Origin of the sequence: Mycolicibacillus koreensis, from assembly GCF_002104795.1 — a bacterium.
GTDB lineage: Bacteria > Actinomycetota > Actinomycetes > Mycobacteriales > Mycobacteriaceae > Mycobacterium > Mycobacterium koreense.
In genome coordinates, this window is record NZ_NCXO01000036.1 from 1 (window position 1) to 44,692 (window position 44,692).

Consider the following 44,692-nt stretch of genomic DNA (forward strand, 5'->3'; position numbering starts at 1 on the left):
CAACCACGGCCGGATACTCCACAATCAACAACCATCACGGATCAGAACCCGCAGACCCAGGTTGGTGGCGTAGAGCCCGATTGGTTCAATTGATTAACGACTCAGGTGTGACTGGATTGCTGGTCGATCCGGCAGCCGATCTGGTAAGTCCGTTATGGTCGCAAGAGGCTTTGGAAGCGTTAAGGCTGGTGAATGATGTCCGAATTTAAGGTCGTACTGAATGACCTTGATCAATTGCGTCGGTCCCTTGCGGGGGGTGCGGCCAGTTACGAACAAATCATTCCGAGCGTTAACCCGCCTCCTGTTGACGGTGGGGACGGGAATCTCAACAGCGTCTTGCAAGCATTGACGGAAACGTTCGCCGTCGGTCACGCTGCAGTGGTCGATTCGCTCGAGGGCCGCGCCGCCAAGGTTAAGAGCGCACGGGACACTTTTGACCGAGTCGATTCCGGTGCCTATTTCCAATGGGATGGAACCCGTTCGCTCTATGACGACATGGTGCCCGAGGAAGACCGTCCCAAATGAGCTGGGTGGGCGGTGACATTCCTGGACTTCAAGGAATGGGTTCAGCGATGGCTAAGGCGACAACCAAGACGAACGCCATAGTGACTGATTTGGAGTCCAAAATCAATACCTTGGCCAGCGATGCCGAATGGCGTGGAATCGCTGGCGATGCATTTCGGGCAACGTGGTCAAGAAGCGCTTTCGAGATCGGCTCCCTCAATGCTGCTGTCACCGAAGCAGGCACCACGATCAAGGCGCTGGGCGATACCCTCGCTGATTTAGAGGCCGAGCTCCACAACTCTGCGGCGGATTATGCGGCGAAGGGTGTCCCGATAGGTCCGAGCGGGGAGCCCCAGACGGTGGTAGTGACCGGTGACCCATCGGTCAGTCCGGCCAAGGATGTATTGCAGGCGGCCAATGAGTACAAGGAGCTTTACGACTCAACGATGCTCCTGGCGAAGAAAGCGCGGAACGACGCAGCCAACAGCCTTTCCGAGATGCTCGGCATCATCCTGCCCCCGGACGGAGGGGAAGACCCTGGCCTGGGGTTAGATGACAAGGCGACAGCTGCTTCGTTCATTCGTGGCTTACTTACCGCAAATAATGAAAAGCGCGACGTAATCGATGGGCTTCGCGAGAGTCGGCGTGCAGCCCTCAATGATGCTCGTCGCCGTTTCAAGGAAACTCGAGGCCCGCTGCGGGCAGCCAAGGCAGAGTATGCCGCTAAGGGGCTCAAACTGCCGGCCACCAGCGAAGCCGCACGTGCACACTCACAAGCGTTGAAAAATGTAGAGGTGCTTGCGGACAGACTCGGTAAAACAGTTGGTCCAGAACGCGTACTCCTGGGATCGGACTGGCTGAATATCAAGCTTGCGGATCTGGCTGGTGACTCGACTGCGCTTAACAAGGTTTTGCCGAAGCTTGGATTCCTGAAGAATGTACCAGTGCTCGATATCGCGGCAACCGGACTTATTGGTGGCATCCAAGGTTATGAAGACCACAATATGGGACGCGGCACGCTGCAGTCGTATAGTTCGAACGTCGTCACAGGCGCCGCCGGGCTGGGAGCCGGTGCACTGGTTGTTGCAGCCGCTCCGGCGTCCGCACCTGCCCTTGGCGTTGCGGTGGTTGCCGGCGGCGTCGTGGTGGGTGTTGGCAATATCGCGAGCGCGATGGTCGACGAGCATTGGATGGACAACATCCAGCAACACGGCGTGGTCGCCGGTATTGCCGAAGGCGTGGGACATTCGGTTTCCAACGGCGCCAAAGCCACATATGACCAGGTCAAAGACGTGGGCAAGGCCGTATGGAGCGGGATTTTCGGATGAGTGAATCGATGTCGGGAGGCGAGCAGGTCCGATCGATTCGGATATTCGGAACCACCTGGGCGAAGCGCGGTTGGCGCTATTGGATCCGGCGGGTTGGGATCACCGTGCTCTGGACCGGCGTGGCAGCGCTGGAGATCGGAATCATCGTTGCGTTCTGGTCTGGTCTCGTGGAGGCGGCCGGCAACCGTATCGCGACGGTGGCAATCTCGGCGGTGTTGACGGTGTTGCTGCTCGGCGGGTTTGTGTGGGCGATCCGTAGCTGGCGGGAGGTGCGGGAAGCCGAACGCTCCGGAGACATTGCTCGACTGCAAGAGATCGTGGAAAAGGGAGCGGGAAACCGGGGCAAAGCCGCGGTCGGCGCAACGCTGTTCGGCGGTGGCGGACTGCTGGCGATTCCGGCTGCGCTTCTGGCGCTCGCGGTCGGGACGTTTGCGGTGATCGGATGGGTGTTCGTGTTCTTGCTGATGAGTTTCGGCCGTTACTACGATCCCGAGGAGTATCTGGCTGTCATCGAGTCGGGGCGGGACCGGTGAGTGGAGGCGCGGCAGAGATCAGGTCAGGTCGTCGTAATCGCCACGCACCCAGGCGATGTGACGCTCGGCCGATCGTTGCACCACCGCCTGCGCGTCGGACTCGATCGCATTGGTGAACAACCCGTACGCCCGGTCGAAACGCAGCGTCGCCAACGTGGCCGCCATCCGGCTCACGACCGCCCCCGACAGCGGAATCAGGTTGGGATAGCTGCGCATGAACCCCACCGACGCGCGGTCGGGGTTGGGAAAGATCGTGTCGCCGGTGAGTAGAACACCCCGTCCGTCGGCGCCGTCACCCCACCAGGCCACCGAGTTCCCGGGGAAATGGCCACCGACCTGAACCAGCGTCAACGCGTCGGTCAACTGCACGCTCTGCGACCACTGCTCGATCACCGGGTCAAGGCGCTGCACCCAGGCGGCGTCGGCGGCGTTGACATACACCGGCACCGAGCCGAGCCGGTGACTCCACTCCACCTGCGCGCCGAACATGTGCGGGTGGCTGGCGGCGATCCCCAACACCGGGCCGTGAGCGTGAATCGCCTCGATCGCGGCGTCGTCGACGAACCCCGACGGATCCCACAGCAGCGAACCCTGCGGTGTGCAGACCAGTTTGGTCATCTGGCCGATCCCCAACCTCGGGGTGGCGCCGATGGCCAGCAGCCCCGGCTCCAACTCGACGGTGTCGGTGTGGGTGCCCTCGGCGGCCAACTCCGCCAGCGTGGTCCACAGTTGCCCCTCGGCGGGCACCCACTGGCGTTCGTCGGCGCAGATCGGGCAGACCTCCGGGGTGGCGGCCTGCTCGACGCCACAGGTACGGCACAGCCAGAGCATGCCCTCAGCCTAGGCGCGCGCGGGACCGCAGCCCGGCGAAACCGGTCACCGTCGCCGGCCGCGCCGGTAACCTGGGCAGGCGCGGCCAGATCGGAGCGGACGGGGACAGATGCGCCACTACTACAGCGTTGAGGCGATCCGGGCCGCCGAAGCGCCGCTGCTGGCCGCCCTGCCCGACGGGGTGCTGATGCGCCGGGCGGCGTTCGGGCTGACCACCGTCCTCGCCGGTGAGCTCCGCGCACGCACCGGTGCTGTCAGCGGACGGCGGGTCTGCGCGGTGATCGGCTCCGGTGACAACGGCGGCGACGCGCTGTGGGCGGCCACCCTGCTGCGCCGGCGCGGAGTGGCCGCCGACGCGGTGCTGCTCAACCCGGAGCGCACCCACCCGCAGGCCCTGGCGGCGTTCCGCCGCTGCGGGGGCCGGTTGGTCGACGCGGTCGCCCCCGACACCGATCTGGTGATCGACGGGGTGGTCGGCATCTCCGGGCGCGGTCCGTTGCGGCCGGCGGCCGCCGCGGTGTTCGCCGCGGCCGCCGACATCCCGGTGGTGGCCGTCGACATCCCCAGCGGTGTCGACGCGCACACCGGGGCCGTTAACGGCCCGGCCGTGCAGGCCGCGGTGACCGTGACGTTCGGCGGACTCAAACCGGTGCACGCGCTGGCCGACTGCGGGCGTGTGGAGTTGGTCGACATCGGGCTGGACCTTCCCGACACGGATCTGCTCGGATTCGACGCCTCCGACGCCGCCGAGCGCTGGCCGGTGCCGCAGCGCAGCGACGACAAATACACCCAGGGGGTGACCGGGGTGCTGGCCGGCTCGGCCGCCTATCCCGGCGCGGCGATCCTGTGCGCCGGTGCCGCGGTCGCGGCGACCTCCGGGATGGTCCGCTACGCCGGCTCAGCGGCCGCAGAGGTGGTGGCGCACTGGCCGGAGGTGGTGGTCGCCGACAGCGCGGCCGCCGCCGGGCGGGTGCAGGCCTGGGTGGTGGGGCCGGGGCTGGGCACCGGCGAGCACGCCGCCGCCGCACTGTGGTTCGCCCTCGGCAGCGACCTGCCGGTCATCGTCGACGCCGATGCGCTGACCCTGCTGGCCGCCCACCCCGACCTGGTCACCGAGCGCACCGCCGCCACGGTGCTCACCCCGCACGCCGGGGAGTTCGCCCGGCTCGCCGGGGAGCCGCCCGGCGCCGACCGGGTCGGCGCCACCCGGGCGTTGGCCGACCGGTTCGGGGCGACCGTTTTGCTCAAGGGCCACGTGACCGTGATCGCCGCTGCGGGCGGGCCGGTCTATCTCAACCCGGCCGGCGGATCGTGGGCGGCCACCGCCGGCTCCGGCGATGTGCTCTCCGGGATGATCGGCGCGCTGCTGGCCGCCGGGCTCGGCCCGGCCGAGGCCGCCGCGACCGCCGCGTTGGTGCATGCCGAGGCCGCGCTGCGCGCCGCCGCCGATCCCGGTCCGGTGCCGGCGCCCACCTCAGCGTCGCGCATCCTGGCCCATATCCGTCCCGCCGTCGCCGCGGTCCGCGCCACCGGCGCGGCCGCAGACCCCCGCTGAAAGGATGTCCCGTGTCCCACCCGTCTGTTCCCTCACACTCGATCGCTCCGGCCTACACCGGCCGGCTCTCCACCGCCCCGGTGCCCGCGCTGCGGCTCCCCGACGAGGCGATGGACCCCGACGCCGCCTACCGGTTCATCCACGACGAGTTGATGCTCGACGGCAGCTCACGGCTGAACCTGGCCACCTTCGTCACCACCTGGATGGATCCCGAGGCCGAGAAGCTGATGGCCGAGACGTTCGACAAGAACATGATCGACAAGGACGAATACCCGGCGACCGCGGCGATCGAGCAGCGCTGCGTGGCCATGGTGGCCGACCTGTTCCACGCCGAGGGCCTGCGTGACGACGATCCGACCAGCGCGGTCGGGGTGTCCACCATCGGATCCAGCGAGGCGGTGATGCTCGGCGGGCTGGCGATGAAATGGCGCTGGCGCCAACGCCTCGAGGCGGCCGGGCAGGACTGGAAGCGCCGCACCCCCAACCTGGTGATGGGGACCAACGTGCAGGTGGTGTGGGAGAAGTTCTGCCGCTACTTCGATGTGGAGCCCCGCTACCTGCCGATGGCCGAAGACCGCTACGTGATCACCCCCGAGCAGGTGGTCGACGCCGTCGACGAGGACACCATCGGGGTGGTCGGCATCCTGGGCACCACCTACACCGGCGAGTTGGAGCCGATTGCCGAGATCTGCGCGGCGCTGGACAAATTGGCCGCCGAAGGCGGCGTCGATGTGCCGGTGCATGTCGACGCGGCCAGCGGCGGTTTCGTGGTGCCGTTCCTGCACCCCGACCTGCGCTGGGATTTCCGGCTCCCGCGGGTGGTGTCGATCAACGTCAGCGGACACAAATACGGACTGACCTATCCCGGTGTCGGGTTCGTGGTGTGGCGCTCGGCGGACTACCTGCCCGACGAGTTGGTGTTCCGGGTCAACTACCTCGGCGGGGACATGCCGACGTTCACGCTGAACTTCTCCCGGCCCGGCAACCAGGTGGTCGGCCAGTACTACAACTTCCTGCGGCTCGGCCGGGACGGCTACACCAGCGTGATGCAGACCCTGTCGAACACCGCGCGCTGGCTCGGCGACGGACTGGCCGCCAGCGAGCACTTCGAGCTGATCACCGACGGCTCGGCGATCCCGGTGGTGGCCTTCCGGCTGGCCGGGGATCGCGGGTACAGCGTGTTCGACGTCTCCCATGAGCTGCGCACCTACGGCTGGCAGGTGCCCGCCTACACGATGCCCGAGGGCGCCTCCGACGTGGCGGTGCTGCGGATCGTGGTCCGCGAGGGGCTGTCGGCCGACCTGGCCCGCGCGCTGCACGACGACGCGGTGAAGGCGGTCACGGCGTTGGACAAGCTCAAACCCCGCGGCCACTTCGACGAACAGCAGCATTTCGCGCACTGAGCCCGCCCCCGCCCGGGCGGGGACGCTTCGTGCACCGCCGCGGCGTGCGGGGCGGCACGGCGGGCTGACCCGCCCGGTTCTGGGACAATGGTGGAGATGACTGTGACATCGCAGACCAGCGGGTTGATCGCCGAGGCCGTCGTGGACCTCGCGGCGATCGCGCACAACGTGCGGGTGCTGCAGGAGTCGGCCGGGTCGGCCCAGGTGATGACGGTGGTCAAAGCCGACGGCTACGGCCATGGCGCCACCCGGGTGGCCCGCGCCGCGTTGGACGCGGGGGCGGCCGAGCTCGGGGTCGCCACCGTCGACGAGGCGCTGGCCCTGCGCGCCGACGACATCAGCGCGCCGGTGCTGGCGTGGCTGCACCGGCCCGGCACCGACTTTGCCGGTGCGCTCGCCGCCGACGTCGGTATCGCGGTGTCCTCGCAGGTCCAACTCGACGACCTGCTCGACGCGGTGCAGCGCACCGGGCGCACCGCCACGGTCACGGTGAAAGCCGACACCGGCATGAACCGCAACGGGGCGCGGGCCGCCGAACTGCCGGAGTTGTTCGCCGCGCTGCACCGTGCCGCCGCCGACAACGCCATCCGGCTGCGCGGGCTGATGTCGCATCTTGCCTGCGCCGATGAGCCCGATCATCCGGCCAACAACGCCCAGGCGCAACGGTTCTCCGAGCTGGTGGACCTCGCCGCCGACCACGGTCTGCGCTTCGAGGTGGCGCACCTGGCCAATTCGGCGGGCACCTTGACCCGCCCCGACCTGGCCTACGACATGGTGCGTCCCGGCATCGCGGTCTACGGTCTGTGCCCGCTACCCGAACGCGGCGACCTGGGCCTCATCCCGGCGATGACGCTGAAAACCACGGTGGCGCTGGTGCGTCCGGTGCGTGCGGGTGAAGGGGTGTCCTACGGTCACACCTGGATCGCCGAGCGTGACACCACGTTGGCGTTGCTGCCGATCGGCTACGCCGACGGGGTGTTCCGGCCGCTCAGCAGTCGGTTCGAGGTGATGATCAACGGGCGGCGCCGCCGCAACGTCGGGCGGGTCTGTATGGACCAGTTCGTCGTCGACCTGGGGCCGGGTCCGGTCGACGTCGCCGAGGGTGACGAGGCGATCCTGTTCGGTCCCGGCGAGGGCGGCGAGCCCCGCGCCCAGGATTGGGCCGACACGTTGGGAACCGTCCACTACGAGGTGGTGACCAGCCCGCGCGGGCGGGTCACCAGGACCTACCGTGAATAGCGGTCACCGCACCCGCTGGCTGGCCGGGGCGACGGGGCTCACGGCGGTCGGGGCGCTGGCGGGCACCACGGTCACCCAGGCGCTGACCCGGCGCACCACCACCGATGACCCGTATGCCGGCGAGGATTTCGAAATGCTGCGCCACGATCCCGGCTGTGTGGTGACCACCCCCGATGGGGTGCCGCTGACGGTGCGCGAGGTCGGCGATCCGCGGGCCCCGGTGACCATGGTGTTCGCCCACGGTTTTTGTCTCCGCAAGGCCGCCTTCCACTTTCAGCGGGTGCGACTGCTGCAGGAGTGGGGCGATCAGGCCCGGATGATCTTCTACGACCAGCGCGGCCACGGCCAGTCCGGCACCGCCGACCCGGCCACCTACACGGTTCCCCAGCTCGGCCGCGACCTCGAATCGGTGCTGCAGGTCATGGCGCCGCGCGGGCCGATCGTGGTGGTGGGCCACTCGATGGGCGCGATGACCGTCCTCGCCCATGCCCGGCAATATCCCGAGCAGTACGGGCCGCGCATCGTCGGTGCGGCCCTGGTGTCGTCGGCCGCCGAGGGGGTGGACCGCTCACCGCTGGGGGAGATCCTGCAGAACCCGGCGCTGGAGGCGGTCCGGTTCGCCGCCCGCTACACCCCGGCGTTGCTGCACCGCGGCCGCGGCGCGGTCCGGTCGGTGATCGGCCCCATCCTGCGGGCGGGTTCCTACGGCGACGGCAAAATCAGCCCGTCGGTGGTGCGGTTCTCCGAGCAGATGATGCACGACACCGCCATCACCACCACGGTCGAGTTCTTACACGCCCTGGAGGTGCACGACGAATCCGCCGCGCTGGGGGTGCTGTCGCGGATCCCGACCCTCATCGCCTGCGGCGACCACGATCTGCTCACCCCCGCCGAGAACTCCCGGGCGATGGCCGATGCGATGAGCGCGACGGGGCCGAACAGCGAACTGCTGATCATCCCCGGAGCGGGGCATCTGCTGCCGTTGGAGGTTCCCGACATCGTCAACGACGCCCTCGTGCAGTTGGTGCAGCGCGCCACCCCCGACACTTTGGTCTCCGTGCCACGGCGGTTGCACCGTCGTGCCTGAACGAGACTGCGGCACCGCGCTGTTGACAGGCGAGGCCGACACGAGGGCGCTCGGCGCACGGCTGGGCGCCGAGCTGCGCGCCGGCGACGTCGTCGTGGTGACCGGGCCGCTCGGGGCCGGAAAAACCGTTCTCACCAAGGGAATCGCCGAGGCGATGGAGGTCGATGGCCCCATCACCTCACCGACCTACGTGCTGGCCCGGGTGCATCCGGCGCGGCGCCCAGGCGCCCCGGCGCTGGTGCACGTCGACTTCTACCGGCTGCTCGATCACGGCGGGGACCTGATGGGCGAACTCGATTCGCTGGACCTCGACACCGATCTCACCGATGCGGTGGTGGTGGTCGAGTGGGGTGAGGGGCTGGCCGAACGGCTCGCCGAACGGTATCTGGCGATCCGGCTGGACCGCGTCGCCGACGGTGCTGAGACCGAGCGCAGAGCCAGCTGGCGGTGGTCGCGGTGAGTCGCACCGTGTTGGTCATCGACACCGCCACCGCGGCGGTCACCGCCGGCATCGCGCGCCACGGTGAGCGCACCGAGGTGCTCGCCGAGCGGATCGCCCGCGGTGCACGCGCCCACGCCGAACAACTCACCCCCAATATCCTTGCCGCACTGGAGGAATCCGGGTTGACGATGCAGGATCTGCAGGCGGTGGTGGTCGGCTGCGGTCCCGGACCTTTCACCGGTCTGCGGGTGGGGATGGCCACCGCCGCCGCCTACGGTGACGCGCTGCACCTGCCGGTGTACGGGGTGTGCAGTCTCGACGGGATCGGCCGGGTCGCCGGTGCCGCGCCGGGTGCCGAGGTGCTGGTGGTCACCGATGCGCGCCGCCGCGAGGTGTACTGGGCGCGTTACCGCGGCGGTGAGCGCATCGACGGCCCCGCAGTGTCGGCCCCCGACGCGGTCGACGTGGGTGCGTCCACCGCGGTCGCCGGATCCGCCGAACATGCCGCGCTGTTCGACCTGCCGGTGCTCGACGTGCCCGCGCCCACGGTGGCGGGTCTGATAGCCGCGGTGAGCGACTGGGGCGCCGCGCCGGCGCCGCTGCGTCCGCTGTATCTGCGCCGCCCCGACGCCAAGGCCGCCGGCGACCCCGCAGCGCAGGTGAGGATGGACGTCTTGACCAGTGCGGACGCCGCCCGTTGCGCGGAGTTGGAAGCGCAACTGTTCGGCGGGGACGACCCGTGGCCGGCGGCGGCGTTCGTGCGTGAATTAGCTGCCCCCCACACCCATTACGCCGCGGCCCGGTTGGACGACACCCTGGTCGGCTACGCCGGGATCTCCCGGCTGGGCCGCACGGCACCGTTCGAATACGAGATCCACACCATCGGCGTCGACCCGGAGCATCGGGGACGTGGAATCGGTCGCCGGCTGCTCGACGAGCTGCTGGCGTTCGCCGGCGACGATGTGATCTTCCTGGAGGTGCGCACCGACAACGAGCCGGCGATCGCGCTGTACCGCAGCGTCGGGTTCCAGACCGTCGGGGTGCGGCGACGCTACTACCGGGCCAGCGGCGCCGACGCCTACACCATGCGTCGTGACCCGGCGGGCACCGCGGGGGCGACCCCATGACCGTCGTGTTGGCCATCGAGACGTCGTGCGACGAAACCGGCGTGGGCATCGCCGGGCTCGCCGACGACGGCACCCTGACCCTGCTCGCCGACGAGGTGGCCTCCAGCGTCGACGAGCACGCCCGGTTCGGCGGGGTCGTGCCCGAGGTGGCGTCGCGCGCGCACCTGGAAGCACTCGGCCCGACCATGCGCCGCGCGCTGGCCGCCGCACAGATCGAGCGCCCCGACGTGGTGGCCGCGACCATCGGGCCCGGGCTGGCCGGGGCGCTGCTGGTCGGGGTGGCCGCCGCCAAGGCCTACGCCGCCGCCTGGGGGGTGCCGTTCTACGCGGTCAACCACCTGTGCGGACATCTGGCCGCCGATGTCTACCAGCACGGCCCGCTGCCGGAGAGTGTGGCGCTGCTGGTCTCCGGCGGACACACCCATCTGCTGCATGTGCGGTCGCTGGCCGAGCCGATCGTCGAACTGGGCTCGACCGTCGACGACGCCGCCGGGGAGGCCTACGACAAGGTCGCCCGCCTGCTGGGGCTGGGCTATCCGGGTGGGCGGGTCCTCGACGAGTTGGCCCACGGCGGGGACCGCGACGCGATCGCGTTTCCGCGCGGCATGACCGGCCCGCGCGACGCCCGCCACGCCTTCAGCTTCTCCGGGCTGAAGACCGCGGTGGCCCGCCACGTGGAGGCGAACCCGCACGCCGCGCCCGCCGACGTGGCCGCCGGCTTTCAGGAGGCCGTCGCCGACGTGTTGACGATGAAGGCGGTGCGCGCCGCCACCGACCTCGGGGTGGACACCTTGCTGATCGCCGGGGGAGTGGCCGCCAACTCGCGGCTGCGTGAGCTGGCCGCCCAGCGCTGCGCGGCCGCGGGTGTGACCCTGCGCATCCCGGCCCCGCGCCTGTGCACCGACAACGGCGCGATGATCGCCGCCTACGCCGCACACCTGGTGGCCGCCGGTGCGGCACCGTCGGCGCTGTCGGTGGCCACCGACCCGGGCCTGCCGGTGGGGCGCGGACAGATCCGGTGAACGCCCGCCCGACCCAACACAGCAGAGACCCGGCCTTGAGTGCTAGCACTCTCATGTATAGAGTGCTAGGTGGCAGTCGGACAGCCCCTGTGTCGGCACCCGCGACGACGGCGTAGGGACCCGGACGAATGCCACACACCTGGTAATTCGACGGGTTCGGGGATCGCCCCCGCACCCATACCCCGATCAAGTGGAGGGCTCCAATCGTGGCGAAGGTGAACATCAAGCCACTCGAGGACAAGATCCTCGTTCAGGCCAATGAGGCCGAGACCACGACCGCATCCGGTCTGGTCATCCCCGACACCGCCAAGGAAAAGCCGCAGGAAGGCACCGTTGTCGCCGTCGGCCCCGGCCGGTGGGACGACGACGGTGACAAGCGGATTCCGCTGGATGTTGCCGAGGGCGATGTCGTCATCTACAGCAAGTACGGCGGCACCGAGATCAAGTACAACAACGAGGAGTACCTGATCCTGTCGGCGCGCGACGTGCTGGCTGTCGTCTCCAAGTAAAACCGTGTCCCGCCCCGGCGATCCCCGCGTGTACGTGGGTGATTTCCGGGGCGGTACTCGTTAAAGGAAAAGGCCTATGAGCAAGCTCATTGAGTACGACGAAACCGCGCGCCGCGCCATGGAGGCCGGCATCGATCAGCTCGCCGACGCGGTGCGGGTCACGATCGGCCCCCGCGGCCGCTTCGTGGTGCTGGACAAGGCGTTCGGTGGTCCGACCGTCACCAACGACGGGGTCACCATCGCCCGCGAGATCGACCTAGAAGACCCGTTCGAGAACCTCGGTGCCCAGCTGGTGAAGTCGGTGGCCACCAAGACCAACGACATCACCGGCGACGGCACCAGCACCGCCACTGTGCTGGCCCAGGCGTTGATCAAGGCGGGCCTGCGCAACGTGGCAGCCGGGGCCAACCCGATGGAACTCGGCCGCGGCATCGACAAGGCCGCCGCAGCGGTCTCCGAGGCGCTGCTGGCCGCGGCGACCCCGGTCTCGGAGAAGGCCGGGATCGCCGAGGTGGCGACCGTGTCCTCCCGCGACGCCGAGATCGGCCGGCTGGTCGGGGAGGCGATGACCAAGGTCGGCGGCGACGGCGTGGTCAGCGTCGAGGAGTCCTCGACACTGCAGACCGAGCTGGAGATCACCGACGGGGTCGGGTTCGACAAGGGATTCCTGTCGGCCTACTTCGTCACCGACTTCGACACCCAGGAAGCCGTGCTGGAGGACGCGCTGATCCTGTTGCACCGCGACAAGATCAGCTCGCTGCCGGATCTGCTGCCGCTGTTGGAGAAGGTCGCCGAGGCGGGCAAGCCGCTGGTGATCGTCGCTGAGGACGTCGAGGGTGAGGCGCTGTCGACCCTGGTGGTCAACGCGATCCGCAAGACCCTCAAGGCGGTGGCGGTCAAGGCGCCGTTCTTCGGTGATCGTCGCAAGGCGTTCCTGGAGGACCTGGCGATCGTCACCGGCGCGCAGGTGATCAACCCCGACGTGGGGCTGGTGCTGCGCGAGGCCGGTCTGGACGTGCTGGGCTCGGCGCGCCGGGTGGTGGTCAGCAAGGACGACACCGTCATCGTCGACGGTGGCGGCACCGACACGGCCGTGGCCGACCGGGCCAAGCAGCTGCGCGCCGAGATCGAGGCCAGCGACTCCGACTGGGACCGCGAGAAGCTCGAGGAGCGGCTGGCCAAGCTGGCCGGCGGTGTCGCGGTGATCAAGGTCGGTGCGGCCACCGAGACCGAGGTCAAGGCCAAGAAGGCCGCCGTCGAGGATGCGGTGGCTGCGGCCAAGGCCGCCGTCGAGGAGGGCATCGTCGCCGGCGGTGGTGCGGCGCTGCTGCAGACCCGCGCGGCGCTGGCGAAGCTGCGTTCCTCGCTGGCCGGGGACGAGGCCCTCGGGGTGGACATCGTGGCCTCCGCGATGGCCGCGCCGCTGCACTGGATCGCCACCAACGCTGGTCTCGACGGCCCGGTGGTGACCGCCAAGGTCGCCGAACTGCCGGCCGGGCACGGCTTCAACGCCGCCACCCTCGAGTACGGGGATCTGGCCGCCGCCGGGGTCATCGACCCGGTGAAGGTCACCCGCACCGCGGTGCTCAACGCCGCGTCGGTGGCCCGCATGGTGCTGACCACCGAGACCGCGGTGGTCGACAAGCCGGTTGAGGAGGACGAGCACGCCGGTCACGGCCACGCTCACTGAAACCCGAGTACGGCGCCAGTACGACACGAAGGTCCCCGGAATCTCCGAGATTCCGGGGACCTTCGCGTCTGCTCAGCTCAGCGGCAGCGGTCAGGCGCTGCGGCGCCGGCCCAGCCCGCGCCGCAGCAGCACCGCCCGCTCGGGTTCGGAGAGCCCGCCCCAGATGCCGTAGGCCTCACCGACCTGCAGGGCGTGCGCCCGGCACGCGTCGACCACCGGGCAGCGCCGGCAGACGGCCTTGGCGACCTGCTCGCGCCGCAGCCGTTCATGGCCGCGCTCGCCGTCCGGGTGGAAGAACATCGACGAGTCGGCACCGCGGCACGCCGCCTGCAGCTGCCAATCCCACAGATCGGCGTTGGGGCCGGGGAGTTGTTCGGGAAATACCATCGCAAAACTCCTCTCCTGTCGTCAGCGATAACGTAAACAGGTCACGGAAAACCGGTCAATTCCCTGCTCCGGTCGTGTCGAACGGATCGACGGAAAAGAATTAACCCGGCGTTTATCGCCGCCGGGATCCCGGCCTCGGGTCCGCGAGACGCACGTCACAACACCCAGTTCACAACGGTTTTTCGGCGACCTGGATGGCGCGGCGGCCAACGGTATGGAAAATCGCTGTGGCGTATTTAAACCCCCCGTAATTCTGCGCTCATCAACAATTAACTAAAATGTATCGACGATGACGACAATGGCACCGCCGCCGGGCGGCTCAAGCCTGTCCGGGGGCTTGTCCGGGGACTTGTTCGATGCCGCGTTCGGCGCCGACACGGCGCGCTGGCCGCTGCCGGCGGCCACCGACGCCGAGCAGTTGTGGCTGCGGGCGGTGGCCGCCGGCGGCCAGGGGCGCTACGCCAGCGCCCACGCCGACCTCGACGCGCTGCTGCGCGCACGCCCCGGCGGGCCGCTGGCATCACTGGCGCACAGCACCCGCGGCTCGTTCTGGCGTCAGCTCGGCTGGCACGTCCGCGCGCGCACCCACGACGGCCGGGCGTTGTCGCTCGCCGGCACCGACCCGCAGGCCCGGTCCGATGCTCTGGTGGGGCTGGCCGCCGATGCCCTCGGGGTAAGGCGTTTCGCCGCCTCGGCGCGACTGTTGGAGCGCGCCGCCGACCTGGACACGGCGGTAGCCCGCCTGCCGATCCGGCACGCCTGGGTCAGCGCCGAGTTGGCGATGGCCACCGGCGCGGGGGACACCGCAATCGGCCACGCGCAGCGCGCCCGCACCCTGGCCGCGGCGAGCGATTCGACACGCCACCGGATCAAAAGCGACGTCGTCGCCGCCGCGGCGTTGTGCAGCGCGGGCCAGATCGACGCGGCACGCACCCTTGCCGACGCAGCCCTGGCGGCGGCGCGGCAGGGCGGCCTCGTCCCGCTGTGTTGGGCGCTGGCGAGCCTGCTCACCGGCATCGGCAGTGCGACGCTGCCGGACCGCGATCTCGATGACCTGCGCACCACCGCCGCTGAGCAGGTCATTCGCGGCGGCGGCGAATGGAGCAACCGTTAAGGCGTCGTTGCGCGACCTCCGAGGTTGCCTCGACAGTCGCTATGGTGAACATTTGCCGAATGTCGGGTGGAGGCCCGGGCCGTAACGTTGGAGATGCCGCTGTCGATGACCATGCATGGAGACCATCTCGATGCTGCCGTGGCTGACGCTGCGGCCGGGGATCGTGATGCGCTCCGGAATGTGTTGGAGACCATCCGTCCCCTGGTGGTCCGGTACTGCCGTGCCAGGATCGGCACGGGTGAGCGGAGTGGTCAGTCGGCTGACGACGTGGCTCAGGAGGTCTGCTTGGCCACCCTAACGGCGCTGCCGCGGTACCGGGATCAGGGACGACCGTTCCTGGCCTTCGTGTACGGCATCGCCGCCCACAAGGTTGCCGACGCGCATCGCGCCGGGGCCCGCAACCGCGCCTATGCCACCGAGTCGGTCCCGGAGATGGCCGCCGTCGACACCGGGCCGCTGCAGCGGGTCCTCAAGACCGACGCCGCCGAGCGGATGAACCGTCTGCTGGCGGTGCTGCCGGCGAAACAACGCGAGATCCTGACCCTGCGCGTGGTGGTGGGCCTGTCCGCGGAGGAGACCGCCGACGCCGTCGGCAGCACCCCCGGCGCGGTCCGGGTTGCTCAGCACCGGGCGCTGACCCGTCTGCGCGCCGAGGTCGTCAGGGGCGACCATGATTGAGTTCGGTCGCACCCCCGATCTGGAGGCGGTGACGCGCTCCGATCGGCTCCTCGACGCCCTCGCCGAAGGCCGGCCGGTGACCGGCGCGGATCCGGCCGACCAGGAGCTGACCGACCTGCTCGCCGGCTGGCGCGACGAGTTGCGCTGGCCGCCGGCGACCGGGCTGGTCGCCGAGAACCAGGCGATCGAGGCGCTGCGGCACGGCCAGCAGGCCGGCCCGCCGCCGCGGGCGCCCGGTCGCGCCCACCGCAGCATGACGCTGGTGGGCACCGTCGCGGCCACCGTGCTCGGCCTCGGCGGATTCGGTGCGCTGATCGCGACCGCCGAGCCCGGCGACGCCCTCTACGGGCTGCGCAGCGGGCTGTTCGGTGAACCCGCTTCGGTGCGCGACGAGCACGTCGTGCTGGCCGCCCAGACCGAACTCGACCGGGTGCAGCAGATGATCGCCGACGGCCAATGGGACCAGGCCCACGAGGCGTTGGCCAAGGTCAACACCTCGGTGCAGACCGTCAACGACAACACCCGCCGTCAAGACCTGATCGATCAGTGGAACCAGTTGAACGTCAAGGTCGAGAACAAGGACCCGGACGCCACCGTGCCGCCGGAAGCCACCCCCGACCCCGGTGCGCCCCCGGGCACACCGGCGACGACGGTGACCCTGTCGACCACACCCGGACCCGACAGCTCCGGCACCGAGACCCCCGAATCGCAGCCCCCGACCTCCGGGGCGGCCCCGGGGGAGAGCTCCGAGCCGACCACGCCGGGGTCATCGACCACACCCGCATCACCGACCACCACGACCGGCCCGGCGCCGTCACCGTCGACAACGCCGTCGCCGACGCCGTCGAGCAGCCCGACACCGAGCACCGCACCCGCGGTGCCCCCGTCGAGCAGTGAGAGTGCGCAGCCACCGACCCCGACCACGTCGGAGATCGGCGAGAACAAGACCCCGCCAACGTCGGTGGTGGATCCGGCCGAGCGGCTGGCCACCGACACCGATTCGGTCAGTGCACCGTCGGCGTCGACCGAAACGCCCTGACGGCGGCGTGGTGGCCGGTCTCTGACCGGCTTTTCACCGGCTGCTAACCGGCGCTAGCGGTAGCGCTCGTTCTCCGAGGTGGCCTCATCGAGCGAGGCGTCGGCGTAGCCGCGGCAGTAGTCCCAGGTCACGTAGGCGTCCGGTTCCGGGTCGTAGGCCGGTTCGTGGGGACGGACGGTCCCGTCGACCAAGAGCTGCAACAGGTTGGCGCGCAGCATGTCCCAGTCGTGGTAGTGGTCCTCCTGGCAGTCGTCGCAACACACCACCAGGCCGCGGATCCCGCGGTGCGCCAGCAGGGCCTCATAGATCGCCAGGTCGGCCAGGTCGGCTTCGACCGCGGTCCGTTCGTGCGGATCCAGCGGCTGCCCGGGCTCGATCGCGTCCAGCGCCGCCGAGGGATCGCACGGGTCGTCAGCAAACGGGTCGGGCGGTAAGCCCGGGGGCAGGTGGTCACGCACGCCTACACCCTACGCAGGGGGGCACACAAGTTGCCACCGGCCAGCGGATTGTGTCCGCTGTGCGGGTCGCCGAAGGCCCCGCGGAAAACCACGGCGATGAGCATTAGGATGGCGGTCTCACCCACCCACGGCTCATGGAGGTTCGCCGATGACCAGTGGCTCGCCCCGACTGCTCGGTGCCGAGGCAGCGGTGCCCACCGGCGGCGACGACCCGCAGAAGATCGCGGCGCTGGGCTTGACGTTCGATGACGTGCTGCTGTTGCCGGCCGCCTCCGATGTCATCCCGGCCACCGCCGACACCTCCAGCCAGGTCACGCGCAAGATCCGGTTGAAGGTTCCGCTGGTCAGCTCGGCGATGGACACCGTCACCGAATCGCGCATGGCGATCGCGATGGCCCGCGCCGGCGGGATGGGCGTGTTGCACCGCAACCTGCCGGGCGAGGCCCAGGCCGCCCAGGTCGAGACCGTGAAGCGGTCCGAGGCGGGCATGGTCACCGACCCGGTCACCTGCCGGCCCACCAACACCCTGGCCGAGGTCGATGCGCTCTGCGCCCGCTTCCATATCTCCGGGCTGCCGGTGGTCGACGAGGACGGGCAACTCGTCGGGATCATCACCAACCGCGACATGCGTTTCGAGGTCGACCAGAACAAGCCCGTCGCCGAGGTGATGACCAAGGCGCCGCTGATCACCGCCTCGGAGGGAGTCACCGCCGACGCCGCGCTGGGGCTGTTGCGCCGCCACAAGATCGAGAAGCTTCCGATCGTCGACGGCCACGGCAAACTCACCGGCCTGATCACCGTGAAGGACTTCGTCAAAACCGAGCAGCACCCCGACGCCACCAAGGACAGCGACGGCCGCCTGCTGGTCGGCGCGGCGATCGGGGTCGGCGACGACGCGTGGACGAGGGCCATGATGCTGACTGATGCCGGCGTGGACGTGCTGGTGGTCGACACCGCCCACGCCCACAACCGTCGGGTGCTGGAGATGGTCGGCAAGCTCAAAGCCGAAGTGGGCGATCGCGTCGAGGTGGTCGGCGGCAACATCGCCACCCGAGCGGCGGCCGCCGCCCTGGTCGAGGCCGGTGCCGACGCGGTGAAGGTCGGGGTCGGCCCCGGCTCCATCTGCACCACCCGGGTGGTCGCCGGGGTGGGGGCACCGCAGATCACCGCGATCCTGGAGGCGGTGGCCGCCTGCGCACCCGCCGGGGTTCCGGTGATCGCCGACGGCGGGCTGCAGTACTCCGGGGACATCGCCAAGGCGCTGGCCGCGGGTGCCTCCACGGCGATGCTCGGGTCGCTGCTGGCCGGCACCGGCGAATCTCCCGGCGAGCTGATCTTGGTCAACGGCAAGCAGTTCAAGAGCTACCGGGGCATGGGCTCGCTGGGAGCCATGCAGGGCCGTGGCTCCGGCGGGGCCGCCAAGTCCTACTCCAAGGACCGCTACTTCCAAGACGACGTGCTCTCCGAGGACAAGCTGGTGCCCGAGGGCATCGAGGGTCGGGTGCCCTACCGCGGCCCGCTGTCGACGGTAATCCATCAACTCACCGGTGGGCTGCGCGCGGCGATGGGCTACACGGGTGCGGCCACCATCGAAGATCTGCAGCGGGCGCAGTTCGTGCGGATCACCGCCGCGGGACTCAAGGAGAGCCACCCGCACGACATCACCATGACCGTCGAAGCGCCGAACTACTACGCGCGCTGATTCTCCCGCTGAATGAGCACTCCGGCATCCCGAGAGGGGACCCTGCATGCGTGACCTGGTGGAAATCGGCATGGGCCGCACCGCCCGTCAAACCTACGAGCTGGCCGACGTCAACATCGTGCCGTCGCGGCGCACCCGGTCCTCCCAGGACGTGTCCACCGCCTGGCAACTCGACGCCTATCGGTTCGAGATCCCGGTGGTCGCCCACCCGACCGATGCGGTGGTCTCCCCGGAGTTCGCCATCGAGTTGGGCCGGCTCGGCGGGCTCGGGGTGCTCAACGGCGAGGGGCTGATCGGCCGGCACGCCGACGTTGAGGCCAAGGTGGCCCAACTGGTCGAGGTCGCCGCCACCGAACCCGAACCCACCGGCGCGATCCGGCTGCTGCAGCAATGGCATGCCGCCCCGCTGGACCCCGACCTTCTGGGTGCGGCGGTCAGCCGCATCCGCGAGGCCGGGGTGACCACCGCGGTGCGGGTCAGCCCGCAGAACGCGGCGGCGCTGACCCCGGCGTTGGTCGCCGCGGGCATCGACCTGCTGGTCATCCAGGGCACGATCATCTCCGCCGAGCGGGTCGCCACCAACGGTGAGCCGCTGAACCTAAAGACGTTCATCGCCGAGTTGGACATCCCGGTCGTGGCCGGCGGGGTGCTCGATCACCGCACGGCGCTGCACCTGATGCGCACCGGCGCGGCCGGGGTGATCGTCGGCTACGGCTCTACTGCGGGGGCCACCACCTCCGATGAGGTGCTGGGCATCTCGGTGCCGATGGCCACCGCGATCGCCGATGCGGCCGCGGCCCGCCGTGAGTACCTCGATGAGACCGGTGGGCGGTATGTGCACGTGCTCGCCGACGGCGACATTCACACCTCCGGGGACGTGGCCAAGGCGATCGCCTGCGGCGCCGATGCGGTGATGATGGGGACTCCGCTGGCCGCGGCGCGGGAAGCCCTTGGTGAGGGCTGGTACTGGGCACCGGCGGCCGCCCACCCCTCGCTGCCGCGGGGGGCGCTGCTGCAGATCGCGGTGGGGGAGCGCCCGCTGCTCGCGCAGGTGCTCTCCGGGCCCTCCGATGACCCGTTCGGGTCCTTGAACCTGGTGGGCGGGCTGCGCCGGGCGATGGCCAAAGCCGGCTACTGCGATCTGAAGGAATTCCAGAAGGTCGGCCTCACTGTCGGTGCGTAGATTCCGGCCGATTCCGGCCGATTCCGGCCGATTCCGGCCGATTCCGGCCAATCTGGCCAACATCCGGCCAAATTCCGGCTGATGCTGCTGAGATCGATGCCCAGGTGGACATAGAGCCCCAAAAAACGGGGGGTTGTGTCCACTGGAGCGCCGATCTCAGCAGCGAGTAGCGATTCCCGTGCCTGCGATGCGGTGCTCGCCGGTCGCGGAGCCCGCCGACAGCGGCCCGGTCGGACCGGATGTGCAGATTTCGGGACGATTCGCCGTAAGCTGGGGCGATGCAGCCTGATCAACCAGACTATGACGTGCTCATCATCGGGTCGGGGTTCGGTGGCAGCGTCAGTGCCCTGCGGCTGACCGAGAAGGGTTACCGGGTCGGCGTGCTCGAGGCGGGCCGGCGCTTCGCCGATCACCAGTTCGCCAAGAACTCGTGGCACCTGCGCGAATTCCTGTGGGCGCCGAAACTGGGTTGTTACGGCATCCAGCGCATCCACCTGCTCAACAACGTGATGGTGCTCGCCGGTGCCGGGGTGGGCGGGGGTTCACTGAACTACGCCAACACCCTCTACGTTCCGCCGGACCCGTTCTTCAACGACCCGCAGTGGAAACACATCACCGACTGGCGCTCGGAGTTGATGCCGCACTACGACCAGGCGCAGCGGATGCTGGGCGTGGTGAAGAACCCGACGTTCACCGATGCCGACCGCATCGTCAAAGAGGTGGCCGATGACATGGGGGTCGGCGACACCTTCGTGGCGACGCCGGTGGGGGTGTTCTTCGGTCCCGAGGGGCAGAAAGCACCCGGCAAGACGGTGCCCGACCCGTACTTCGGGGGCGCGGGCCCGGCGCGTACCGGCTGCATCGAATGCGGCGAATGCATGACCGGCTGCCGCCACGGCGCCAAGAACACCTTGGTCAAAAACTATCTGGGACTGGCCGAATCCGCTGGTGCCCAAGTGCATCCGCTGACCACCGTCACCGGGTTCGAGCAGCGCCCCGACGGCCTGTGGCAGGTGGACACCGTGCGCACCGGATGGGGTCTGCGCCGCAAGCGGCGCCGCTTCACCGCCACCCATCTGATGGTGGCCGCCGGCACTTACAACACCCAGCGGTTGCTGTTCAAGATGCGTGACCGCGGGAAGCTGCCGCGGCTCTCCGAGCGCCTCGGGGTGTTGACCCGGACCAACTCCGAGTCGATCGTCGGGGCGGCCACCCTCAACGTCAACCCCGACCTGGACCTGACCCACGGGGTGGCGATCACCTCCTCGATCCATCCCACCGGCGACACCCATGTGGAACCGGTCCGCTACGGCAAGGGCTCAAACGCGATGGGGCTGCTGCAGACGCTGATGACCGACGGCGCCGGGCCGGAGGGCACCGATGTGCCCCGCTGGCGGCAGCTGGTCGATCAGGCGCGCGAGGACCCGGCTCACATCCTGCGGTTGCTCAACCCGAAGCAGTGGAGTGAACGCACCGTCATCGCGTTGGTCATGCAACACCTGGACAACTCGATCACCACGTTCACCAGACGCAACCGGATGGGCATCCGGCGCTACACCAGCAAACAGGGCCACGGCCAACCCAACCCGAGCTGGATCCCGGTCGGCAACGAGGTGACCCGCCGCATCGCCGCCAAGATCGACGGGGTGGCCGGGGGAACCTGGGGCGAGCTGTTCAACATCCCGTTGACCGCGCATTTCCTCGGCGGTGCGGTGATCGGGGACAGCCCGCAGACCGGCGTCATCGACCCGTACCACCGGGTGTACAACTACCCGACCCTGCACGTGGTCGACGGGGCGTCGGTCTCGGCCAACCTCGGTGTCAACCCGTCGCTGTCGATCACCGCCCAGGCCGAGCGGGCTGCGTCACTGTGGCCGAACAAGGGTGAGCAGGACCTGCGTCCCGCCCAGGACGAGGCCTACCGGAGGCTCACCCCGGTCGCCCCGGCTCACCCGGTGGTCCCCGACAGCGCCCCGGGAGCGCTGCGCTGGCTGCCGATCACCCCGACGGGCTCGGCGGGCTGACCGCCGCGGTGCGCCACTAGACTCCACGCCGTGACAGCATCCCCGCCGCGCCCGGTCCTGGTCATCGACTTCGGCGCGCAATACGCCCAACTGATCGCCCGGCGGATCCGCGAGGCACGGGTGTTCTCCGAGGTGATCGGTCATGACACCCCGGTCGCCGAGATCAAGGCCCGCGATCCGCAGGCCATCGTGCTCTCCGGGGGGCCGGCCAGCGTCTACGCCGACGGGGCGCCGCAACTGGACCCGGCGGTGTTCGAGCTCGGGGTGCCGGTGTTCGGGATCTGCTACGGGTTCCAGGCGATGGCTGCCGCGCTCGGCGGCACCGTGCAGCGCACCGGAGCCAGCGAGTACGGACGTACCACGATGAAAATAAGTGGTGGGGAACTGCATTCGGGGCTCACCGAAACCCAACAGGTCTGGATGAGCCACAGCGACGCGGTCACCGCCGCGCCCGACGGGTTTGAGGTGGTGGCCACCACCGCCGGCGCCCCGGTGGCGGCATTCGAGGACCGCACCCGCCGGCTGGCAGGAGTCCAGTACCACCCGGAGGTGCTGCACACCCCGCACGGCCAACAGGTGCTCAGCCGGTTCCTGCACGACTTCGCCGGCATCGGCGCGCAGTGGACGACCGCCAACATCGTGGAGGCGCTCGTCGAACAGGTCCGCACCCAGATCGGCGGCGGCCACGCGATCTGCGGGCTCTCCGGCGGGGTGGACTCGGCGGTGGCCGCGGCGTTGGTGCAGCGGGCCATCGGTGACCGGCTGACCTGTGTGTTCGTCGACCATGGGCTGCTGCGCTCGGGGGAACGCGACCAGGTGCAGCGCGATTTCGTCGCCGCCACCGGGGCGAGGCTGGTCACCGTCGACGCTGCCGAGACGTTCTTATCGGCGTTGTCGGGGGTGACCAACCCGGAGGGCAAACGCAAGATCATCGGACGGCAGTTCATCCGGGCGTTCGAGGCAGCGGTGCGAGATGTGCTGGCCGACAGCGGTTCTGACGCCGATATCGACTTTCTGGTGCAGGGCACGCTCTACCCCGATGTGGTGGAATCCGGTGGGGGTTCCGGTGCCGCCAACATCAAAAGCCACCACAACGTCGGTGGGCTGCCCGACGACCTGACGTTCACGCTGGTTGAGCCGCTGCGGTTGCTGTTCAAAGACGAGGTGCGTGCGGTCGGTCGCGAACTCGGCTTGCCCGAGGAGATCGTGGCCCGCCAGCCGTTCCCGGGTCCGGGGCTGGGGATCCGGATCGTCGGTGAGGTCACCGCCGAGCGCCTGGACACGCTGCGGCGAGCCGATGTGATCGCCCGGGAGGAGTTGACCGCCGCCGGGTTGGATCAGCAGATCTGGCAGTGCCCGGTGGTGCTGCTCGCCGATGTGCGCTCGGTGGGGGTGCAGGGCGACGGGCGCACCTACGGGCATCCGATCGTGCTGCGGCCGGTCTCCAGCGAGGACGCCATGACCGCCGACTGGACCCGGGTGCCCTTCGAGGTGCTGGAGCGCATCTCCACCCGGATCACCAACGAGGTGCCTGAGGTCAACCGGGTGGTGCTCGACGTCACCAGCAAGCCGCCCGGCACCATCGAATGGGAGTGATCCGCCCCGGCTCGCGCCGAGGCGTGTGAGGCTGCTGGGCCTGCCGAGGCGCACGGTGCGTCGGCGGAGATATCGGGTTGACGCTGTCGGTGGCCCGGTGTTTACTCCTTGTATCGAACACACATTCGATTCGAGGAGGGGCGCCGGAGGTGGCGATATCGACGGCGGTGGCGGCCGCGTCCTGCGAGAGGCGCCACCAAGACCGCGCTGAGCAGCTCAAACAGCTGCGACGCCAGATGGCGGCGGTGACCGGCAGGGTCGGTGTCACCCGGGCCGCCGCCGGGCGGGTCGAGGCTCCGGAGCCCACGTCGGAAAGTTTGCTGGCAGTTCCGGATCTGCTGGCCGAGACGCTGCCCGGCGGATTGCCGCGCGGGACGGTGGCGGTGCTGTCGGGGGCGCGGTCGCTGCCGGTGAGCATGGTGGCCGCGGTGACCGCCGCCGGCGGGCACGCAGCGATCGTCGGCCAGCCCAACCTCGGGTTGCTGGCGGCCGTGGAGATGGGCGCCGACCTGAGCCGGCTCGCGGTGATCCCCGACCCCGGTTCCGATCTGGTGGAGATCGCCGCGGTGCTCGTCGACGGAATGGACCTGGTGGTGCTGGGGCTGGCCGGGACGGCGGTGGCGCCGTCGCGGGCGCGGGTGCTGGCGGCTCGGGTCCGGCAGCGGGGCTGCGCGCTGGTGGTCACCGACGGGGACTGGCCGGGAGCGCCGTTGCGGTTGGAGGCGCGGGTGCGCGGCTATGACACCAGCATGGGCGGCCTCCCCGGGTGCGGCCGTGTCAGCGGGGTGCGCCTGGCCGTGCGGGGGACGGGCCGGGGAGCCCGGGGCCGGGCCGGCTGAGGGCGGGCATCGTGGGTTCTCGGGTGCTGGCCCTGTGGTGCATGGATTGGCCGGCGGTCGCGGCGGCCGCCGCCACCGGCCTGCCGGCCACCGCGCCGGTCGCGGTCACCCTGGCCAACCGGGTGATCGTCTGTTCGGCGGCGGCGCGCGCGGCGGGGGTGCGCCGGGGGTTGCGCCGGCGGGAGGCGGCGGCCCGCTGCCCCGATCTGCACGTGGTCGCCGCCGACACCGACCGCGACGCCCGCCATTTCGAGGCGGTGCTGGAGGCGGTCGATGAATTGATCCCCCGCGCCGAATTGCTGCGGCCGGGCCTCCTGGTGGTCTCGGTGCGCGGGATCGCCCGACATTTCGGTTCCGAGGCCGGCGCCGGTGAGGCGCTGATCGACGCGGTGGCCGCCGTCGGTGCCGAATGTCAGGTCGGGGTCGCCGACCAGTTGGGGACCGCGGTCTTCGCCGCCCGGTCCGGTCAGATGGTGGCTGCGGGCCACGACGCCGAATTCTTGGCGGACCTGTCGATCAAGCAACTGGCCGCCGAGCCCAGCATCGCCGGCCCGGGTCGCGAGCACCTGACGGATCTGCTGTGGCGGATGGGGGTCCGCACCGTCGGTCAGTTCGCTGCGCTGCCCCGCAGCGACGTGGCCAGCCGGTTCGGTGCCGACGCGGTGACCGCGCATCGGTTCGCCCGCGGGGAGCCCCAGCGCGACCCGGTCGGACGGGAACCCCCGCCGGACCTCGAGGTGGAACAGGTCTGTGATCCTGCGCTGGAACGGGTCGACGCCGCCGCCTTCGCCGGGCGGAGTCTGGCCGCCGCTTTGCACCAGCGGCTGCTGGCCGCCGGACTCAGCTGCACCCGGCTGGCCATTCATGCCGGCACCGTCGACGGCGACGAGGTGAGCCGGGTGTGGCGGTGCGCGGAGCCGTTGACCGAAGACGCCACCGCCGACCGGGTGCGCTGGCAGCTGGACGGCTGGCTGACCCGACGACGCACCGCCCCGGTGGCCGTGCTGCGGTTGGTGCCGGTGGAGGTGCTGGCGGCGGCGACGGCGTTGCAGCTGCCGCTGTGGGGCGGTGTCGGGGAGGAGGACCGGTTGCGTGCCGGGCGGGCACTGGCACGGGTGCAGGGCCTGCTCGGGCCGGCCGCCGTGCAGGTCCCGGTGCTCTCCGGGGGGCGCGGCCCGGGGGAGCGGATCACGTTGACGCCGTGGGGCGATGAGCCGGTGCCACGCGCCGACCCCCACCAACCGTGGCCCGGGCAGCTGCCGGCCCCGGCCCCGACAGTGCTGCTCGACGACCCGGTGGAACTGCTCGACGGCCGGGGCGATCCGGTGCGGGTGACCCGGCGGGCGCTGTTCTCCGGCGAACCGGCCCGGCTGGTCGCCGGCGGTGATGACCGTCGGCTGCACTGGTGGGCCGGGCCCTGGGCAGTCGATGAACGGTGGTGGGACCCGCAACGCGGAGCGGGCCGGACCGCGCGCGTCCAGGTGCTGCTCGCCGGGGCCGACGGCCCCGGTCCGGCCCTGCTGCTCTGCTACCGGCAGCGGCGGTGGTATCTGGAAGGCCGTTACGAGTGAGCCAGCCGACCGGCCAGCGTCCCGACCCGGTCGATGAACCGGTCGAGGAACACCGCCGGGTCCACCGCCACCCCGATCTGGGCGTTGACCGCCCGCCCCCACAGCCCGGACCAGTCGACCACGGTCATGCCCCGGGTCACGGTGCCGGCCAGCTCCACCTCTACGGTGGCCGCGGCCGCGGTGACCAATCCCGGGTCCACCGCGGCCGCGGCGGCCAGCGCATCATGCGGGTGGGCCGCATAGCCGTATCCGGCGTCGCGGTGCACCTCGAAGTAGTAGCGCGTCGCGTCTTCGAGTACGCGCAGCAGTGGCGTGGTCGCGGAGCCGGCCACCGCGGCGAGCCGCTGGAAATGGTGCGGGGTGAGCAGCACCTGCGTGGTCAGATCCAGCCCGCACAAAAGCGGCGGGGTCAACGCCGTGGCGAAGCCCGCCAGCACCGCGGCGGCCGCCTCCGGGTCGACGCTGATGTTCCACTCGGCCACCGGACTGACGTTGCCGCGGTACACCGGGATCCCGTAGGCGCCGCCCATCACCACCAGCCGGCCCAGCAGGGTCGGCAACGCCGGTTCCCTCTGCAGCGCCAACGCCAGATTGGTCAGCGGCCCGGTGACCACCCCGACCAGCCGACCGGGATGGCGATGCGCCGCGCGCACCCACGCGGTGGCCGCATCGTGGGCGGTGGCCACCGCCCCGGCCGACGGCACGAGCGCGTAGCCCAGTCCGGTAGCGCCGTGGGCGCTTCCTACCGGCAGCGGTCCGCCCAACGGGCTCTCAGAACCCGCCGACACCGGGATGTCCGCAGACCCACACAACGCCACCAAGTCGAGGTTGTTGCGGCAGACCTGGTCCACCGCAACGTTTCCGCCGGTGGCGGCAACGCCGACCAGGTCGACTTCGGGGCAGCCGATCAGGTAGGCCAACGCCAACGCGTCGTCGACGCCGGTGTCGCAGTCGAGGAAGACCGGCAGCTCAGCGCGGCGCACCGCCGCCCTCCGGCCAGTAGTAGGAGTCCGGGTAGGGCCGCGGTCCGAAGATCGCCGTGCCGATGCGCACCTGGGTGGCCCCCTCGGCGATGGCGAGCGGGAAATCTCCGCTCATCCCCATCGACAGTTCCGGCAGTGCGTGCCCGGCATCGACGGCGCGGTCCCGCAGTTCGCGCAGCCGTCGAAAACAGCCGCGGACCGCCTCGGGGTCGGTGGTGTGCAGCGCCATCGTCATCAGCCCGCGCACCCGCAGGGTGGGGTAGTCGCCGAGCTGGTCCAAAAACGCCGGCAGCTGGTCGGGGGGCAGCCCGTACTTGCTGGGTTCGTCGGCGGTCTTCACCTGCACCAGAACATCGAGGGACCGGCCCTCCTGCTGCAGCCGCCGATCCAGGGCCGCAGCCAGTTTCGGCCGATCCAGCGACTGCAGCTCGTCGGCCAGCCGGGCCACCAGGTTGGCCTTGTTGGTCTGCAGGTGCCCGATCATCACCCAGTTGATCCCGCAGTCGGCCAGCGGCTCGGATTTCTCCCGGATCTCCTGCACCTTGTTCTCACCGAACCGGTGCAGCCCCAATCCGACGGCCTCGCGGATCACCTCCGGGCCGAACGTCTTGCTCACCGGCAGGATTCGCACCCCGCCCGGGTCGCGCCCGGCGTCGCGGCATGCGGCGTCGACCTGTTGACAGACCCGCTCCCAGCGCTGCCGCAGGGTCTCGCTCACCGTCGCACCGCCGCATCGGTGGCTGCCTCGATTCCCGCGGCGAGTTCGGCGGCAGCCGCGGCCGTCCCGGGCGCCGCCACGTCCGTGCGCCCGGCGATCAGGGCGCGCAGATCCCGGTAGCCCAGCCAGTTCTGCCCGTCGGTGTCCTGCCAGCCGAGAACCTTGGAGGGCAGGTCGATGGCGATGAGCTGGTCGGCCTGCATCAGCTGGGTCCCCAAGGCGGGCTTGCCGAACAACATCACCTCGGTGGGGCGCAGTTGCTGCCCGGCACGCTCGGCGTGCGCGGCATGATCGATACGGGCCATCACGGTGAAACCTCGCTCGCCCAACGCATTCTCCAGGCGTGTCATCGTCTCGGCGACCGGATCCGGGCTGCGCTTGGCGACCCAATGTGTCATGCAGTGACCTCCCGGGTCACCAATGTACGCCGGGCACTGCACGCGCCATCCGCCTCAGCGGACGCGGCGGCTGCAGTCGGGCCACCGCCCGGGCGGCGCGCGCCGGGCGTTTCGGCCGCCGCCGCGGGGTCGGCCGCGCCGAAGCGGCCGGCTCAGCAGGGGTGTCGTCGACCGCGACGCCGCGCGCCGCCGGTGAGTCCGGGTAGCCCAGATACAACTGGTGCAGGATCCGCCGGGTCAGCCGGGGCGTGACGTAGTGACCGAGGTCAGCCAGTGTGCCCGAGGGGGTGTCGATGCGGGACGGCTTCTCGACCAACGCCCGCACCACCATCGCCGCCGCGTGCTCGGGACTGATCGCTGGAACCGGGTTGAGCCGCCGCGACGGTGCGATCATCGGCGTGGCGACCAACGGCATGTGGATGTTCGTGAAGGTGACGTGATCGGAAAGGGTTTCGGCGCCGACGACCTCGGCGAACGCATCCAGGGCGGCCTTGGTCGGCACGTACGCGCTGTACTTGGGGCTGCGTGCGAGCACCCCGGCGCTGGAGACGTTGACGACGTGGCCGAACCGGCGTTGCTGCCAGTGCGGCAGCAACGCCAAGGTCATGCGCACCGCGCCGAAGTAGTTGACCGCCATCACGCGCTCGTAGTCGTGGAACCGGTCGGTGGCGTTGACCACCGAGCGCCGGATCGAGCGCCCGGCGTTGTTGACCAGGTAGTCGACGTGGTCGAACCGGCCCAGGATGTCTTTGATGGTGTGCTCCACCGACGCGGCGTCGGTGACGTCGCAGCTGAAGGCGTGCGCCTGACCGCCCGCCGCCCGGATCTCGGCGACCAGATCGTCGAGTGCCGCGCCGTTGCGGGCCAACGCGAACACCGTCGCGCCGCGCTCGGCCACCGCGATCGCCGAGGCGCGGCCGATGCCGCTGGAGGCCCCGGTGATGATCACGTGCCGGCCCACCAGCGGTCCCGCCGGATCGTCGTGGCGGGCGCGGTCGGGATTCAAATGCGCCGCCCAGTACCGCCACAACGCCGGGGCGTAATCGGCGAAGTCGGGCACCACCAGGTCGGGCCGTCCCGTCGCGCGCAGTGCGGCGCGGGTGGCCGCTGCGGTGAAACGGGGTTTGAGCGTGACCACGTCGAGCACCTCGGCGGGCAGGCCCAGTTGGGTGGCGATCATGTTGCGCCACACTTTGACCCGGCCCCGGGCCTGCAGCACCGGGGCGGCCACCGCCGCTGGCAGTGCTGCGCTCAGTCGGGGCAGCCCAGCCGCCCCGGCGACGCCGCGGTAGATCTCGTCGAGCCCGATGGTGCGCTCGGCGGTCAGATGGAAGGTCTGCCCGTCGGCGTCGTCGGCGTGAATCAGCGTGACCAGCGCCGCGGTCACATAGTCGACCGGCACCACGTTGGTGCGCCCGGCGGCGGGCACTAGCAGCGGGGTGATCTTCGGCAGCGCCGCCAGCCGGGCCAGCAGCGGGAAGAAGTAGTACGGCCCGTCGATCTTGTCCATCTCGCCGGTCCGGGAGTCCCCGACGACCACCGCAGGCCGGTAGATCCGGTACCGCAGCCCCGGCGTGGAGCGCACCAGCAACTCGGCTTCGAACTTGGTCTGGTGATACGGGGTGGGCAGATCCTGGCCGACGTCGAAGTCGTCTTCGGTGAACTCGCCGCGGAAGTTGCCCGCCACCGCGATCGACGACACGTGGTGCAGCGTCGCGTCGAGGCGCCGGGTCAGGTCGATCACCGCGCGGGTGCCCTCGACGTTGGCGGCCTGCTGGTCGGCCGCATCGGCGGTGATGTCGTAGATCGCCGCACAGTGCACCACGTGGTCGACCACGCCGAGGTCGGCCAGGGTGGCCTGCGACAGTCCCAGGCCCTCGGCGGTGAGGTCGCCGACCAGCGGCTGTGCCCGCTCACCCCACTCGGTGGCGAGACGCTCGTAGCGGCCCAGCGAGGACCTCCGGACCAGCACATGGATCTCGGCGTCGGGGTGCTCGGCGAGCAGGCGCGTGATGACGCGACGCCCAATGAACCCAGTACCGCCGGTAACGACATAACGCATAGGGACATCGTTGCCGCTGCGTGCGGCGCGGTCAACCCCTGCGTCTGCGCGCAGGTCCGGCGCGGCCCCGACCCGGCCCAAGCGCGGCCCAAGCGCGGCCCAGACGCGGCCCCGGCATGGCCCAGCGTGCTTCAGCCGAAGTCGCGGATGCCGTCCCAATCGACGAGTTTCCAGCCGGTGATCGGGTTGCCGGTGATCACCACATGGCCCATGTTCGGCAGCGGGTGGCGGACCGCCAGCGTGTCGTCGGGGTTTCGCACATTCATCAGCGTCCAGATCATGATCGCCGCCCCGTGGGAGAACGCCACCGGGTTGGCGTCGCCGCGCACATACATTTTGCGTACCGCGGCCTGGAATTGGTCGTTGAACTCGTTGCCGTTGACCGAGCCCGGGATCGTGCTGGTGCGGTCGCTGCGTAACCAGTCGATCGGTGCGAGCAGATATGTCGCCTCGGCGATGGTGTCGGACTTGCCCTCGAACCACCCGGCGTCGATCTCGTTCAGGCCGGGCAGCACCTCGACCTGCCGGCCCAGTGCGGCCGAGAGCGGCTCGGCGGTCTGCTGGGCGCGCTGCATCGCCGAGGCGTAAATGCCGTCGTACTGGTTGGCGCTCAACTCCTTGGCGCCCTGCAGGGCCTGCTGCATGCCCTCAGCCGACAGCGGCGGGCCGGGCACCGTGGTGTCGATGATCTGGGCGGCATTGGCCTCCGATTCGGCGTGCCGCACGAACGTGAGGGTGATGTTGCGCGGGTGGTTGCCAGAGGAGCACCCGTTGAGCAGGACCAGTGCCAGCAGCACCGCGCCAACCGTCTGCAGAATCCGCACCCCCGGAAGGCCGCGAACTCGGTGGTGGCTGAGTTGACCCATCTGTGCGGACCTCCCGGTAGCAGTCGGATCACACGGTACCCATCGACCGGGTGCGCTGAACAGTGTTTGCGTCGCGGCAGGCGGCCCGAGCCGATTTCCCGGCAACGACCGCACCGGTCAGCCGGTGCCGACCGCGTCGCTGTCGCGGGTCATCCGCAGCGCGGTGGCCATGCCGTCCATCCAGACCTCCAGCATGTACTCGGTGGCCGGGGGATGGTCGGCCGGCATGAACGTCTTCATCAGTTTGCGGACCCGGGCGCGCGCCAAGGCCTGCACATCACGGTCCTCCAGTTCGGGGAACTCGTCGTATTCGCTGCCGACGGCCGCGTTCTCCACGCTCATGGTGTCCCTTTCTCCCGGCCCGGGCAGACGACCCGGTCAGCCTGGTGCAACCGCGTACCCGGCCCGGATGTTTCCGGCGACCGGCGCTGGGCGCCGGTGGGGCCATCTGACCAGGGCACACACCGAAAGGCCAGGGCCGGAAGTCCCCGACGTGTCCCGCGGGGCCGGGGGCCGGGCCGTGCTGGCTCGGGTGGGTCGCCGTCGACGTCCGGCAGTCAACGGAAACAACTGAATCATGCCGGGTCGCCGTCGGCGCGGTGACGCGCCTCGAGGGTGCGTGCCAACTCTTCGGTGAAGTCGCGCACCGCGGCCGGGTCGGCGACCGCGAACCGGGCTGAGGTGGCGCGATCGCCGTCGTCGCTGTGGCGCACCATGATTCCGATGCCGTCGCTGCTGATCTCGGCGAAGGCGTCTTCGTCGGTGATGTCGTCGCCGACAAAGACCGGCAGCAGCCGCTCGCTGGCGGCGCCGCCGATCCGGTCGGTGAGCCAACGCAGCGTTTTGCCCTTGTCCCAGTCGATGTCGGGGCGCAACTCGATGACCTCCCGACCGGTGGTGACCCGCAACCGGTCCCGACGTCCCGCCTCGCGCACCGCGGCGGTCACCGCGCCGACGTGTTCGCGTGCGGCGTTGCGATAGTGCACCGCGACGGCGAAACGCTTGTGTTCCACCAAAACTCCGTCGATCGAAGCCAGTCGGGAACGCAGCTCATCGGCCGCCTCGGCCAACACCGGGATCGCGGCGGCGGCGGTTTCGTTCTGGTGGTGGGCCCCGTCGGGGCCGCGTAACTCGAAGCCGTGACTGCCGGCGTACCACAGCCCGGGCACCCCGACCCGGTCGACGACGTCGCCCAGATCCCGGCCGCTGAGGATCGCGACCGGGCAGACCGCCGCCAGCGCGCGCAGTGCCGCGTCGGCGCCGTCGACCAGGCGGGCCGCGCCCGGATCGTCGACGATCTCCGAGAGGGTCCCGTCGAAGTCGAAGAACACCGCCGGGGTGCGCCCGCCGGTGTCGTCGTCGGTGAGGCTGACCGCCTGCACCGCGTCGGGCAACGTCGAGAGACGCCGGTCGCCGCTGCGCACCGTCACCTCGCCGAGATCGGCGACCACACTGTCGGCCCCGCCGCGAGACAACTGCGTCCCGGGGCCGTCCCGATCCACGCCGATCACCAGCGCGAACCCTCCGGCCCGGGCGGCGGCGACCCCCGCCTCGGCGTTCTCGACCACCACGCACCGATCCGGACGGACCCCCAGCCGGCGGGCCGCCTCCAACAGCGCCGCCGGATCCGCTTCCCCCGACGGGCCCGGTTCGGCGGCGGCGCCGTCGACGTGGACGGCGAACAGATCGCCGAGCCCGGCCGCGCCGAGCGCCGCCGCGCAGTCGCGGTTCGCCGAGACGACGGCGGTGCCCACGCCCAGACGCCGGAGGCGCTGCACCAACGACACAGTGGTCGACAACGCGGGCGCGCCGTCGTCCCGTCGGTGCACAGGGACCACGGCGTCGAGGTCGAACAGCACCGCATCGTGGCGTCGTGGGTCGATGATCACCGACAATGCCCAACCTCCAATGCCCAACCTCCCGGATCGCCCGTCGGGCAGGCGAGGTCCTCCCATCACGGTCTGGCCCCGACGATGCCACACGGGCCGGTCCCGCGGGCGCGGCCGACGTGGTATGCCTTGATGACAGTAGGCGGTCAACGGGGCCGCGCGAGAGGAGAGCCAAATGTCGGCGCCGGGTGTATCTCACGGAATCGTGGTGGCCGTCGACGGATCCCCGTCGGCGAGGGCCGCCGTGGACTGGGCGGCGCGCACGGCCGCGCTGCGCAACCTGGACCTCACGCTGGTGCATGTGTTGGCCTCGCCGGTGGCGATGACGTTCCCGGAGACCCCGATGCCGCCCGGCTACGCCCAGTGGCAGGAAGAGCAGGGCAAAGAACACGTCCAGGCGGCGCTGGCCCTCATCGAGGAGATCGAGCCGTCGGCCCGCCCGGCCCGGGTGCGGGGCCAGATCGTCACCGGGTCGACCATTCCCACCCTGGTGGAGCTGAGCAAACATGCCACCATGTTGGTGGTGGGGTCGCGCGGGCACGGGTGGCTGCGGCGCAGCCTGCTCGGATCGGTCAGCTCCGGACTTCTGCACCATGCGCTGTGCCCGGTCGCGGTGGTCCGCGACGAGGACATGGCTGCCGAGCATCCGGGCACCGCACCGGTGGTGGTCGGCTGCGACGGATCGCCGGTGTCGGAGAACGCGGTGGCGATCGCGTTCGAGGAGGCCGCATTTCGCGGGGTGCCGTTGGTGGCGCTCAACGCCTGGATCGACTTGGCGGTCAACGACGTGCCCGCCGGTCTGGATTTCCCGGCGATGGCCGCCGAGGCGGAGCGGGCGCTGGCCGAGCAGCTGGCCGGCTGGCAGGAACGCTATCCCGACGTCGAGGTGCGCCGGGTGGTGGTGGCCGGGCGCCCCGCTGATCAGCTCGTCGAACAATCCACGGCCGCGCAGCTGGTGGTGGTCGGCAGCCACGGCCGCGGAGGGTTCACCGGCATGCTGCTCGGTTCGGTGAGCAGCGCTGTCGTGCAAGCGGTCCAGACCCCGGTCATCGTTGCGCGTCGGCGCTGAGACCGCTCACGGTGGTGCGGTCTCGCCGACCGTGAAGCTGGCTTCACGGTCGGGCTCGAGCGTGAACGTGGCTTCACGTTGGGCGAGGTCGAAGCGGAGCGGGGCTCACGGGCCCAGCACCCGCCGGGTGTAGTCGTTGGCGAAGACCCGCTGCGGATCGAACCGGTCGCGCACCGCGGTGAACCGGTCGAACCCCGGGTACCGGTTGCGCAGCGTCTCAGCGGTCTGGAAGTGGTACTTGCCCCAATGGGGCCGGCCGGCATAGTCATCCATGATCTGTTCCACCGACCGGAAGAACTCCTCGAAGTCCATGCCGCGGTACTGGTGCACCGCGATGTAGCAAGTCTCGCGCTCGTGCGCGGTGGACAGCAACGCGTCATCACCGGCGGCGAAGCGCACCTCGATGGGGAACAGGATCGGCCACCGGTGCCGGCGGATCATCGCCACGACCCGTTCGAGGGCCTCCCGCGCGTGCCGGCGCGGGATCGCGTACTCCATCTCGGTGAACTTCACCTTGCGTTCGGTGGCATAGACCTTGTAGGCGTGATCGCTGACGGTGGCCGGGGTCATCATCGCGGTGATCAGCTGATTGAGCCGCGGCACCGTGGCCGGCAGGCGTCGCCCGACCCGGCAGATCAGGTCCATGCCGGTGTTTTCCACCCCGGCGTGCATCCGGCGTTTCCACGCTGCGGTGGGCGTGGGTTCGGCGACGCTGCGGGCGGTGGTGCGGGTCAGTGCGGTCTCGGTGTAGGGGAACAGGAAGAACTCGAAATGATCGTTGTCGTCGACCAATTCGTCGAGACGATCCAATGTCTCGGCCAGCGGGCGGGGCTCATCGCGGCGGTGCAGGGCGTACAGCGGCACTGCCTGCACGGTGACTTCGCTGATCACCCCCAGCGCCCCCAGCGACACCCGGGCGGCCAGATAGTCGTCGCCACCGTCGACGTCGACAGCCTCGCCGTCGGCGGTGACCAGCCGCAGCGACACCAGCTGTGCCGACAGGTTCGGGAAGCGGGCTCCGGTGCCATGGGTGGCGGTGGCGGTGGCACCGGTGATCGTCTGGGCGTCGATGTCGCCCTGGTTGGCCAGCCCCAACCCGGAGGCCGCCAGCCGCCCACCGAGGCTGCGCAACGTCGCCCCGCCCTCGATGGTGACCAGTCCGCTGACCGGGTCGGCGGCGCGCACCCGCTGCAACCCGGCCATGTCGATCATCACCCCGTCGGTGCAGGCGCAGTCGGTGAAGGAGTGGCCGCTGCCGACCGCGCGCACCGGCTGGCCCCGTCGCGCCGCGGTGGCTACGATCTCGGCCAGTTCGTCCTGTGACGTGGGGCGCGCCACCGACGCCGGTGTGCACGCCTGCCCGCCGGCCCAGTTACGCCACGCGCGTCCGCTCACAGGAACGTCTGTCCTTCCCCCCGGTAGGTGGGCACCTCCTCGACGATCCGGTCACCGCGAACCAGATACAACCGGTCGAACCGCTCGCACAGTTCGCCGGCCTTGGCGTGCCGGAAATACACCCGGTCACCGATGCGCAATGTCCGGGCGGGCGGGCCGTGCAGGGGCGTCTGCACCTCCCCGGCGCCTTCCATCGGGTCCAGGCGCAGCCCGGCGGGCAGATACGGCGACGGCATCCGGTCGGTGCCGCCGACCCCGCTGGCCAGATACCCGCCGCCGAGGGCGGTCACCGTGGCGGGGCCGAACCGGCGGGTGATCGGCAGCGCGAACATCGCCGCGGGCGCCAAGGTGAACGCGGTGTAGGAGTCGAACAGGGTGGGCGCGAAAAACCCCGACCCGGCGGTGGCCTCGGTGATCGCCGGTTCGGCGGCCACCAGGTGCAGGTCCCCGGTGCCGCCGGCGTTGACGATGCTGATGTCGGCGACCTCACGCACCCGGGCGACGGCCTCGGCGCGCCGATCCCGCAATTCGGCGAACGAGCGTCGCTGCATCCACCGCACCGCCCGATTGTGCAGGGGCTTGCCGTCGACGTCGTCACCGACACCGGCGATGTGGCCCTCGTAGCACATCATCGCCACCAGTCGCAGGGTCGGCCGCTGGACGACCTGTTCGGCGAACGCGCGTGCCTGCGCGGGGCTGCGCAGCGGAGAACGTTTGGGGCCGATCGCCAGCCCGGCGCGGCGGTAGCCGGCGTCGAGATCCAGGCAGACCCGGACGGGGGCGCTGGTCGCGGCGGTGATGAGGTCGAGATGCTCGATGCTGTCGACCATGACGATCGGGGCGGTCTGCGGCGCGGCGGCGGTCAGTTCACCGAGGGCGGCCAGCGCGGCACGGTCGGTGGTGGGGTAGGCGAGCAGCAGGTTGGTGAAGCCGTGCCCGGCCAGCCACACCGTCTCGGCGGCGGTGAACGTCAACAGCCCGTCGAAGCGGAGGTCGGCGTCGAGAATTGCCCGCTGCAGCGACCGGCAGCGCAGCGACTTGGAGGCCACCCGGATCGGTTTGTCGCCGGCCAGGGTGAGCAACCGGTCGGCGTTGGCCCACAGGGCGTCGAGGTCGACGAACGCGAACGGCACGTCGAAACCGGCGAACGCGCTGTGGTAGCGGCGCAGTCGGGCGTCGGGAGTCAACCCGGAGGGGGGACCGCTGACCGCGTGCACGACGTCACCCTACTGAATCCGCGCGGACCGCCGGGTCGATTTACATCGAACTGATGTTCGATATCCTGGTTGGGTGCGTTGGAACAACGGCCCCCCGAGCTGGGCGGAGATGGAGCGGGTGCTCGACGGCCGGCCGGCGCCTGTCGCCGCGGCCCCGCCCGCGCCGGTGCGCCCGGCCCCGGCGCGTACCCGCTCGGCGGTCGATTACGCCGAGTTGCATGCGCACTCGGCGTTCAGCTTCCTCGACGGGGCCAGCACGCCCGAGGAGATGGTGGCCGAGGCGGTGCGGCTGGACCTGCGTGCGCTGGCCCTGACCGACCACAACGGCCTGTACGGGGTGGTGCGGTTCGCCGAGGCGGCCGCCGAGTCCGCCGCTGCCGGCCAGGAGATCGCCACCGTGTTCGGCGCCGAACTGTCGTTGGGGACGGTGGCACGCACCGCAGAGCCCGACCCTCCCGGCCCGCACCTGCTGGTGTTGGCCCGCGGCCCGGAGGGATACCGCCGACTGTCGCGACAGCTCGGTGCGGCGCATCTGGCCGGTGGGCAGAAGGGCCGGCCCCGGTTCGAGCTCGACACGCTCACCGAGGCCGCCGGCGGACACTGGCAGATCCTGACCGGGTGCCGCAAGGGGCATCTGCGCCACGCGCTGGAGACCGGGGGGCCGGAGGCCGCGACAGCGGCGCTGGCTGATCTGGTCGACCGGTTCGGCGCCGAGCGGGTCAGCGTCGAGCTGACCTGTCACGGCCAGCCTGGCGACGACGAACGCAACGCCGCGCTGGCGGCGTTGGCGCCGCGCTTCGGGGTCGGTCTGGTGGCGACGACCGGGGCGCATTTCGCCGGACCGGACCGGGCCCGGCTGGCCATGGCCCTGGGAGCCATCCGGGCCCGGCAGTCGCTGGATGCGGCCGCCGGATGGGCGGCCCCGATGGGCGGGGCGCATCTGCGTTCCGGTGAGGAGATGGCCCGGCTGTTCCACTGGTGTCCCGAAGCGGTACGCGGCGCAGCCGAACTCGGCGCCCAGTGCGCCTTCTCGCTGCGGCTCATCGCTCCGCGGCTTCCACCGTTCGCCGTTCCGTCCGGATACACCGAGGACAGTTGGTTGCGTGAGTTGACCCTGGCCGGCGCCCGGGAACGGTATGGGCCGCCGCGTCCCGGCGGGCGGACCGGTGCAGCGTATGCGCAACTGGACCGGGAACTCGCCGTCATCGCCGAGCTGGGCTTCCCGGGGTATTTCCTGGTGGTGCACGACATCACCCAGTTCTGCCGGCGAAACGACATCCTGTGCCAGGGCCGGGGATCGGCGGCCAACTCGGCGGTCTGCTACGCGTTGGGCATCACCGCCGTCGACCCGGTGGCCAATGAGCTGCTCTTCGAACGGTTCTTGTCGCCGGTCCGCGACGGGCCCCCCGACATCGACATCGACATCGAATCGGATCGGCGCGAAGAGGTCATCCAATACGTCTACGACCGGTACGGGCGTACCCATGCCGCCCAAGTCGCCAACGTCATCACCTACCGGGGGCGCAGCGCGGTGCGCGACAGCGCCCGTGCCCTGGGGTTCTCCCCGGGGCAGCAGGACGCCTGGAGCAAACAGATCGGCCGCTGGGGCGGGCTGCGTCACGACGACCCGACCGTTGCGGGGATCCCCGCAACGGTCGTCGAGTTGGCCACCCAGATCGCTGGGCTGCCCAGACATCTGGGAATCCACTCCGGCGGCATGGTGATCTGTGATCGCCCCATCGCCGATGTCTGCCCGGTGGAGTGGGCGCGTATGCCCGGGCGCACCGTGCTGCAGTGGGACAAGGACGACTGCGCGGCGATCGGTCTGGTCAAGTTCGACCTGCTCGGCCTGGGCATGCTGTCGGCGCTGCACTACGCCAAGGATCTGGTCGCCGAACACAAGGGCATCGACGTGGATTTCGCCCGGATCGACCTGTCCGAGCCGGCGGTCTACGCCATGCTGGCCCGCGCCGACAGTGTCGGGGTGTTCCAGGTGGAATCCCGCGCCCAGATGGCCACCTTGCCGCGGCTGCGGCCCCGGGTCTTCTACGACCTGGTGGTGCAGGTGGCGTTGATCCGCCCCGGCCCCATCCAGGGCGGCTCGGTGCATCCCTACATCCGTCGCCGCAACGGCCTGGACCCGATCACCTACGATCACCCGTCGATGCGCTCGGCGCTGCGGAAAACCCTGGGGGTTCCGCTGTTTCAGGAGCAGCTGATGCAACTGGCCGTCGACTGCGCGGGGTTCAGCGCCGCCGAGGCCGACCAGCTGCGCCGGGCGATGGGGTCGAAACGCTCCACCGAGAAGATGCGCCGGCTGCGCACCCGGTTCTACACCGGCATGCGTGAGCGGCACGGTATCACCGGGGCGGTGGCCGACCGGATCTACGAGAAGATGGAGGCCTTCGCCAACTACGGCTTTCCGGAGAGTCACGCACTGTCGTTCGCGTCGCTGGTGTTCTATTCGGCGTGGTTCAAGCTGCACCATCCGGCGGCGTTCTGCGCTGCGCTGCTGCGTGCCCAGCCGATGGGGTTCTACTCGCCGCAGTCGCTGGTGGCCGATGCGCGCCGTCACGGTGTGGTGGTGCATCGGGCCTGTGTGAACACCAGCGGATGCCATGCCGACTGCGAAGACGGCGGTAGTGCGGTGCGGCTCGGGTTGGGGACGATCCGCCACATCGGGGAGCAGGTGGCCGAACGGCTGGTGGCCGACCGCCGGGCAAAAGGACCGTTTCGTTCCCTGGCCGACCTGACCTACCGGGTGCAGCTCTCCGCGGTGCAGGCGGAGTCGCTGGCCACGTCGGGGGCGCTGGAGTGTTTCGGGATCACCCGTCGCGAGGCGCTGTGGGTGGCCGGGGCGGCGGCCACCCAGCGGCCGGATCGACTGCCCGGGGTGGGGTTGCCGACGGACGGTCCGGCGCTGCCGGACATGAGCGCCATCGAGTTGGCGGCCGCCGACGTGTGGGCCACCGGGGTGTCCCCGGACAGTTTCCCGACCCAGTTCCTGCGCGCCGACCTCGACGCCCTCGGGGTGGTGCCCGCGGCGCGGCTGCCGGAGATCGACGACGGCACGCGGGTGCTGGTGGCCGGGGCGGTGACGCATCGGCAACGGCCCGCCACCGCGCAGGGAGTGACGTTTGTCAACCTGGAGGACGAGACCGGGATGGTCAACGTGCTGTGCACCCCGGGGGTGTGGCGTCGCTACCACCGGGTGGCGACGACGGCGTCGGCGCTGCTGATCCGTGGAAAGGTGCAAAACGCCAGCGGAGCGGTGACGGTGCTCGCCGACAAGCTCGGTCTGATCCCGCTGGGGGTGGCCGCCACATCCCGGGATTTCCGGTGAAATCCGTGATCCGGCGGCCTGATATCGGTACCTTCGATCAACGTGTGTGCGCTGCGCCGGACGGCAACAGCGACCGCCGAAGAACTACCGACGAGGAAGTGAGGACATCCGGTGATGATGCGAGCAGTGGTTGCCGCGATCGGGATCGGCATCGCCCCCTGGCTGATCGCCGGCTGCGGCGGCGACGAACCCGAGGCGCCGCGGTCCAGCCAGCATCTCCAACAGGATCGCGAGTCCGCCGAACCCGGTGAGTCGCCGAGCCCCGCCAATCCCGGCCCGGGCAATCCCACACCGGGCAATCCCGCACCGGGCGAGGGGTATTGGGACGACAACGGTCAGCCCGTCAACGGCGGCCCGCCCGGGGCCGACGGCTCCACCCAGAACAACCTCACCAAGAAGTACTGCGCCCAGAACGAGGACCCGGCCTGCCCGGCCGGCAGTTTCGTGGGCCCCAACGCGATTCTCGACCCGGCCGGCGGCAACGAGTACGTGCCGTGCGAGGGCACGATCTGCACCAACCCCAACCACGGGGCGGGCCAGGACCCCGAGAACGCCGACAGCCCGGATAACACCGACCCGGAATCGCCGGACCCCGACTGTGAGGGCACGGTCTGCACCAACCCCAACCACGGGGGCGGCGACGACTACGACGAGCCCTGAACCGGGTCCTGCGACGACGAGCTTTGTGCACTCACGGCGTAGGTGTGTGCACTGGCGGCGGCGACACGCCGAGGGCCTTCGCCGCCACGGCACAAAGGTATCGCCGGGTATCGCGGGGCATCGCAGGTATCGCGGGATACCGCCGGGCATCGCCGGGTATCCAACGGGTATCGCGATTGCCCAGTGCTTGCGACGGTAGCCTGCCGACATGACCCTCAACCTGACTGTCGACGAAGTCCTGACCACCACCCGTGCGGTGCGCAAACGGCTCGACCTGGACAAGCCGGTGCCCCGGGAGGTGCTCACCGAATGTCTGGAGTTGGCGCTGCAGGCGCCGACCGGGTCCAACGCTCAGGGGTGGCGGTGGATGTTCATCACCGATGCGGGCAAGAAACAGGCGATCGCCGACATCTACCGGGCCAACGCGCTGCCGTATCTCGATCAGCCCAAACCGCAGTACGACGACGGCGATGTGCGTGGTGAACGCCAGCAGTTCGTCACCGACTCGGCGCGCTACCTCGTGGAGCACATGCACGAGGCGCCGGTGCTGCTCATTCCCTGTCTGAAAGGGCGGGTGGAACAGGCACCGCTGGGGTTGAGCGCCTCGTTCTGGGCGTCGCTGTTCCCGGCGGTGTGGAGTTTCTGCCTGGCGCTGCGCTCCCGCGGGTTGGGGTCGTGCTGGACCACACTGCACCTCCTCGGCGACGGCGAGAAGCAAGCCGCCGAGGTGCTCGGCATCCCGCATGAGGAGTACAGCCAGGGCGGGCTGTTCCCGATCGCCTACACCAAGGGCACCGAGTTCAAACCGGCCAAGAGGCTGCCGGTGGAAGCGGTAACCCATTGGGACAGTTGGTGAACCGCCGCGTATTCCGTTAAACGGCGCCGGTGAACCCGTGCTGGCGCCACGCCTCGTAGGCGGCGACGGCAGCAGCGTTGGACAGGTTCAACGACCGCCGCCCCGCCAGCATCGGGATGCGCACCCGCTCGGTGATGTGCGGGTCGGCCAGGGTGACCGCATCCAGGCCGGTGGGTTCGGGGCCGAACAGCAACACGTCACCGGCCCGGTAGTCGATCTCGGTGAACACCGTCGTGGCCGCCGTGGTGAACGCGAAAACCCGCGCCGGACAGACCACCTGCCACGCGGCCGGCAACGAGTCGTGCACCGTGACCGACGCCAGATCGTGATAGTCCAAGCCGGCTCGGCGCAGCTTCGGCTCGGACAGATCGAAGCCCAACGGCCGCACCAGGTGCAGTTCGGCGCCGGTCGCCGCGACCATCCGTATCGCGTTGCCGGTGTTGGGCGCGATCCGAGGCGAGTGGAACATCAGCTTGAACACAACAGATCATCTTCGCAGGGGCACGCCGGGGCGCGGCAGCGGCTTGCGACGGCTTGCGATAATGACCCCATGGTCGAACAGAGCCTCTGGATGCAGAAAGTCGCGGCCGACCCCGGACACTCGCAGTGGTACATCGAGCGGTTCCGCGCCATGGCGCGCGCCGGGGACGACCTCGACGGCGAGGCCAGGATGATCGACGCGATGGCCCCGCGCGGGGCACGCATCCTCGATGCCGGCTGCGGACCCGGCCGGGTCGGGGGTCGGCTGGCCGCACTGGGACACCAGGTGGTCGGCGTCGACGTCGACCCGGAGCTCATCGCCGCGGCCGCGCAGGATCATCGCGGACCGCGGTGGCTGGTCGCCGATCTCGCCGAACTCGACCTGCCGGCGCGCGGCATCAGCGACCGGTTCGACGTGATCGTGTCCGCCGGCAACGTGATGACGTTCGTGGCCCCGAGCACCCGCGGTCAGGTGCTCGCCCGCCTGCGCGCCCATCTGGACACCGACGGGCGGGCCGTCATCGGGTTCGGCGCCGGGCGTGACTACGAGTTCGCGGCGTTCTTCGCCGACGCCGCGGCGGCCGGGTTCACCCCGGACCTGCTGCTGTCGACCTGGGATCTGCGGCCGTTCAGCGACGACGCCGACTTCCTCGTCGCGGTGCTGCGGCCGGCGTAACCGCCCACCACCGCCCGCCACCGCTCAGCACCGCCCGCCACTGCTCAGCGCTTGAGCCGGATCTTCCACCGCACGACCGCGGTGTAGAGCACCGACAACGCCACCAGCATGCCCAGGTCGAGCAGCCAGATGCCGCGGGTGTGCTTCCACAGGGTGTCCTGCGGGATCTGCTTGACGTCCAGCGCGGGGGTGCAGCCGTCGGGCACCGCCGGCTCGGGCACATCCGGAGTGGGCATCGGCATGCAGTTGGGCGGCGAGGCGTCGTGGTGCAGCAGGTGGTTGAAGTCGATCGTCGACGCGCTCGCGGCGTAGCCCCACCGCGCCGGGGTCAACCACGACACCTGGTCCAACCCGATCCGCCCGGTCACCGGGATCATCCCGCCGGAGAGCACCAGCTGGCCCATGATCGCCACCACCAGCATCGGCATGATCTGGTCGCTGGACTGCGCGAACGACGACAGTGCCAGACCCAGGATCGCCGAGGCCACACAGGTGCCGGCCACCGCCAGGAACAACTCCACATTGGCGGCCGCGTTGGAGCTGCCGAACAGCAGCGCACCCTGGGTGGGCCCGCCCTTGCCGAGGATCACGATCGTGGTCGCGATCGCCGCCTGCACGGTGGCGAACACGCAGAACACCGCCACCTTGGCCATCAGATAGGCGGTGGTCGACAGGCCCACCGCCTGTTCACGTTTGAAGATCGGACGTTCGCCGATCAGGTCGCGGATGGTCAGCGCGGTCCCCATGAACACCGCGCCGATGTTGAGCAACACCATCACGTACTGCGGTTCGGTGGGCGCATCCATCCCGGGCATGCCGAGCCCGCCTTTACCCTTCACCGTCAGTGACAGCGCACCGATCAGGAACGGCAGTACCGCCAGGAACACCGTGTAGCCGCGGTCGGAGACGACCAGGCGGATCTGTCTTCGCGCGATCGTGGACAGTTGTCGCAGCACATCGGTGCGCGGCGGATCACCGAGATCGGCCGGGCTCTGCGCATCCGGCGGCGGTATCGGATGCGGACGGTTCTCCGACAGGAAGCGGCGGTTGGCCGCGTCGGGGTCCGCGCCCACCTTGGCGAAGATGTCGGCGTAGTTGCTGGTGCCCATCGCCGCGCTGATCTGGCTGGGCGGACCGCAGTAGGCGGTTTTGCCGCCCGGCGCCAGCAGCAGGATCTGGTCGCAGACGTCCAGGAACGACACCGAGTGGGTGACCACCAGCACCACACGTCCGGCGTCGGCGAGCTGGCGCAGCATCAGCATCACCTGGCGGTCCAGGGCGGGGTCGAGCCCCGAGGTGGGCTCGTCGAGGATGAGCAGCGACGGCCCGGTGAGCAGCTCCAAGGCCACCGAGGCGCGTTTGCGCTGACCACCGGAGAGCTTGTCCACCCGGGTGTCGGCGTGCTTGGTCAGCTCGAGCTCCTCGAGCACCTGGGCGACCGCCTGATCGCGGTCGGCCTTGGTGCTGTCCGGCGGCAGCCGCAGCTCGGCGGCGTAGCCCAGCGCCTGGTTCACGGTGAGCTGGCGGTGCACCACGTCGTCCTGGGGGACCATCCCGATCCGGCTGCGCAGGATCGCGTAGTCGGAGTGAATGTTGTGGCCCTCGAAGGTGACCGAGCCGCCGGTGGGGGTGGTGTAGCCGGCGATCAACCGCGACAGCGTGGTCTTGCCGGCCCCCGACCCGCCGATGATCGCGGTCAAGGTGCCCGGGCGGGCGGTCATCGACACGTTCGAGATCAGCTGTTTGCCGTGCTCGACGGTGAAGTTGACGCCGTGGACCTCCAGGCCGCCGGTCTTGCTGGCCACGTCGGCGCTGCGCACCAGGGTGCCGTCGGTGAACACCAGGTCCACGTTGCCGATGGTGACCACGTCACCTTCGGTGAGCATCGCCGAGCCGATGCGCACCCGGTTGACGAACGTGCCGTTGATGCTGCGGTTGTCGCGGATCTCGGTGCCGATCGGGGTCGGCACCAGCATCGCGTGGTGGCGGGAGGCCAGCACGTCGGGGATGACGATGTCGTTGTCGGTGGACCGGCCGATGGTCAGCGCGCCCGACGGTGCGGCCGGTTCGTGGCGCAGGCCCAGGATGTCGACCATCCGGGTGGCGACGTTGGATTCCTCCGGCGGGGTGGCCGCGACCGGGGCACGGCGGGTCTGCGGCGACCCCAGCGGTGGCGGCGCGGCAGCCGCCGGGGGCGGGGCCACGGCCGGCGGCTGCCG

Annotated in this window: 41 protein-coding genes and 1 pseudogene; 28 read left to right on the plus strand and 14 right to left on the minus strand. The window is 70.1% G+C overall.

All coding sequences use genetic code 11. The features are described from left to right. The 4 genes from B8W67_RS21135 to B8W67_RS14885 form a co-directional block, all read left to right on the plus strand. A partial coding sequence (locus B8W67_RS21135; protein ID WP_207567705.1) for a hypothetical protein occupies positions 1-209 on the plus strand: 209 nt, incomplete at its 5' end. Then, a complete protein-coding gene (locus tag B8W67_RS20595) occupies positions 196-525 on the plus strand; it encodes a DUF6317 family protein (protein WP_133056126.1) in 330 nt (109 codons plus the stop codon). The genes B8W67_RS21135 and B8W67_RS20595, both read left to right, overlap by 14 nt. Next, positions 522-1,832, plus strand: a complete 1,311-nt coding sequence (locus B8W67_RS14880; RefSeq protein WP_085304752.1) for a WXG100 family type VII secretion target — start codon at positions 522-524, stop codon at positions 1,830-1,832. Before B8W67_RS20595 ends, B8W67_RS14880 begins: the two co-directional genes overlap by 4 nt. 119 nt (positions 1,833-1,951) lie before the next feature. Continuing rightward, positions 1,952-2,365 carry a hypothetical protein gene (locus tag B8W67_RS14885; RefSeq protein WP_165757320.1) on the plus strand — a complete coding sequence of 138 codons (414 nt, stop codon included), beginning with the start codon at positions 1,952-1,954 and terminating at the stop codon, positions 2,363-2,365. Between the two features lie 18 nt (positions 2,366-2,383). On the opposite strand, the gene B8W67_RS14890 is transcribed toward B8W67_RS14885, so the two are convergent. Further along, positions 2,384-3,196 (minus strand): hydrolase, encoded by an 813-nt coding sequence (locus B8W67_RS14890; protein ID WP_085304757.1) that lies wholly within the window; start codon positions 3,194-3,196, stop codon positions 2,384-2,386. A gap of 109 nt (positions 3,197-3,305) precedes the next feature. Between B8W67_RS14890 and B8W67_RS14895 the strand changes: the two genes are divergently transcribed. From B8W67_RS14895 to groL, 10 genes and pseudogenes are all read left to right on the plus strand, one after another. Next, positions 3,306-4,751, plus strand: a complete 1,446-nt coding sequence (locus B8W67_RS14895) for an NAD(P)H-hydrate dehydratase (protein ID WP_085304758.1) — start codon at positions 3,306-3,308, stop codon at positions 4,749-4,751. An 11-nt stretch (positions 4,752-4,762) separates the two neighbouring features. Further along, positions 4,763-6,154 carry a glutamate decarboxylase gene (gene gad / locus B8W67_RS14900; RefSeq protein WP_085304760.1) on the plus strand — a complete coding sequence of 464 codons (1,392 nt, stop codon included), beginning with the start codon at positions 4,763-4,765 and terminating at the stop codon, positions 6,152-6,154. Between the two features lie 90 nt (positions 6,155-6,244). Beyond that, positions 6,245-7,393: an alanine racemase gene (gene alr / locus B8W67_RS14905; RefSeq protein ID WP_372507498.1), complete on the plus strand. Its 1,149-nt coding sequence runs from the start codon at positions 6,245-6,247 to the stop codon at positions 7,391-7,393. Next, entirely contained in the window at positions 7,386-8,480 is a 1,095-nt protein-coding gene (locus B8W67_RS14910) for an alpha/beta fold hydrolase (protein ID WP_085304764.1), read from the plus strand. The genes alr and B8W67_RS14910 overlap by 8 nt, the downstream gene beginning before the upstream one ends. Further along, positions 8,473-8,940, plus strand: a complete 468-nt coding sequence (gene tsaE / locus B8W67_RS14915; RefSeq protein ID WP_085304767.1) for a tRNA (adenosine(37)-N6)-threonylcarbamoyltransferase complex ATPase subunit type 1 TsaE — start codon at positions 8,473-8,475, stop codon at positions 8,938-8,940. Before B8W67_RS14910 ends, tsaE begins: the two co-directional genes overlap by 8 nt. An 8-nt stretch (positions 8,941-8,948) precedes the next feature. Further along, positions 8,949-9,482 (plus strand): annotated as a pseudogene (gene tsaB, locus B8W67_RS21630) (tRNA (adenosine(37)-N6)-threonylcarbamoyltransferase complex dimerization subunit type 1 TsaB); the annotation flags it as partial. A gap of 105 nt (positions 9,483-9,587) precedes the next feature. Next, positions 9,588-10,049 (plus strand): ribosomal protein S18-alanine N-acetyltransferase, encoded by a 462-nt coding sequence (rimI, locus tag B8W67_RS21635; RefSeq protein WP_234806776.1) that lies wholly within the window; start codon positions 9,588-9,590, stop codon positions 10,047-10,049. After that, entirely contained in the window at positions 10,046-11,071 is a 1,026-nt protein-coding gene (gene tsaD / locus B8W67_RS14925) for a tRNA (adenosine(37)-N6)-threonylcarbamoyltransferase complex transferase subunit TsaD (protein ID WP_085304768.1), read from the plus strand. Before rimI ends, tsaD begins: the two co-directional genes overlap by 4 nt. A 206-nt stretch (positions 11,072-11,277) precedes the next feature. Next, the gene (gene groES / locus B8W67_RS14930; protein WP_069391101.1) at positions 11,278-11,580 is read left to right on the plus strand and encodes a co-chaperone GroES; all 303 of its coding nucleotides are present in this window, start codon (positions 11,278-11,280) and stop codon (positions 11,578-11,580) included. 76 nt (positions 11,581-11,656) lie between these two features. After that, positions 11,657-13,270: a chaperonin GroEL gene (gene groL, locus B8W67_RS14935; RefSeq protein ID WP_085304770.1), complete on the plus strand. Its 1,614-nt coding sequence runs from the start codon at positions 11,657-11,659 to the stop codon at positions 13,268-13,270. A gap of 90 nt (positions 13,271-13,360) precedes the next feature. Here the strand turns inward: groL and B8W67_RS14940 are convergent, their stop codons facing one another. Further along, positions 13,361-13,657, minus strand: a complete 297-nt coding sequence (locus B8W67_RS14940; protein ID WP_069391103.1) for a WhiB family transcriptional regulator — start codon at positions 13,655-13,657, stop codon at positions 13,361-13,363. Between the two features lie 289 nt (positions 13,658-13,946). Between B8W67_RS14940 and B8W67_RS14945 the strand changes: the two genes are divergently transcribed. From B8W67_RS14945 to B8W67_RS14955, 3 genes are all read left to right on the plus strand, one after another. Further along, complete coding sequence (locus B8W67_RS14945; protein WP_234806774.1) at positions 13,947-14,771, plus strand: hypothetical protein; 825 nt, start codon at positions 13,947-13,949, stop codon at positions 14,769-14,771. A gap of 105 nt (positions 14,772-14,876) precedes the next feature. Beyond that, complete coding sequence (locus B8W67_RS14950) at positions 14,877-15,449, plus strand: sigma-70 family RNA polymerase sigma factor (protein WP_069391246.1); 573 nt, start codon at positions 14,877-14,879, stop codon at positions 15,447-15,449. Continuing rightward, positions 15,442-16,488 carry an anti-sigma-D factor RsdA gene (locus B8W67_RS14955; RefSeq protein WP_085304774.1) on the plus strand — a complete coding sequence of 349 codons (1,047 nt, stop codon included), beginning with the start codon at positions 15,442-15,444 and terminating at the stop codon, positions 16,486-16,488. Before B8W67_RS14950 ends, B8W67_RS14955 begins: the two co-directional genes overlap by 8 nt. Before the next feature lie 53 nt (positions 16,489-16,541). On the opposite strand, the gene B8W67_RS14960 is transcribed toward B8W67_RS14955, so the two are convergent. Then, complete coding sequence (locus tag B8W67_RS14960; protein WP_069391105.1) at positions 16,542-16,946, minus strand: DUF5319 domain-containing protein; 405 nt, start codon at positions 16,944-16,946, stop codon at positions 16,542-16,544. Positions 16,947-17,094: 148 nt separating this feature from the next. Between B8W67_RS14960 and guaB the strand changes: the two genes are divergently transcribed. The 6 genes from guaB (at position 17,095) to B8W67_RS14990 (ending at position 25,861) form a co-directional block, all read left to right on the plus strand. After that, positions 17,095-18,648 (plus strand): IMP dehydrogenase, encoded by a 1,554-nt coding sequence (gene guaB, locus B8W67_RS14965; RefSeq protein ID WP_069391106.1) that lies wholly within the window; start codon positions 17,095-17,097, stop codon positions 18,646-18,648. Positions 18,649-18,703: 55 nt separating this feature from the next. Next, positions 18,704-19,831: a GuaB3 family IMP dehydrogenase-related protein gene (locus B8W67_RS14970; RefSeq protein ID WP_109561799.1), complete on the plus strand. Its 1,128-nt coding sequence runs from the start codon at positions 18,704-18,706 to the stop codon at positions 19,829-19,831. A gap of 278 nt (positions 19,832-20,109) precedes the next feature. Then, the gene (locus B8W67_RS14975) at positions 20,110-21,855 is read left to right on the plus strand and encodes a GMC family oxidoreductase (RefSeq protein WP_069391108.1); all 1,746 of its coding nucleotides are present in this window, start codon (positions 20,110-20,112) and stop codon (positions 21,853-21,855) included. Between the two features lie 30 nt (positions 21,856-21,885). Beyond that, positions 21,886-23,451, plus strand: coding sequence for a glutamine-hydrolyzing GMP synthase (gene guaA, locus B8W67_RS14980; protein WP_069391109.1), 1,566 nt, complete (start codon positions 21,886-21,888; stop codon positions 23,449-23,451). Positions 23,452-23,600: 149 nt separating this feature from the next. Next, complete coding sequence (locus tag B8W67_RS14985) at positions 23,601-24,290, plus strand: DnaE2-dependent mutagenesis accessory factor ImuA' (protein WP_174254737.1); 690 nt, start codon at positions 23,601-23,603, stop codon at positions 24,288-24,290. A gap of 41 nt (positions 24,291-24,331) precedes the next feature. Next, entirely contained in the window at positions 24,332-25,861 is a 1,530-nt protein-coding gene (locus B8W67_RS14990) for a DNA polymerase Y family protein (protein WP_069391248.1), read from the plus strand. Here B8W67_RS14990 and B8W67_RS14995 read toward each other — a convergent pair. The 7 genes from B8W67_RS14995 to otsB form a co-directional block, all read right to left on the minus strand. Then, entirely contained in the window at positions 25,852-26,844 is a 993-nt protein-coding gene (locus B8W67_RS14995; RefSeq protein WP_234806775.1) for a nucleoside hydrolase, read from the minus strand. The two genes, B8W67_RS14990 and B8W67_RS14995, sit on opposite strands and share 10 nt — an antisense overlap. Further along, positions 26,831-27,562 carry a YggS family pyridoxal phosphate-dependent enzyme gene (locus tag B8W67_RS15000; protein ID WP_069391111.1) on the minus strand — a complete coding sequence of 244 codons (732 nt, stop codon included), beginning with the start codon at positions 27,560-27,562 and terminating at the stop codon, positions 26,831-26,833. Before B8W67_RS15000 ends, B8W67_RS14995 begins: the two co-directional genes overlap by 14 nt. After that, positions 27,559-27,960: a DUF302 domain-containing protein gene (locus tag B8W67_RS15005; protein ID WP_085304780.1), complete on the minus strand. Its 402-nt coding sequence runs from the start codon at positions 27,958-27,960 to the stop codon at positions 27,559-27,561. The genes B8W67_RS15000 and B8W67_RS15005 overlap by 4 nt, the downstream gene beginning before the upstream one ends. Positions 27,961-27,976: 16 nt before the next feature. Beyond that, positions 27,977-30,022 (minus strand): SDR family oxidoreductase, encoded by a 2,046-nt coding sequence (locus B8W67_RS15010; protein ID WP_085304782.1) that lies wholly within the window; start codon positions 30,020-30,022, stop codon positions 27,977-27,979. Positions 30,023-30,153: 131 nt separating this feature from the next. Further along, positions 30,154-30,888 (minus strand): histidine phosphatase family protein, encoded by a 735-nt coding sequence (locus B8W67_RS15015; RefSeq protein ID WP_084228517.1) that lies wholly within the window; start codon positions 30,886-30,888, stop codon positions 30,154-30,156. Between the two features lie 117 nt (positions 30,889-31,005). Further along, complete coding sequence (locus B8W67_RS15020; protein ID WP_069391115.1) at positions 31,006-31,230, minus strand: hypothetical protein; 225 nt, start codon at positions 31,228-31,230, stop codon at positions 31,006-31,008. 233 nt (positions 31,231-31,463) lie between these two features. After that, positions 31,464-32,783 carry a trehalose-phosphatase gene (gene otsB / locus B8W67_RS15025; RefSeq protein WP_069391116.1) on the minus strand — a complete coding sequence of 440 codons (1,320 nt, stop codon included), beginning with the start codon at positions 32,781-32,783 and terminating at the stop codon, positions 31,464-31,466. Positions 32,784-32,952: 169 nt separating this feature from the next. Here otsB and B8W67_RS15030 point away from each other — a divergent pair, with 169 nt between their 5' ends. Then, positions 32,953-33,846: a universal stress protein gene (locus tag B8W67_RS15030; RefSeq protein WP_069391117.1), complete on the plus strand. Its 894-nt coding sequence runs from the start codon at positions 32,953-32,955 to the stop codon at positions 33,844-33,846. A 105-nt stretch (positions 33,847-33,951) separates the two neighbouring features. Here the strand turns inward: B8W67_RS15030 and B8W67_RS15035 are convergent, their stop codons facing one another. After that, positions 33,952-35,241: an FAD-linked oxidoreductase, L-gulonolactone oxidase family gene (locus B8W67_RS15035; protein WP_069391118.1), complete on the minus strand. Its 1,290-nt coding sequence runs from the start codon at positions 35,239-35,241 to the stop codon at positions 33,952-33,954. Continuing rightward, positions 35,238-36,458, minus strand: coding sequence for an amino acid deaminase/aldolase (locus B8W67_RS15040; protein ID WP_069391119.1), 1,221 nt, complete (start codon positions 36,456-36,458; stop codon positions 35,238-35,240). The genes B8W67_RS15035 and B8W67_RS15040 overlap by 4 nt, the downstream gene beginning before the upstream one ends. A gap of 109 nt (positions 36,459-36,567) precedes the next feature. On the opposite strand from B8W67_RS15040, the gene B8W67_RS15045 reads away from it, so the two are divergent. From B8W67_RS15045 to B8W67_RS15055, 3 genes are all read left to right on the plus strand, one after another. Then, positions 36,568-39,801 (plus strand): error-prone DNA polymerase, encoded by a 3,234-nt coding sequence (locus B8W67_RS15045; protein WP_109470028.1) that lies wholly within the window; start codon positions 36,568-36,570, stop codon positions 39,799-39,801. Between the two features lie 114 nt (positions 39,802-39,915). Beyond that, complete coding sequence (locus B8W67_RS20925; RefSeq protein WP_197747552.1) at positions 39,916-40,461, plus strand: response regulator; 546 nt, start codon at positions 39,916-39,918, stop codon at positions 40,459-40,461. A gap of 208 nt (positions 40,462-40,669) precedes the next feature. Continuing rightward, the gene (locus B8W67_RS15055; protein WP_069391121.1) at positions 40,670-41,317 is read left to right on the plus strand and encodes a nitroreductase family protein; all 648 of its coding nucleotides are present in this window, start codon (positions 40,670-40,672) and stop codon (positions 41,315-41,317) included. A 16-nt stretch (positions 41,318-41,333) separates the two neighbouring features. Here the strand turns inward: B8W67_RS15055 and B8W67_RS15060 are convergent, their stop codons facing one another. Further along, on the minus strand, positions 41,334-41,798 hold the full coding sequence (locus B8W67_RS15060) for a tRNA (cytidine(34)-2'-O)-methyltransferase (protein WP_069391122.1): 465 nt from the start codon (positions 41,796-41,798) through the stop codon (positions 41,334-41,336). A gap of 69 nt (positions 41,799-41,867) precedes the next feature. Between B8W67_RS15060 and B8W67_RS15065 the strand changes: the two genes are divergently transcribed. Next, entirely contained in the window at positions 41,868-42,473 is a 606-nt protein-coding gene (locus tag B8W67_RS15065; protein WP_085304784.1) for a class I SAM-dependent methyltransferase, read from the plus strand. A 44-nt stretch (positions 42,474-42,517) separates the two neighbouring features. On the opposite strand, the gene B8W67_RS15070 is transcribed toward B8W67_RS15065, so the two are convergent. Beyond that, positions 42,518-44,692: ATP-binding cassette domain-containing protein (locus tag B8W67_RS15070; protein WP_207567706.1), on the minus strand; the 2,175-nt coding region annotated here is incomplete at its 5' end.

What these genes read in the sequence shown, in the direction of transcription:
- B8W67_RS20595 (WP_133056126.1), top strand. Translation starts at nt 196, where the DNA reads ATGTCCGAATTTAAGGTCGTACTGAATGACCTTGATCAATTGCGTCGG.
- B8W67_RS14880 (WP_085304752.1), top strand. Translation starts at nt 522, where the DNA reads ATGAGCTGGGTGGGCGGTGACATTCCTGGACTTCAAGGAATGGGTTCA.
- B8W67_RS14890 (WP_085304757.1), bottom strand. Translation starts at nt 3,196, where the DNA reads ATGCTCTGGCTGTGCCGTACCTGTGGCGTCGAGCAGGCCGCCACCCCG.
- B8W67_RS14895 (WP_085304758.1), top strand. Translation starts at nt 3,306, where the DNA reads ATGCGCCACTACTACAGCGTTGAGGCGATCCGGGCCGCCGAAGCGCCG.
- rimI (WP_234806776.1), top strand. Translation starts at nt 9,588, where the DNA reads ATGGACGTCTTGACCAGTGCGGACGCCGCCCGTTGCGCGGAGTTGGAA.
- tsaD (WP_085304768.1), top strand. Translation starts at nt 10,046, where the DNA reads ATGACCGTCGTGTTGGCCATCGAGACGTCGTGCGACGAAACCGGCGTG.
- groL (WP_085304770.1), top strand. Translation starts at nt 11,657, where the DNA reads ATGAGCAAGCTCATTGAGTACGACGAAACCGCGCGCCGCGCCATGGAG.
- B8W67_RS14940 (WP_069391103.1), bottom strand. Translation starts at nt 13,657, where the DNA reads ATGGTATTTCCCGAACAACTCCCCGGCCCCAACGCCGATCTGTGGGAT.
- B8W67_RS14945 (WP_234806774.1), top strand. Translation starts at nt 13,947, where the DNA reads ATGACGACAATGGCACCGCCGCCGGGCGGCTCAAGCCTGTCCGGGGGC.
- B8W67_RS14950 (WP_069391246.1), top strand. Translation starts at nt 14,877, where the DNA reads ATGACCATGCATGGAGACCATCTCGATGCTGCCGTGGCTGACGCTGCG.
- B8W67_RS14955 (WP_085304774.1), top strand. Translation starts at nt 15,442, where the DNA reads ATGATTGAGTTCGGTCGCACCCCCGATCTGGAGGCGGTGACGCGCTCC.
- guaB (WP_069391106.1), top strand. Translation starts at nt 17,095, where the DNA reads ATGACCAGTGGCTCGCCCCGACTGCTCGGTGCCGAGGCAGCGGTGCCC.
- B8W67_RS14975 (WP_069391108.1), top strand. Translation starts at nt 20,110, where the DNA reads ATGCAGCCTGATCAACCAGACTATGACGTGCTCATCATCGGGTCGGGG.
- B8W67_RS14990 (WP_069391248.1), top strand. Translation starts at nt 24,332, where the DNA reads ATGGATTGGCCGGCGGTCGCGGCGGCCGCCGCCACCGGCCTGCCGGCC.
- B8W67_RS15005 (WP_085304780.1), bottom strand. Translation starts at nt 27,960, where the DNA reads ATGACACATTGGGTCGCCAAGCGCAGCCCGGATCCGGTCGCCGAGACG.
- B8W67_RS15010 (WP_085304782.1), bottom strand. Translation starts at nt 30,022, where the DNA reads ATGCGTTATGTCGTTACCGGCGGTACTGGGTTCATTGGGCGTCGCGTC.
- B8W67_RS15015 (WP_084228517.1), bottom strand. Translation starts at nt 30,888, where the DNA reads ATGGGTCAACTCAGCCACCACCGAGTTCGCGGCCTTCCGGGGGTGCGG.
- B8W67_RS15020 (WP_069391115.1), bottom strand. Translation starts at nt 31,230, where the DNA reads ATGAGCGTGGAGAACGCGGCCGTCGGCAGCGAATACGACGAGTTCCCC.
- B8W67_RS15030 (WP_069391117.1), top strand. Translation starts at nt 32,953, where the DNA reads ATGTCGGCGCCGGGTGTATCTCACGGAATCGTGGTGGCCGTCGACGGA.
- B8W67_RS15045 (WP_109470028.1), top strand. Translation starts at nt 36,568, where the DNA reads ATGGAGCGGGTGCTCGACGGCCGGCCGGCGCCTGTCGCCGCGGCCCCG.
- B8W67_RS20925 (WP_197747552.1), top strand. Translation starts at nt 39,916, where the DNA reads ATGATGCGAGCAGTGGTTGCCGCGATCGGGATCGGCATCGCCCCCTGG.
- B8W67_RS15055 (WP_069391121.1), top strand. Translation starts at nt 40,670, where the DNA reads ATGACCCTCAACCTGACTGTCGACGAAGTCCTGACCACCACCCGTGCG.
- B8W67_RS15065 (WP_085304784.1), top strand. Translation starts at nt 41,868, where the DNA reads ATGGTCGAACAGAGCCTCTGGATGCAGAAAGTCGCGGCCGACCCCGGA.